This window comes from Nocardioides sp. cx-169 (assembly GCF_021083605.1).
Lineage (GTDB): Bacteria > Actinomycetota > Actinomycetes > Propionibacteriales > Nocardioidaceae > Nocardioides.
In genome coordinates this window covers 1-51,914 of sequence record NZ_JAJNRO010000006.1, presented here as the reverse complement: position 1 = coordinate 51,914, position 51,914 = coordinate 1, and the positions used below count along the sequence as shown (strand labels likewise).

At 72.1% G+C, this 51,914-nt stretch carries 49 protein-coding genes and 1 pseudogene; 19 read left to right on the top strand and 31 right to left on the bottom strand.

What is annotated here, in order from left to right; translation table 11 throughout:
* Window positions 1-63 precede the first annotated feature (63 nt).
* The 4 genes and pseudogenes from LRP67_RS11150 to LRP67_RS11135 all read right to left on the bottom strand — a co-directional run.
* Entirely contained in the window at window positions 64-2,286 is a 2,223-nt protein-coding gene (locus LRP67_RS11150; protein ID WP_231270251.1) for a polyribonucleotide nucleotidyltransferase, read from the bottom strand.
* Between the two features lie 239 nt (window positions 2,287-2,525).
* The gene (gene rpsO, locus LRP67_RS11145) at window positions 2,526-2,801 is read right to left on the bottom strand and encodes a 30S ribosomal protein S15 (RefSeq protein WP_134738691.1); all 276 of its coding nucleotides are present in this window, start codon (window positions 2,799-2,801) and stop codon (window positions 2,526-2,528) included.
* Window positions 2,802-2,930: 129 nt separating this feature from the next.
* On the bottom strand, window positions 2,931-3,473 hold the full coding sequence (locus LRP67_RS11140; RefSeq protein WP_231270253.1) for a hypothetical protein: 543 nt from the start codon (window positions 3,471-3,473) through the stop codon (window positions 2,931-2,933).
* A 201-nt stretch (window positions 3,474-3,674) separates the two neighbouring features.
* Window positions 3,675-3,821 (bottom strand): annotated as a pseudogene (locus LRP67_RS11135) (hypothetical protein); the annotation flags it as partial.
* Here LRP67_RS11135 and LRP67_RS21460 point away from each other — a divergent pair.
* A complete protein-coding gene (locus LRP67_RS21460; protein WP_269211460.1) occupies window positions 3,814-3,939 on the top strand; it encodes a hypothetical protein in 126 nt (41 codons plus the stop codon). The pseudogene LRP67_RS11135 and the gene LRP67_RS21460 sit on opposite strands and share 8 nt — an antisense overlap.
* A 19-nt stretch (window positions 3,940-3,958) precedes the next feature.
* Window positions 3,959-6,142, top strand: coding sequence for a molybdopterin-dependent oxidoreductase (locus LRP67_RS11130; RefSeq protein WP_231270250.1), 2,184 nt, complete (start codon window positions 3,959-3,961; stop codon window positions 6,140-6,142).
* Here LRP67_RS11130 and LRP67_RS11125 read toward each other — a convergent pair.
* Entirely contained in the window at window positions 6,102-8,276 is a 2,175-nt protein-coding gene (locus LRP67_RS11125) for an MMPL family transporter (protein ID WP_231270249.1), read from the bottom strand. The two genes, LRP67_RS11130 and LRP67_RS11125, sit on opposite strands and share 41 nt — an antisense overlap.
* 128 nt (window positions 8,277-8,404) lie before the next feature.
* Here LRP67_RS11125 and LRP67_RS11120 point away from each other — a divergent pair, with 128 nt between their 5' ends.
* Window positions 8,405-9,565 (top strand): sensor domain-containing protein, encoded by a 1,161-nt coding sequence (locus LRP67_RS11120; protein WP_231270248.1) that lies wholly within the window; start codon window positions 8,405-8,407, stop codon window positions 9,563-9,565.
* Window positions 9,517-10,158, top strand: a complete 642-nt coding sequence (locus LRP67_RS11115; protein ID WP_231270247.1) for a response regulator transcription factor — start codon at window positions 9,517-9,519, stop codon at window positions 10,156-10,158. Before LRP67_RS11120 ends, LRP67_RS11115 begins: the two co-directional genes overlap by 49 nt.
* A gap of 123 nt (window positions 10,159-10,281) precedes the next feature.
* Here the strand turns inward: LRP67_RS11115 and ptsP are convergent, their stop codons facing one another.
* Complete coding sequence (gene ptsP, locus LRP67_RS11110; protein WP_231270246.1) at window positions 10,282-11,973, bottom strand: phosphoenolpyruvate--protein phosphotransferase; 1,692 nt, start codon at window positions 11,971-11,973, stop codon at window positions 10,282-10,284.
* Window positions 11,974-12,045: 72 nt separating this feature from the next.
* Here ptsP and LRP67_RS11105 point away from each other — a divergent pair, with 72 nt between their 5' ends.
* From LRP67_RS11105 to LRP67_RS11090, 4 genes are read left to right on the top strand one after another with little or no spacing between them, the layout of a single operon-like run.
* Entirely contained in the window at window positions 12,046-12,837 is a 792-nt protein-coding gene (locus LRP67_RS11105; protein ID WP_231270245.1) for a DeoR/GlpR family DNA-binding transcription regulator, read from the top strand.
* Window positions 12,834-13,790 carry a 1-phosphofructokinase family hexose kinase gene (locus LRP67_RS11100; RefSeq protein WP_231270244.1) on the top strand — a complete coding sequence of 319 codons (957 nt, stop codon included), beginning with the start codon at window positions 12,834-12,836 and terminating at the stop codon, window positions 13,788-13,790. The genes LRP67_RS11105 and LRP67_RS11100 overlap by 4 nt, the downstream gene beginning before the upstream one ends.
* Before the next feature lie 4 nt (window positions 13,791-13,794).
* A complete protein-coding gene (locus LRP67_RS11095; RefSeq protein ID WP_231270243.1) occupies window positions 13,795-14,250 on the top strand; it encodes a PTS sugar transporter subunit IIA in 456 nt (151 codons plus the stop codon).
* A gap of 35 nt (window positions 14,251-14,285) precedes the next feature.
* Window positions 14,286-14,543, top strand: a complete 258-nt coding sequence (locus tag LRP67_RS11090; RefSeq protein WP_231242400.1) for an HPr family phosphocarrier protein — start codon at window positions 14,286-14,288, stop codon at window positions 14,541-14,543.
* Here LRP67_RS11090 and LRP67_RS11085 read toward each other — a convergent pair.
* The 8 genes from LRP67_RS11085 to rimP form a co-directional block, all read right to left on the bottom strand.
* On the bottom strand, window positions 14,540-15,595 hold the full coding sequence (locus tag LRP67_RS11085) for a hypothetical protein (protein WP_231270242.1): 1,056 nt from the start codon (window positions 15,593-15,595) through the stop codon (window positions 14,540-14,542). The genes LRP67_RS11090 and LRP67_RS11085 overlap by 4 nt on opposite strands.
* 1 nt (window position 15,596) lies before the next feature.
* Window positions 15,597-16,532: a bifunctional riboflavin kinase/FAD synthetase gene (locus LRP67_RS11080; RefSeq protein ID WP_231270241.1), complete on the bottom strand. Its 936-nt coding sequence runs from the start codon at window positions 16,530-16,532 to the stop codon at window positions 15,597-15,599.
* A 30-nt stretch (window positions 16,533-16,562) separates the two neighbouring features.
* Window positions 16,563-17,429: a tRNA pseudouridine(55) synthase TruB gene (truB, locus tag LRP67_RS11075; RefSeq protein WP_231270240.1), complete on the bottom strand. Its 867-nt coding sequence runs from the start codon at window positions 17,427-17,429 to the stop codon at window positions 16,563-16,565.
* Window positions 17,426-17,881, bottom strand: a complete 456-nt coding sequence (gene rbfA, locus LRP67_RS11070) for a 30S ribosome-binding factor RbfA (RefSeq protein ID WP_231270239.1) — start codon at window positions 17,879-17,881, stop codon at window positions 17,426-17,428. The genes truB and rbfA overlap by 4 nt, the downstream gene beginning before the upstream one ends.
* Window positions 17,882-17,967: 86 nt before the next feature.
* Window positions 17,968-20,793, bottom strand: a complete 2,826-nt coding sequence (gene infB / locus LRP67_RS11065) for a translation initiation factor IF-2 (protein ID WP_231270238.1) — start codon at window positions 20,791-20,793, stop codon at window positions 17,968-17,970.
* A 124-nt stretch (window positions 20,794-20,917) separates the two neighbouring features.
* Window positions 20,918-21,172 (bottom strand): YlxR family protein, encoded by a 255-nt coding sequence (locus LRP67_RS11060; RefSeq protein ID WP_308189732.1) that lies wholly within the window; start codon window positions 21,170-21,172, stop codon window positions 20,918-20,920.
* Window positions 21,173-21,283: 111 nt separating this feature from the next.
* Window positions 21,284-22,264, bottom strand: coding sequence for a transcription termination factor NusA (nusA, locus tag LRP67_RS11055; RefSeq protein ID WP_231242391.1), 981 nt, complete (start codon window positions 22,262-22,264; stop codon window positions 21,284-21,286).
* Complete coding sequence (gene rimP, locus LRP67_RS11050; RefSeq protein ID WP_231270236.1) at window positions 22,264-22,770, bottom strand: ribosome maturation factor RimP; 507 nt, start codon at window positions 22,768-22,770, stop codon at window positions 22,264-22,266. The genes nusA and rimP overlap by 1 nt, the downstream gene beginning before the upstream one ends.
* A gap of 94 nt (window positions 22,771-22,864) precedes the next feature.
* Between rimP and LRP67_RS11045 the strand changes: the two genes are divergently transcribed.
* On the top strand, window positions 22,865-23,359 hold the full coding sequence (locus LRP67_RS11045; protein ID WP_231270235.1) for a hypothetical protein: 495 nt from the start codon (window positions 22,865-22,867) through the stop codon (window positions 23,357-23,359).
* Window positions 23,356-23,781, top strand: coding sequence for a ferritin-like domain-containing protein (locus LRP67_RS11040; protein WP_231270234.1), 426 nt, complete (start codon window positions 23,356-23,358; stop codon window positions 23,779-23,781). Before LRP67_RS11045 ends, LRP67_RS11040 begins: the two co-directional genes overlap by 4 nt.
* A 267-nt stretch (window positions 23,782-24,048) precedes the next feature.
* On the opposite strand, the gene LRP67_RS11035 is transcribed toward LRP67_RS11040, so the two are convergent.
* Window positions 24,049-24,759, bottom strand: coding sequence for an HAD family hydrolase (locus tag LRP67_RS11035; RefSeq protein ID WP_231270233.1), 711 nt, complete (start codon window positions 24,757-24,759; stop codon window positions 24,049-24,051).
* A 43-nt stretch (window positions 24,760-24,802) separates the two neighbouring features.
* Here LRP67_RS11035 and LRP67_RS11030 point away from each other — a divergent pair, with 43 nt between their 5' ends.
* Window positions 24,803-25,489 carry a hypothetical protein gene (locus LRP67_RS11030; protein WP_231270232.1) on the top strand — a complete coding sequence of 229 codons (687 nt, stop codon included), beginning with the start codon at window positions 24,803-24,805 and terminating at the stop codon, window positions 25,487-25,489.
* 91 nt (window positions 25,490-25,580) lie between these two features.
* On the opposite strand, the gene LRP67_RS11025 is transcribed toward LRP67_RS11030, so the two are convergent.
* The 5 genes from LRP67_RS11025 to dxr form a co-directional block, all read right to left on the bottom strand.
* Window positions 25,581-27,353, bottom strand: a complete 1,773-nt coding sequence (locus LRP67_RS11025; RefSeq protein WP_231270231.1) for a proline--tRNA ligase — start codon at window positions 27,351-27,353, stop codon at window positions 25,581-25,583.
* A gap of 62 nt (window positions 27,354-27,415) precedes the next feature.
* Window positions 27,416-28,264, bottom strand: coding sequence for a GNAT family N-acetyltransferase (locus LRP67_RS11020; protein ID WP_231270230.1), 849 nt, complete (start codon window positions 28,262-28,264; stop codon window positions 27,416-27,418).
* 45 nt (window positions 28,265-28,309) lie between these two features.
* The gene (gene ispG / locus LRP67_RS11015; protein WP_231270229.1) at window positions 28,310-29,461 is read right to left on the bottom strand and encodes a flavodoxin-dependent (E)-4-hydroxy-3-methylbut-2-enyl-diphosphate synthase; all 1,152 of its coding nucleotides are present in this window, start codon (window positions 29,459-29,461) and stop codon (window positions 28,310-28,312) included.
* Window positions 29,462-29,535: 74 nt separating this feature from the next.
* The gene (locus LRP67_RS11010) at window positions 29,536-30,885 is read right to left on the bottom strand and encodes an RIP metalloprotease (protein ID WP_231270228.1); all 1,350 of its coding nucleotides are present in this window, start codon (window positions 30,883-30,885) and stop codon (window positions 29,536-29,538) included.
* On the bottom strand, window positions 30,882-31,985 hold the full coding sequence (dxr, locus tag LRP67_RS11005; RefSeq protein ID WP_374107411.1) for a 1-deoxy-D-xylulose-5-phosphate reductoisomerase: 1,104 nt from the start codon (window positions 31,983-31,985) through the stop codon (window positions 30,882-30,884). The genes LRP67_RS11010 and dxr overlap by 4 nt, the downstream gene beginning before the upstream one ends.
* Before the next feature lie 30 nt (window positions 31,986-32,015).
* Between dxr and gabT the strand changes: the two genes are divergently transcribed.
* A complete protein-coding gene (gabT, locus tag LRP67_RS11000) occupies window positions 32,016-33,335 on the top strand; it encodes a 4-aminobutyrate--2-oxoglutarate transaminase (RefSeq protein ID WP_231270226.1) in 1,320 nt (439 codons plus the stop codon).
* Here the strand turns inward: gabT and mctP are convergent, their stop codons facing one another.
* Entirely contained in the window at window positions 33,336-35,024 is a 1,689-nt protein-coding gene (gene mctP / locus LRP67_RS10995; protein WP_231270225.1) for a monocarboxylate uptake permease MctP, read from the bottom strand.
* Window positions 35,021-35,293, bottom strand: a complete 273-nt coding sequence (locus LRP67_RS10990; RefSeq protein ID WP_231242379.1) for a DUF3311 domain-containing protein — start codon at window positions 35,291-35,293, stop codon at window positions 35,021-35,023. The genes mctP and LRP67_RS10990 overlap by 4 nt, the downstream gene beginning before the upstream one ends.
* Before the next feature lie 69 nt (window positions 35,294-35,362).
* On the opposite strand from LRP67_RS10990, the gene LRP67_RS10985 reads away from it, so the two are divergent.
* From LRP67_RS10985 to LRP67_RS10975, 3 genes are read left to right on the top strand one after another with little or no spacing between them, the layout of a single operon-like run.
* Window positions 35,363-37,153, top strand: a complete 1,791-nt coding sequence (locus LRP67_RS10985) for an amidohydrolase family protein (RefSeq protein ID WP_231270224.1) — start codon at window positions 35,363-35,365, stop codon at window positions 37,151-37,153.
* A gap of 38 nt (window positions 37,154-37,191) precedes the next feature.
* The gene (locus LRP67_RS10980) at window positions 37,192-37,770 is read left to right on the top strand and encodes a helix-turn-helix domain-containing protein (protein WP_231270223.1); all 579 of its coding nucleotides are present in this window, start codon (window positions 37,192-37,194) and stop codon (window positions 37,768-37,770) included.
* Window positions 37,767-38,546: an SRPBCC domain-containing protein gene (locus LRP67_RS10975; RefSeq protein WP_231270222.1), complete on the top strand. Its 780-nt coding sequence runs from the start codon at window positions 37,767-37,769 to the stop codon at window positions 38,544-38,546. Before LRP67_RS10980 ends, LRP67_RS10975 begins: the two co-directional genes overlap by 4 nt.
* A 35-nt stretch (window positions 38,547-38,581) precedes the next feature.
* Here LRP67_RS10975 and LRP67_RS10970 read toward each other — a convergent pair whose 3' ends face one another.
* Genes LRP67_RS10970 through LRP67_RS21865 form a run of 3 tightly spaced genes read right to left on the bottom strand, consistent with a single transcriptional unit; the run spans window position 38,582 to window position 40,811 of the window.
* Window positions 38,582-39,439: an alpha/beta hydrolase gene (locus tag LRP67_RS10970; RefSeq protein WP_231270221.1), complete on the bottom strand. Its 858-nt coding sequence runs from the start codon at window positions 39,437-39,439 to the stop codon at window positions 38,582-38,584.
* Window positions 39,436-39,726, bottom strand: a complete 291-nt coding sequence (locus tag LRP67_RS10965) for an alpha/beta fold hydrolase (RefSeq protein ID WP_231270220.1) — start codon at window positions 39,724-39,726, stop codon at window positions 39,436-39,438. Before LRP67_RS10965 ends, LRP67_RS10970 begins: the two co-directional genes overlap by 4 nt.
* The gene (locus tag LRP67_RS21865) at window positions 39,627-40,811 is read right to left on the bottom strand and encodes a helix-turn-helix domain-containing protein (protein WP_231270219.1); all 1,185 of its coding nucleotides are present in this window, start codon (window positions 40,809-40,811) and stop codon (window positions 39,627-39,629) included. Before LRP67_RS21865 ends, LRP67_RS10965 begins: the two co-directional genes overlap by 100 nt.
* 196 nt (window positions 40,812-41,007) lie before the next feature.
* On the opposite strand from LRP67_RS21865, the gene LRP67_RS10955 reads away from it, so the two are divergent.
* Complete coding sequence (locus LRP67_RS10955) at window positions 41,008-41,967, top strand: helix-turn-helix domain-containing protein (protein WP_231270218.1); 960 nt, start codon at window positions 41,008-41,010, stop codon at window positions 41,965-41,967.
* Between the two features lie 22 nt (window positions 41,968-41,989).
* Here the strand turns inward: LRP67_RS10955 and LRP67_RS10950 are convergent, their stop codons facing one another.
* A complete protein-coding gene (locus LRP67_RS10950) occupies window positions 41,990-42,604 on the bottom strand; it encodes a TetR/AcrR family transcriptional regulator C-terminal domain-containing protein (RefSeq protein ID WP_231270217.1) in 615 nt (204 codons plus the stop codon).
* A gap of 87 nt (window positions 42,605-42,691) precedes the next feature.
* Here LRP67_RS10950 and LRP67_RS10945 point away from each other — a divergent pair, with 87 nt between their 5' ends.
* The 3 genes from LRP67_RS10945 to LRP67_RS21860 all read left to right on the top strand — a co-directional run bounded on the left by LRP67_RS10945 (window position 42,692) and on the right by LRP67_RS21860 (window position 46,496).
* Window positions 42,692-44,089: a serine hydrolase gene (locus tag LRP67_RS10945; protein ID WP_231270216.1), complete on the top strand. Its 1,398-nt coding sequence runs from the start codon at window positions 42,692-42,694 to the stop codon at window positions 44,087-44,089.
* A gap of 103 nt (window positions 44,090-44,192) precedes the next feature.
* The gene (locus LRP67_RS10940) at window positions 44,193-44,768 is read left to right on the top strand and encodes a M15 family metallopeptidase (protein WP_231270215.1); all 576 of its coding nucleotides are present in this window, start codon (window positions 44,193-44,195) and stop codon (window positions 44,766-44,768) included.
* 96 nt (window positions 44,769-44,864) lie between these two features.
* Complete coding sequence (locus LRP67_RS21860) at window positions 44,865-46,496, top strand: family 16 glycosylhydrolase (RefSeq protein WP_231270214.1); 1,632 nt, start codon at window positions 44,865-44,867, stop codon at window positions 46,494-46,496.
* Between the two features lie 57 nt (window positions 46,497-46,553).
* On the opposite strand, the gene LRP67_RS10930 is transcribed toward LRP67_RS21860, so the two are convergent.
* The 5 genes from LRP67_RS10930 to LRP67_RS10910 form a co-directional block, all read right to left on the bottom strand.
* Window positions 46,554-48,233 carry a formate--tetrahydrofolate ligase gene (locus LRP67_RS10930; RefSeq protein ID WP_231270213.1) on the bottom strand — a complete coding sequence of 560 codons (1,680 nt, stop codon included), beginning with the start codon at window positions 48,231-48,233 and terminating at the stop codon, window positions 46,554-46,556.
* Window positions 48,234-48,794, bottom strand: a complete 561-nt coding sequence (locus LRP67_RS10925) for a cyclodeaminase/cyclohydrolase family protein (RefSeq protein ID WP_231270212.1) — start codon at window positions 48,792-48,794, stop codon at window positions 48,234-48,236.
* A 95-nt stretch (window positions 48,795-48,889) separates the two neighbouring features.
* Entirely contained in the window at window positions 48,890-49,414 is a 525-nt protein-coding gene (locus tag LRP67_RS10920; protein WP_231270211.1) for a Dps family protein, read from the bottom strand.
* Between the two features lie 879 nt (window positions 49,415-50,293).
* Window positions 50,294-51,196, bottom strand: a complete 903-nt coding sequence (locus tag LRP67_RS10915) for a class II glutamine amidotransferase (RefSeq protein WP_269211447.1) — start codon at window positions 51,194-51,196, stop codon at window positions 50,294-50,296.
* Window positions 51,197-51,318: 122 nt separating this feature from the next.
* A partial coding sequence (locus LRP67_RS10910; RefSeq protein WP_231270210.1) for an HNH endonuclease occupies window positions 51,319-51,914 on the bottom strand: 596 nt, incomplete at its 5' end.

The following is a 51,914-nucleotide window of genomic DNA, read 5'->3' as shown; positions in this document are numbered from 1 at the left end:
CCGCCCCCCGTCCTGGCGTCGCCCCGCCGGGGGTGCTGGGGGGGCTCGACTGTGAAGCGTCGGTCACTCGGCGTCCGCGGTCTCGGCGGTCGCCTCGGCGGCGTCCTCCTCGACCACGGGGATGAGCGACAGCTTGCCGCGGTCGTCGACCTCGGCGATCTCGACCTGGACCTTCTGGCCCACGGACAGGACGTCCTCGACGGCTTCCACGCGCTTGCCGCCGGCCAGGCCGCGCAGCTTGCTGATGTGCAGCAGGCCGTCCTTGCCGGGCATGAGCGAGACGAACGCACCGAAGTTGGTCGTCTTGACGACCGTGCCGAGGTAGCGCTCGCCGACCTCGGGCATGGTCGGGTTGGCGATCGCGTTGACGGCCTGGCGGGCGGCCTCGGCGGCCTCGCCGTTGGTCGCACCGATGTAGATCGTGCCGTCGTCCTCGATCGACAGCGACGCACCGGTGTCGTCCTGGATCTGGTTGATCACCTTGCCCTTCGGGCCGATGACCTCGCCGATCTTGTCGACCGGGATGCGCACCGTGATGATGCGCGGCGCGTGCACCGACATCTCCTCGGGGACGCTGATCTCCTCGTTCATGACCTCGAGGATCGCCGTGCGGGCGTCCTTGGCCTGGTTCAGCGCGGCGGCCAGGACCTCGGCGGGGATGCCGTCGAGCTTGGTGTCGAGCTGGAGCGCGGTCACGAACTCCGGGGTGCCGGCGACCTTGAAGTCCATGTCGCCCATCGCGTCCTCGGCGCCGAGGATGTCGGTCAGCGCGACGTACTCGGTCTTGCCGTCGACCTCGCCGGAGATGAGGCCCATCGCGATGCCGGCGACGGGGGCCCGCAGCGGGACACCGGCCTGCAGCAGCGACAGGGTCGAGGCGCACACCGAGCCCATCGAGGTGGAGCCGTTGGAGCCCATGGCCTCGGAGAGCTGGCGGATCGCGTAGGGGAACTCCTCGCGCGTCGGCAGGACCGGAAGCAGCGCGCGGCGCGCGAGCGCACCGTGGCCGACCTCGCGCCGCTTGGGCGAGCCCACGCGGCCGGTCTCGCCGGTGGAGAACGGCGGGAAGATGTACTTGTGCATGTAGCGGCGCGTCTTCTCCGGGGAGAGCGTGTCCAGCTTCTGCTCCAGGGTCAGCATGTTCAGCGTGGTGACACCCAGGATCTGGGTCTCGCCGCGCTCGAACAGGGCCGAGCCGTGAACGCGCGGGATCACGCCGACCTCGGCGTGCAGCGGACGGATGTCGGCGAGGCCGCGGCCGTCCATGCGGATCTTGTCGCGCAGCACGCGCTCGCGCATGAGGGACTTCGTGACCGCCTTGAACGCGGCCCCGATCTCCTTCTCGCGACCCTCGAACTGGGCGCCGAGCTGGTCGAGAAGCGACGCCTTGACAGCGTCGAGAGCGGCCTCGCGCTCGAGCTTGTCGGCGATGACCAGCGCGGAGCCGGCGCCCTCGGAGGCGGCGGCGGCGACGGCGTCGTAGACGTCGTCCTCGAAGTCGAGGAAGACCGGGAAGTCCTGGACCGGCTTGGCGGCCTCCTTGGCCAGCTCGGCCTGGGCCTCGCACAGCTGCTTGATGAAGGGCTTCGCGGCGTCGAGGCCACCGGCCACGACCTCCTCGGTCGGCGCCTGCACGCCGCCCTGGACCAGGGTCCAGGTCTGCTCGGTGGCCTCGGCCTCGACCATCATGATCGCGACGTCGCCGGTCTCGGTGACGCGGCCGGCGACGACCATGTCGAAGACGGCGTTCTCGAGCTGGCTGTGGCTCGGGAAGGCGACCCACTGGCCCTCGATGAGGGCGACGCGAACGCCGCCGACCGGGCCGGAGAACGGCAGACCGGAGAGCTGGGTGGACAGCGACGCGGCGTTGATCGCCAGGACGTCGTACGGCGCGTCGGGGTTGAGCGCCATCACGGTGATGACGACCTGGACCTCGTTGCGCAGGCCCTTCTTGAAGGTCGGGCGCAGCGGGCGGTCGATGAGGCGGCAGGTGAGGATCGCGTCCTCGCCGGGACGACCCTCGCTGCGGAAGAACGAGCCGGGGATCTGGCCCGCGGCGTACATCCGCTCCTCGACGTCGATCGTCAGGGGGAAGAAGTCGAAGTGGTCCTTGGGGTGCTTGCCGGCCGTGGTGGCCGAGAGCAGCATGGTGTCGTCGTCGAGGTAGGCGGTCACCGAGCCGGCGGCCTGGCGGGCGAGGAGCCCGGTCTCGAACTTGATGGTGCGGGTGCCGAACTTGCCGTTGTCGAGAACGGTCTCGACGGCGGAGATGACGGGTTCTGTCACGTTGGATCTTTCTGTTCGCGGTGCGATCCGCGACTGCGCGCACGATGCCCTGGCAGTGGCCGGGGCGGTGGCCGATCTTCGATCGAGACCCGCAGCAGCCGGTGTGACGGGCTCCTGAAGATCACTACCGAGGACCGGGCCTGCGGTGGCGCGGATCGCTCCTGTGGTGGTTGTTCAGTTGTCGTGCAGCCTGCAATGCAGCGTTGGGACCCACCAGGTGGTGAGTCCCAACGTGTCAGTCAGCGGCGCAGGCCGAGGCGCTCGACGATCGAGCGGTAGCGCTCGATCTCCGTCTTGCGCAGGTAGTTGAGCAGTCGCCGGCGCTGGCCGACGAGCAGCAGCAGACCACGACGGCTGTGGTGGTCGTGCTTGTGCGTCTTGAGGTGCTCGGTGAGGTGGGCGATGCGGTGGCTGAGCAGCGCGATCTGCACCTCCGGCGAACCAGTGTCGCCCTCGGTCGTGCCGTACTCGGCGATGATCTTCTTCTTCGTCGCTGCATCGGTTCCGATGGACATGCGGCTCCTTCTGGTTCACTCGTTGCGCGGCGCGCCGGGGCCTGTTCACCCGGGCACTCTCTGTCCGCGGCCGTTTCACGGCAGGATGTCGCCCTAGGGCAACCGCAGCAGCCTAGCGCGCGGGGCCGATCAGTCCCAAACCAACGTCTCCGCGGCGGAGGCACCCCCTTCGCCCCGGGATGCGGCGACGTCCTGGGCGTCGTGGACCAGCCCACCGACCGCCTGCGCGGTGACCAGCGCCGCGAAGAAGCCGCCGATGCTGACGACCATCACCACGCGGTCGTCGATGAAGCGCGCCACGACAGCCACGGCGATCGCCGCGGCCACCGCCGCCACCGGCACGCCCACCACCAGGGCGAGCGCGCTGTCGCCGGGCAGGTCCCACAGCAGCGCGGCGATCGTGAGCGCGAGGAGCGTGAGCACGGCGTAGGCGCCGGCCGCGACCAGGCAGGTCGCGAACGCGCGCGGGACGCCGGCGGCCTCGAGCACCCGGCCGACCAGCACCGCCAGCACGGCAGCCCCGATCAGCGACAGGGCCACCGGGCCGGCCGACGACGCGCTCAGCGCGCCGTACACGGGCAGCACGAGCGTCAGGGTGCACAGCAGGGCGCCCACCAGCTGACGGGCGACCGCGTCGACCGGCGCGGAGGCGGGGGCGGGGCTCGAGGTCATGGGAGCATGCTTCCGCCGCCGCCACGGTCGAAACCTGCCGGCGCTGGACCCGGTCAGGCGACGGTGACCGGGTGCCGGACCACCGCGTCGAAGAAGTAGCCGTTGTCGTTGTCCGGCGTCACCAGCGGCTGGCGGCGTCCGCGCGTCGGTGGCCCGGGCGAGGAGCTCATGACTGCCGGCGGAGGGCCGGTCCCACACGTAGGACCACTGCGCCCACGCCGCGTCGCGGCCACGGCTGTGCCCGCCCCCGCGGCGGCGGCCGGCCGGGTGCCAGGTCGCTCCCCCGTCGGTGCTGACCTCGACCCGGGTGACCGGGCCGGCGCCGCTCCAGGAGCGGCCGGTGAGCACGACCCGGCGGCCGGCCTCCAGCTCGGCACCCCAGGGCAGCTCCCAGGCCGAGCGCACCGGGTTGACCGTCAGCGGCGGGGAGTCGGCCGGGTGCTCGCCGCCGGTCCAAGTAACTTAGGTGACTTAGACTCTCGGCGATGTCCGCTTTCCGTGGCACGATGCGGGACGTGGGCCTCCTGAGCGCGTTACCCGTGCCGTCCGACTACACCGGCACGCGGCTGGCGGCGTGCAACCTGTGCGAGGCGATCTGCGGCCTCGAGCTCACCCTCGAGCGCGGGGCCGTCACCGCGATCCGCGGCAACGAGGACGACCCGCTCTCGCGGGGCCACGTCTGCCCGAAGGGCGTGGCGCTCGCCGACGTCTACACCGACGCCGACCGGCTACGCCGCCCGGTGCGCCGGGTCGGCGACGAGTGGGAGGAGCTGGGCTGGGACGAGGCGCTCGACCTGGTGGCCGACCGGCTCGCGGCCACGGCGGCCGAGCACGGCCGCGACGCCGTGGGCGTCTATCTCGGCAACCCCAGCGCGCACTCGCTCGGCTCCGCCACCCACGGCACGGCGTTCGTGAGGGCGCTGCGCACGCGCAACCGGTTCAGCGCCTCCTCGGTCGACCAGTTCCCCCACCAGTTCGTCGCCTGGCAGCTCTACGGCCACCAGCTCCTGCTCCCGGTGCCCGACCTGGACCGCACGTCCTACTTCCTGGTGGTGGGAGCCAACCCCATGGCGTCCAACGGCTCCCTGATGACCGCCCCCGACTTTCCCCAGCGCCTGCGCGACCTCAAGGCGCGCGGGGGCCGCATGGTCGTGCTCGACCCACGCCGCACCGAGACCGCCAAGATCGCCACCGAGCACCACTTCGTCCGCCCCGGCACCGACGCCGCCGTGCTGCTCGCGATGGTGCACGTGCTGTTCGCCGAGGGCCTGACCGACCCGCCGTCCTACGTCGACGACGTCGCCGCGGTCGAGGCGGCGGTCGCCGACTTCACCCCCGAGCACGCCGAGGCGGTGAGCGGGGTGCCGGCCTCGGTGGTCCGCCAGATCGCACGTGACCTCGCCGGTGCCGAGGGGGCGGTGGCGTATGGGCGGCTGGGCGTCTCGACGCAGGGATTCGGCTCCGTGTGCCAGTGGGCCATCCAGTGCCTCAACCTGCTGACCGGCAACTTCGACCGCGTGGGTGGGGTCCTCTTCCCCGAACCGGCCATCGACATCGTCGGACGGCGGATCATCGGCCCTGGGCACTTCGACGTCTGGCGCAGCCGGGTGCGCGACCTGCCCGAGTTCGCCGGGGAGCTGCCGGTCTCGGTGCTGCGCGAGGAGATCGAGACCCCGGGAGAGGGTCAGATCCGCGCGTTGGTGACGCTGGCCGGCAACCCGGTGCTGTCGACACCCGACGGCGACGGGCTCGGGCGCGCGCTCGAGGGGCTCGACTTCATGGTCTCGGTCGACCTCTACGTCAACGAGACGACGCGGCACGCCGACGTCATCCTGCCGCCGACCTCGGCGCTGGAGCGCGACCAGTACGACCTGGTCTTCCACAACTTCGCCGTGCGCAACACCGCCCGCTACACCCCGCCGGTGTTCGCCAAGGACGCCGATCAGCGCCACGACTGGCAGATCTTCGCCGGTCTCGCCACGCGGCTGCGGCGCCGGCCGGGGGCGCCGCGGCTGCCGCTGCGCGCACGGCTGGTGGGCGCGGCGCGCATGGCCGCCTCCCCCGCCGTCGTGCTGACCGGCCTGCTCGCGACCGGCCGGGCGGTGTCGATGCGCCGCCTGCGCGCCCACCCCGAGGGCGTGGACCTCGGCCCGCTGCGCCCGACGATGCCGGGTCGGCTGCAGACCGCCGACCGCCGGATCCACCTCGCGCCGCCGCTCCTCGTCGCCGACCTCGACCGGCTGCGGGCCGCCCTCGCCCCGAGCGTCGTGCGGGAGGGGGAGCTGCTGCTGATCGGTCGGCGCCACCAGCGCGACAACAACTCCTGGATGCACAACGCTCCGCGGCTGACCAAGGGCAGGCCGCGCCACCACCTGCTGATGAGCCCCGGCGACCTCGCCGCTCGCGGTCTCGCCGACGGCGACCGGGTCAGGGTCCGCTCGCGCGTGGGCGAGGTCGAGGTCGAGGTCACCGGCACCGACGACCTGATGCCGGGCGTGGTGTCCCTCCCCCACGGCTACGGCCACCAGGTCGCCGGCACCCGGATGCGGCACGCGTCGCAGGTCGCGGGGATCTCGATCAACGACCTCACCGACCCCTCGGTGCTCGACGTGTCCGGCAACGCGGCGCTCAACGGCGTACCAGTGACGGTGCAGGCCGCGCGCCGGTGACGGCGTGGGGCGACCCGGCCGGTCGGCGGGGCCACCACGCCCGGTCGCCGAGGAGCACCAGCGCGGCCGGCAGCATCACCAGCCGGATGATCGTGGCGTCGAGCAGGATGGCCGCGGAGAGACCGACGCCCATCATCTTCATCTCGAGCATCGACAAGGTCGCGAAGATCGCGAAGACCGAGACCATCACCGCCGCCGCGCTGGTCACGACCCCGGCGGTGTCCGCGATGCCACGCTGGACGGCCAGCCGGGCCGGGAGCCCGGCGTCGAGGTGCTCGCGGATCCGGCTGACGACGAAGACGTGGTAGTCCATCGACAGCCCGATCAGGACCACCAGCACGAACAGCGGCAGCCAGTCGATGACGAAGCCCGGGGTGTCGAAGTCGAGCAGGTCCGCGCCCCAGCCGTGCTGGAAGACCAGCACCATGAACCCGAACGACACCCCGACCGAGGCCAGGTTCAGCGCGGTCGAGAGCAGCGCGATCGGCACGCTGCGGAAGGTCGCCAGCATCATCAGGAACGTCAGCAGCAGCACGAACCCGATGACCAGCGGGAGACGGTCGGACTGCCGGTCGAGGTAGTCGAGGTTCTCCGCAGCGCCGCCGCCCACGGCGGTCTCGGCCTCCAGACCGTCGAACGCCGCCGGCACCAGGTCCGTGCGCAACTCCCGCAGGGCCTCGTTGACGCGTTCATCCGCCTCGTCGTACGGCATGCCGATGCGGAGCACTGTCGTGCGCCCGTCGGCGGACGTCGCGGCCTCCTCCCCGGACTCGACGTAGTCGCCGGTGGCGACCGCCCGCCGCTCGAGGTCGGCGAGCGCGGCCGACAACCGGTCCTGCTGCGCGGGATCGGCGCGGACGACGACGGTCGCCGCGGCACCCTCCGCGGGGAAGGCAGCGCTCAGGTCGCGCATCGTCGCCACCTCGGGGATCGACGCGGGTAGCGTCTCCAGGTTGGCGGCGTTGGTCCGCAGTCCGAGCGCGGGCGCGGCCAGGGCGGCCACCACGACGCCGGAGAGCGCGAGGGCCACGCCGGGTCGCCGTACGACAGGACCGAGCAGGCGTCTGCTCAGCCCGCCGCGACCGATCCGGGAGTTGAGCCGCCACAGCAGCGGCACGCGGGGCCGGTCGACCCAGCGTCCGAGCTTGACCAGCAGCGCGGGCAGCACGGTGATCGAGCCGAGCACCGCCACGGCGACGACGATGATCGAGCCGACGGCTAGGGAGTTGAAGGTGGCGCCGCCCATGACGAACAGCCCGGTCATGGAGGCGATCACGGCCCCGCCCGAGACGAGGATGGAGTGGCCGGAGGTCTGGGCCGCGATCTCGACGGCCTCGAGCGTCGTCCGGCCTGCGGCCCGCTCCTCGCGCTCGCGCTTGAGGTAGAACAACGAGTAGTCCACGCCCACGGCCATGCCGATCAGCACGATCATGCTCGTGACCGTCCCCTCGGCCGGGACCAGATGCGTGACCGGCGCCATGATCCCGATGGTCGCGGCGACGCTGGTGAACGCCAGCAGGACCGGCAGGCCCGCGGCGATCAGCGCGCCGAAGGCGACCAGCATCAGCACCAGTGTGATCGGGACGCTGATCCCCTCGGCTGCGGCCAGGTCGTCGCCCACCCGCTCGTCGATCGCCTCGTCGAGCGAGACGTCGCCGGCCTGGCGGATCTCGAGACCTGGCTCCGCCGCCTGCGCTGCGGCCGTCACCTCGCGGAGCGGGTCGACGTCGACCTCCCCGTCGCGGGCGAGCTGGACCGCGACCAGCAGTGCGGTCCCGTCGGGGCTCCACTGCGGAGCCGCCACGGCGTCGACGCCCTCGAGGCCCGCCATGCCGCCGGCGATCCGTGCCGCGGCCCGCTCGGCGGCCTCGCGGTCGAGGTCGCCGTCCCCCGCCGTGATCAGCACGCTCTCGGAGTCGGGGCGGTCCAGGCCGGCCTCGAGGACGAGTTCGTCGGCACGGCCGGACTCGCCGAGCCGGTAGTCGGCGTCCTCGGTCTCGACGCCGGAGACGACCGAGGCGAGGCCGACGGCAAGGACGACGAACGACAGCCAGGCGGCGATGGCGCGCCACGGGTGGGTGGCGCTCCAGCGGGCCGCGCGCAGCGGCAGCACGGTGAGCGGGTTGGTGGTCATGGCGGTCTCCTTGGCTCGGGGAGTCCAGCCTCGTGACGCGAGGGCCCGGGGTCAGGGGCGCTGGGACCCGGTTCGCCGGTGGTGCCTGCACCCCTGCCGCCGCCCCGGATTTCGGGGAGGATGGGGCGGTGAGCACCCCGTCCGAGAGCGCCTCGCCGGGCCGGTTGCGCCTGACGGCGTACGCCGCTGCCCAGCTCCTGCTGGCGATCCCGGCCCTGGCGTTCCTGGTCCTCGCCGTGGTGGGCACGGCCACGCTGGTCGTCTGGGTCGGCATCGTGATCCTGGCGGTGGCGGTGCCGTGCCTGCGCTGGATCGCCGACCAGCACCGGGTGATGGCGGCCAGGGTGCTGGGGGTCCCCGTGCCACGCCCCTACCGACCGGTCCCCCGCCACCCGGTCCAGGCGCTGCTGGTCGTGCTCCGGGACCCGATGACCTGGCGCGACCTGGCGTGGGCGGTGTGGGCCTCGACGTTCGGCTTCGTCCTCGCGCTGGTCTGCGTGCTCGAGCTGGCGCTCTTCGTCCTGCTGCCCCTGTGGGCGTTCGGGATCAGGGCGCAGATGGAGGCCCGGTCGCTGGTCGACCTGTGGTTCCTCGCCTCCAGCCGCACCGAGCACCTCGAGCAGCGGGTGCAGGTGCTCACCGAGACCCGGGCCGACGCGGTCGACCACTCGGCCGCCGAGCTCCGGCGGCTGGAGCGCGACCTGCACGACGGCGCCCAGGCCCGGCTGGTGGCGCTGTCGATGAGCCTCGGCCTCGCCGACCAGCTGCTGGCCGACGACCCCGAGGCCGCGCGCCGCCTCGTCAACGACGCGCGGGAGACGACGTCGGCCGCGATCGGCGAGCTGCGCTCCGTCGTACGCGGCATCCACCCGCCGGTCCTTGCCGACCGCGGGCTGGTCGGGGCCGTGCAGGCCCTGGCCCTCGACATGGCGGTACCCGTCGAGCTCGACGCGGCCCTGGACGGACGGCCGCCGGCACCGGTCGAGTCGGCCGTCTACTTCGCGATCGCCGAGTGCCTGGCCAACGTCGGCAAGCACGCCAGGGCGCAGCGGGCGCGGATCACGCTGATGCACGCGGCGGGGCGGCTGCGAGCGGTCGTCGCCGACGACGGGTGCGGCGGCGCCGATCCGGCGTCCGGGTCGGGCATGCTGGGGATCGGCCGCCGTCTCGCCGCGTTCGACGGCACGATGTCCGTGAGCAGCCCGAGCGGCGGGCCGACCGTGGTGACGATGGAGGTGCCGTGCGACTTGTCCTCGCCGAGGACCACGCCCTCCTCCGCGCCGGGATGACCCAGCTGCTGGAGAGCAACGGCTTCACGATCCTGCACGCAGTCGAGGACGAGCCCGCGCTGGCAGTGGCGCTGCGCGACCCCGCCGCCGACGCAGCCGTCGTCGACGTGCGACTCCCGCCCACCCAGACCGACGAGGGCCTGCGCGCCGCCATCGCCGCCCGCGTGGCGCGGCCAGGCTTCCCGGTGATGGTGATCTCGCAGTACGTCGAGCACCTCTACGCCCGCGAGCTCCTGGCCAGCGGCGAGGGGGCCGTCGGCTACCTGCTCAAGGACCGGGTCTCCGACGTCGCGGAGTTCGTCGACGGCGTACGCCGCGTCGCGGCGGGCGGCACCGTGCTCGACCCGGAGGTCGTCTCCTCGATCATGGCGCACCGCCGCGAGCGGCCCCTGGACCGGCTCACCCCCCGCGAACGCGAGGTCCTCGCCCTGATGGCCGAGGGGCGCTCCAACGCCGCCATCGCCGCCCGCCTGGTCGTCACCGAGAAGGCCGTCGCCAAGCACATCAACGGCATCTTCACCAAGCTCGACCTCGCCACCACCGACGACGACCATCGTCGGGTCCGCGCGGTGCTGGCGTGGTTGCGAGCGTGAGCAGGGTTTTCAGCATCTGCTGATAACCCTGACGTTCTGGGCCGTTATTTCACCCCAGAACGTCAGGGAAATGCCCAGCAGCAAGCAGGATTACCAGCAGATGCTGATAACCCTGCCACGGACTCACCCACCCAGGATCTCCAGCACCGCAGCACGTCCGGCGACGGGGTCGTCGGCTCCGAGGGCGGCCTCGGCGACGTCCTCGCACTGCTCGGAGGTGGTCGCTCCCAACCGGGCGCCGACCGGGCGGACGGCGGCGGCGGCCATGGACAGGGAGGTGACGCCCATGCCCACGAGCGCGCAGGCAAGGAGCGGGTCCGCGGCGGCCTCGCCGCAGACGCCGACGGACTTGCCGGCCTGCCGGCCGGCCTCGGCGGTGATCGCGATCAGCTGCAGCACGGCGGGCTGCCAGGGATCGGTGAGGTGGGCCAGGTCGGTGGCCATGCGATCGGCGGCCATCGTGTACTGCGTCAGGTCGTTGGTGCCGATCGACATGAAGTCGACGACCTCCAGCATCCGCGGTGCCAGCAGTGCGGCCGACGGCACCTCGACCATCACGCCGGCCTTCAGGCCGCGACCGCGCACGGCGGCGGCGAAGTCGCGCGCCTCGGCGACGGTCGCCACCATCGGCGCCATCACCCAGGTCTCGGTGCCGGAGCGCTCGGCGGCGAGGGCGATCGCGTCGAGCTGGCGCTCCAGCAAGCCCGGGTTGTCGAAGGACAGGCGCAGCCCGCGTACGCCGAGGGCGGGGTTCTCCTCGCCCTCGTGGGTGGCGAACGCGACCGGCTTGTCGCTGCCGGCGTCCAGGGTGCGGACCACGACGTGCCCGATGCCCTTGAACGGCGCGAGCACGGACTCGTAGATGTCGGCCTGCTCCTCGACGCTCGGCTCCTCGGCACGGTTGAGGAAGCACAGCTCGGTGCGGAAGAGTCCCACGCCCTCGACCGGCGCGTCGGCCGAGCCGGAGGCCGACGGCCCGTCCGCGACGTTGGCGAGCAGCTTGACGGGCTGGCCGTTGGCCGTCGCCCCGGGTCCGCTCCAGGTCGCGAGCGCGGCCCGGCTCTCCTGATCGGCGGCCACGAGCCGTTCCGCCTCCGCGGGGTCCGGGTCGACCTGGACGGTGCCGGCGGTGCCGTCGACGAGCAGCGGCCGCCCGGCATCGAGGGCCATGACCCCGGCCGCACCGACCACGCACGGGATGCCGAGCTGGCGCGCGATGATCGCGGTGTGGCTGGTGGGGCCACCGCGCTCGGTGACCAGCGCCAGCACCACCTCGGGATCCAGGCCCGCGGTGTCGGCGGGGGCGAGGTCCTCGGCCACCACGATGGAGGGCCGCTCGGGGTTGGGGACACCGGGCTCGGCCTCGCCCACGATGCGGGCGACGAGGCGCCGCTCGATGTCGCGCAGGTCGGTGGCCCGCTCGGCCATGAGCCCGCCCATCGAAGTGAACACGCCGACGAACTGCTCGACCGCGGCGTGCACCGCCGCCAGCAGGTCGTCGCCGCCGCGCAGGGCCTTGCGCACCGCCGAGCGCAGCCCCTTGTCGCGTGCCAGTCCGGCGCTGGCCGTGAGGACCTCCGCGGCCGCGCCCGAGGCGGCGGACGCCTTGGCGGTGAAGCCGGAGGAGACCTGCTCGACCGCGGCGTCGTACGCCGCGAGCGTGGCCTCCTCGTCGGCGAAGCCCCCGTCACCGAAGCGGGCGACGGCCTCAGTGGGGACCTCGGCCCGGGCGACCAGGGCTGGCCCGAAGGCGAGTCCCGGCACGACGGGGGTGCCGCGGAGTCCGGCTGACAAAGCGGGCGAGTCAGTGGCCATCCTCACAGTAAAGCCGCGGCGGCCTTGACAGTCAACAGAAACGGACGTAAAACAACACATACACAGAACGTGATGGAGGCCACGGGGCAGATGACAATGTACGCCGAGGAGCGCCAACAGGCGATGGCCCAGCTGGTGGCCGCGCGAGGGCGCCTGTCGGTCACCGCATTGGCCCAACAGTACGCCGTGACGACCGAGACCGTCCGGCGCGATCTCACGGCGCTCGAGCGCCTCGGGCTGGTCCAGCGGGTGCACGGCGGCGCCGTCCCGGCCGGCGCGCTGGCCGCCATCGAGTCCGGGCTCGGCGAGCGGGACGCGGCCAACACCGAGAGCAAGGACCGGATCGCCCGGGCGGCCCTCGACCTGCTGCCCAGCGCCGGCGGCACCGTGCTCCTCGACGCCGGCAGCACCACGATGCGCCTCGCCGGGGCGCTCCCCCGCGACCTGCGCCTGACCGTGGTCACCCACGCCGTCCCGATCGCCGCGCGCCTGGTCGTGCAGCCCCAGATGGAGCTCCACCTCCTGCCCGGCCGCGTGCGCGCCACCACCCAGGCCGCCGTCGGCGCCGACACCGTCGCGGCCCTCGCCGACCTGCGCGCCGACCTGGTCTTCCTCGGCACCAACGGACTCTCCCTCAGCCACGGCCTGACCACCCCCGACCGCGACGAGGCGGCGACCAAGCGCGCCCTGGTCCGGGCCGCGCGCCGCGTCGTCGTGCTCGCCGACTCCAGCAAGCTGGGCCGCGAGCTCGCCGTACGCTTCGCCACCCTCGATGACGTCGACACCCTCGTGACCGACGACGGCATCGGCGAGGACGACCTGCAGGCGCTCCGGAGCGCCGATGTCGAGGTCGTGGTCGCGTGATCATCACCCTGACGCCCAACCCCAGCATCGACCGCACCGTCACGCTCACCGGTCCGCTGCGCCGCGGCGCCGTCCAGCGCGCGGAGGCCGTCACCTCCCAGGCCGGCGGCAAGGGCATCAACATCTCCCGAGCCGCCGTGAGCGCCGAGGTGCCCACCCTGGCCGTGCTCCCCGCAGACGACGGGGACCCGTTCGTCCTCGAGCTGCGCGCCGCCCACATCCCCCACGAGCCGGTCGCGCCGGCCGGACCGGTGCGCGTCAACGTCACGATCAGCGAGCCCGACGGCACCACGACGAAGCTCAACAGCCCCGGCCCCACGGTCGCCGGTGCCGACCTCGACGCCCTCGCTGAGGCTGTCACCCGTCGCGCCACCGGTGCCGACTGGGTGGTGCTGGCCGGCTCGCTGCCGCCCGGCGCGCCCGACGGTTGGTACGCCGGCCTGGTCGCCGTCCTGCGCGCGCGCGGCGTCCGCGTCGCTGTCGACACCAGCGACGCCCCGCTGCGCGCCCTCGTCGCCGGCCTGGCCGACGGCGCTCCGCACCTGATGAAGCCCAACGGGGAGGAGCTCGCCTCCTTCACCGGCGAGGACCCGGCGGTGCTCGAGGCGGACCCGGCCGCCGCGGCCCGCGCGGCCGGCTCGCTCATCGGCGCCGGCGTCGACGAGGTGCTCGTGACCCTCGGGCCCCACGGAGCCGTGCTGGTCAACGCCGACGGCGCCTGGCACGCCTCTCCCCCGCCCACCACCGTGGTCAGCACCGTCGGCGCGGGCGACTCGAGCCTCTTCGGCTACCTCCTCGGCGACCTTCGCCGTCAGCCACCCGGCCAACGACTCGCACTCGCCGTCGCCTATGGCAGTGCGGCCGCCGGCCTGCCCGGCACGACGATCCCTCGTCCCGCCCAGGTCGACGCCGCCCTGGTCCCCGTACGTGCGCTCCTCCCTCACGAAGGCTGACCCCATGACCTCCCTGATCACACCCGACCTGGTCCGGCTCGACGCCGACCTGGGCGCCGACAAGGGCGCGGTGATCCACGCCTTGGCCGACGTCGTCGCCCAGGCGGGCCGCGCCCTCGACGTCGAGGCGCTCGTCGCCGACGTCCTCGCCCGCGAGGCGAAGGCCGCCACCTGCCTGACCGGCGGTATCGCGATCCCGCATTGCCGCACCGAGGGCGTCGAGGTGCCGACCCTCGTGTTCGCGCGGCTCTCTCCGAGGGTCGACTTCGGCGCCGAGGACGGCCCCGCCGACCTCGCCTTCCTGATCGCGGCCCCCGCAGGCGGCGACGACGCCCACCTGCAGATCCTCACCAGGCTCGCCCGCGCGCTGGTCAGGCCGGAGTTCGGCCGCGACCTGCGCGGCGCCGAGACCGCCGATCAGGTGATCGCGATCCTCGGACGGGTCGTCGCTACCCTCTGACGCACCCCCTCACCACCCACCACCCAAGGAGAACCATGCCCACGAAGTCCGTCAAGGTCGGCTCCGCCGTCGGCCTGCACGCCCGTCCCGCCGCGATCATCTCCGAGGCGGCGGGCGATCTCGACTCGGAGGTGCTGATCGGGATTCCCGGCGACGAGCCGGTCGACGCCAGCTCGGCGCTGCTGCTGATGACCCTCGGCGCGGGCAACGGCGACACCGTCGAGGTCTCCGGGGACGACGAGGCCGACGTCGAGACGATCGCGGCGCTGGTGGAGAAGGACCTCGACGTCTAGAGGCTCGGGTCCGCGTACCGTTCCGAGGACTCGGCCCCCTGCCGGTCGCGCAGCGCGAGATAGACCGCGCGCACGCCGACGGCCTGCTCCATCTCGTGCAGCACGCTGCCGAAGAACTGCTGGCGGTAGGTCTCGTCGGTCACCGTCGAGACGGTGAGATACAGGCTGGAGAACGCCGCGAGGAACACCGACACCTTCACCAGCTCGGCCGAGATGTTGTCGAGGTAGCGGATGCCTTCGAGGAAGGGGATGGTGTCGGGCTTGCCGCCGGTCCACGTCTCGACGATCGCCGGCTGCATGATGAGCGAGCCGAACAGCATGAAGAAGCCGAAGACGGTGACCGCCAGCAGCAGCACCTGCGTGGCCTGGATGACGACGAGCACGAGGATCAGGTTCCAACGCTCGTAGCCGCCCACCTCGGCGTACGACGCCGGGTCGGCATCAGGATCGTCGACCAGCTCCCGAGCAGCCTGCTCCAGCGGGGTCCCGGCCGTCGCGTGGAGCAGCAGGGCCTCATCGACGTCGTCGTCGGTGCGGTCCACCTCCTCGGGCAGCCTCACCAACAGGAAGGCCGCGGCCATGGTGCCGAACAGCAGCGCCACCAGCCACAGGTCGCCGGTCTCCAGCCAGGACGCGACCTCCCAGACCTCGGCGTTGATGAAGAGGAAGGTCACGAAGACCAGGAGCATCGGCAGCGCGCGGGTCATCATCGGCAGCAGGGTCCACAGGCTGCCGAAGGTGCGCGCCAGCGCCCAGGCGACGATGGAGCGGGCCTCCAAGGCCGTGAGTGCGTACCAGGTGGCGACGACGCCGAGCAGCGTCCACAGCACGGCCGGCAGGTACTCCTCTCCCTTGTCGAGGAACGGCAGCGCCACGGCCACCGCGACGGCCACCACGGCGGTCAGCCCGAGCAGGGGCAGCACCCGGCGTCGACTCAGCGCAGAGCGCACCGACGCCCGCTTCTCGGGCACGAAGTAGGTCAGGCCGTGGGTGAGGAACCACGCGTCGGTGGCCGCGACCGGGTCTCCCGGCGCCGGGTGGTGATGGGACACCTCAGGCGCTCAGGATCTCGCGGGCGCGGTTGACGTCGTCCTGCATCTGCACGACGAGGGCGTCGACGGAGTCGAAGGCCACCATCCCGCGAAGCCGGTCGACGAAGGACACCTCGACCTCGACGCCGTACAGCTCCAGGTCGGTGCGGTCCAGCACGTAGCTCTCGACGCGCCGGGCGCGCACCCCGTCGAAGGTGGGGTTGGTGCCGACGCTGATCGCCGCCGGGTAGACCTCGCCGGTGTCGAGACGTCGTAGGCGGCCCGCGTAGACACCGTCGGCCGGGGCGGCGGTGAGGCCGTCGGTGGGGACGTTGGCCGTCGGATAGCCGAGGTCGCGGCCGCGCTGGTCGCCCCGTACGACGACACCGCGGACGGCGTAGGGGTGCCCGAGCGCCTCGGCGGCGCCCGCGACGTCCCCGGTGGCCAGACAGGTGCGGACGTAGGTCGACGACCACACCATCGGTCCGCCGTCCAGCGCGATGCCCTCGGCGGCGAAGCCGTGCCGCCGGCCCTCCTCGACCAGGGTCCCGACGTCCCCGGACGCACGGTTGCCGAACCTGAAGTTGGCGCCGACGACGACGACCGCGGCGCCGAGTCCGTCGACGAGCACGCGGCGCACGAACTCCTCGGGGGACCAGGTGGCGACGTCGCGGTCGAAGGGCAGCGCGAGCACCACGTCCGCCCCGGCGTCGACCAGCAGCTCCGCGCGGCGCTCGACCGTGGTCAGCATGGTGGGCGCGTGCTCGGGCCGCAGGACGGCCATCGGATGCGGCTCGAAGGTGACCGCCACGACCGGCAGCCCCTGCTCGTCGGCGAGGGCCCGGGCCCGGGACAGCACCTGCTGGTGGCCGAGGTGGACGCCGTCGAAGTTGCCGATCACGACCGCGGTGGGCCCGAGGTCGTGAGGGATGTCGTCGAGCGAACGCCAGATCTGCACGTCAGGAACCTTACTGGCGACCCTCGCCGCTCAGACGAAGACCGCCGCCGCGCGGGCGACGCCCTCGCGCGGCTCGTAGAGGGCCAGGAACTCGCCGTCGGGTGCGAACACCGCGGTGAGGCCGTCCAGCGGGAGGTCGAGGGCGCGCCCCACGCGCACGTCGGCCACCTGCCTCTCGTCCAGCTCACGGCTGGGGAAGGTGCCACGAGCGGCCTGGGCGATCGGCACGATCGCGAACGACTCGGCCAGCTCCTCGAGGGTCGCCGCAGTCGCGAGGTCGAAGGAGCCGACCGCCGTACGCCGCAGCGCGGTGAGGTGGCCGCCGACGCCGAGCAGCCGCCCGACGTCACGGGCGATGGCGCGCACGTAGGTGCCGCTGGAGCAGCGCAGGGAGACGTCCACGTCGACGTGGTCGGGGCCGGGACGCACCTCCCCCACGGCGAGCGCGTGCACGGTGACCGCGCGCGGCTTCAGCTCGACCTGCTCGCCGTCGCGGACCCGCTGGTAGGCCCTCTTGCCGTCGACCTTGATCGCAGAGACCGCGGTCGGCACCTGCTGCAGCTCGCCGACGAAGCCCGCCAGCGCCTGGCGCACGGCGTCCTCGCTCAGCGCGGCCGTCGAGGCGCTGGCGACGACGTCGCCCTCGGCATCGTCGGTGGTGGTGGCCACGCCCAGCCGCACGGTGGCGTCGTAGGCCTTCTCGGTGAGCATGAGGTGCCCCAGCAGCCGGGTCGCACGGTTGACGCCGAGCACGAGCACGCCCGTGGCCATCGGGTCGAGGGTGCCGGCGTGGCCGACCTTGCGGGTCCCGGCCAGTCGGCGCACCCGCGCGACGACATCGTGGGAGGTGACCCCCTGGGGCTTGTCGACGACGACCAGGCCGGACCCGGTCGTCACAGCTCCTCGTCGTCCTCGGTGTCGTCCTCGGTGACCTCGCGAGGCTTCTTGTACGGGTCGTCCCCACCGGCGTACGCCGCGTTGGCGCGCGCCGCCGCCACGGCCTCGTCCTGCGCCTTGGCGCGGGCGAGCACCTCGTCCAGGGCCCGCGCCTCGTCGGGCAGGGCGTCGTGGATGAAGCTCAGCGTGGGCGCCGTGCGGGTGCCGAGCTGCTTGGCCACCTCGGAGCGCAGGACACCCTTGGCGGACTCCAGCGCCACCGCCGTGCCCGCCATCTCGTCCTCGCCACCGAGGACGGTGTAGAAGATCGTGGCCTGCTGCCCGTCGCCGGTCAGGCGTACGTCGGTCAGCGTCACGAAGCCGAGCCGCGGGTCCTTGATCCGGCGCTCGAGCATCTCCGCGACGATCACCTGGATCCGGTCGGCGATCTTGCGCACACGTGGGCTGGTCATGGGTCCTACTCTCTCAAATTGCCGGGAACGTGCGAGTCGGCGCAGCCCCCCCCCTCGGGAGCTGCGCCGACTCGTCGACGGGTGGATCAGCTGCGGGCGATCTCGCGCATCTCGAACGCCTCCACGACATCGCCTTCCTTGATGTCCTGGAAGTTCTTGAGCACCAGACCGCACTCGAAGCCCTCGCGGACCTCGGACGCGTCGTCCTTCTCGCGCTTGAGCGAGTTGAGGTCGAGGTTGTCCGCGATCACCTTGTTGTCACGCAGCACCCGCACCTTGGCGTTGCGGCGGATGACACCCGAGGTGACCATGCAGCCCGCGATGTTGCCGAGCTTGGACGAGCGGAAGATCGCACGGATCTCCGCCTGGCCCAGGGTCGACTCCTCGTAGACCGGCTTGAGCATGCCCTTGAGGGCCGCCTCGATCTCCTCGATGGCGTTGTAGATGACCGAGTAGTACCGGATCTCCACGCCTTCCTTGTCCGCCATCTGGCTCGCCTTGCCCTGAGGCCGGACGTTGAAGCCGATGATGATGGCGTCGGAGGCCGCGGCCAGGTCGACGTTGGTCTCGGTGATCGCACCGACACCGCGGTCGATGACCCGCAGGCTGACCTCGTCGCCGACGTCGATCTGCGCGAGGGCGTCCTCGAGAGCCTCGACCGAGCCGGACACGTCGCCCTTGAGGATGAGGTTGAGCTCCTGGCTCTCGCCCTTCTCCATGGAGGCCATGAAGTCCTCGAGGGTGCGACGCACGCGACGCTTGGCCTGCATGGCCGCACGCTCACGCGCCTCACGCTTCTCCGCGATCTGGCGCGCCATGCGGTCGTCCTCGACCACGATGAAGTTCTGGCCTGCGCCAGGCACCGCGGTCAGACCCAGGACCATCGCGGGGCGCGACGGGTCTGCCTGCTCGATGTTGTCGCCGTGCTCGTCGAGCATGGCGCGCACGCGGCCGTAGCCGGCGCCCGCCACGATCGAGTCGCCGACCCGCAGCGTGCCGCGCTGGACGAGGACGGTCGCGACCGGGCCGCGGCCGCGGTCGAGGTGGGCCTCGACGACCAGGCCCTGGGCGTCCTGCGTCGGGTTGGCCCGCAGGTCCAAGGACGCGTCGGCCGTCAGGACGACCGCCTCGAGGAGCTTGTCCAGGTTGAGCTCGGACTTGGCCGAGACGTCGACGAACATCGCGTCGCCGCCGTACTCCTCGGGGATCAGGCCGTACTCCGTCAGCTGGCCGCGCACCTTGGTCGGGTCCGCATCGGGCTTGTCGATCTTGTTGACCGCGACCACGATCGGCACGCCGGCGGCACGGGCGTGGTTGAGCGCCTCCACCGTCTGGGGCATGACTCCGTCGTCGGCCGCGACCACCAGGATCGCGATGTCGGTCGCCTGGGCGCCACGCGCACGCATGGCGGTGAACGCCTCGTGACCGGGGGTGTCGATCAGGGTGATGCGGCGCTCGGTGCCGTCGACCTCGGTGGAGACCTGGTAGGCACCGATGTGCTGGGTGATGCCACCGGCCTCCTTGTCGACGACGTTGGCGTTGCGCAGCGCGTCGAGGAGCTTGGTCTTTCCGTGGTCGACGTGACCCATGACGGTCACGACCGGCGGACGGACCACCAGGTCGCTGTCGTCGCCCTCGTCGGTACCGAAGTCGATGTCGAACGACTCCAGCAACTCGCGGTCCTCGTCCTCGGGGGAGACGACCTCGACGTTGTAGTTGAGCTCCTCACCGAGCAGCTCGAGCGTCGCGTCGTTGACCGACTCGGTCGCGGTGACCATCTCACCGAGGTGGAACAGCATCTGCACCAGCTGGGCGGCGTCGACGCCGACCTTGTCGGCGAAGTCGGTCAGCGAGGCGCCACGGGCAAGACGCACGGTCTCGCCGTTGCCCTTGCGGACCCGCATGCCACCCAGGGTCGGGGCCTCCATGGCCTCGAACTCCTGGCGACGCGCCCGCTTGGACTTGCGTCCACGACGCGAGGGACCACCCGGGCGACCGAAGGCACCCTGGGTCTGGCCGCGCTGGCCGGGACGGTTGCCGCCACCGGGACGACCGCCACCGCTCGGCCCGAAGCCGCCGGGACGACCGCCGGGGGCGCCGGCACCCGCGGGGGCACCGCGACCCGGAGCACCACGACCGGGAGCCCCACCGGGACCACCGCGACCGGGAGCCGCACCGGGACCACCGCGACCGGGGCCGCCGCGGCCGGCCGGGCCGGGACCGAAGGCGGACGGGGACTTGGGCATCATCGCCGGGTTGGGGCGAGGCATGCCCGGACGACCCGGGGCGCCACCCTCGCGGGCAGCGGCCGGACGCGGCGGACGAGCAGCGTCGCCGGGAGCCTCGTCGGCAGCCGGCTCACGCGGCGGCGCCGCGGGGCGCTTGCCCATGCCCTGGCTGGACGAGAACGGGTTGTTGCCCGGACGCGGCGTGCCGCCGGGCTTGCCGACCGGACGCGGGGCCGGGGTCGGTGCCTTCGGACGCGCGGACGGGGTCGCGGTCGGTGCCGACGGCGTCGCGGCGGCGGCGGGCGCCTCCGGCTGGGCCGGAGCGACCGGGGCTGCCGGCGTGGCCGGGGCTGCCGGGGCTGCCGGCGCGGCGGGGGCCGCCTCGACGACGGGGGCCGGCTCGGGCGTCGGCTCGGGAGCCTGCACCTCGGGCTCGACGGCCCTCTTGGCCGGACCGGGCTTGCGGGGGGTCGGCTTCGGGGCCGCCTTCTCCTCGGCGGGCGCGGCAGGGGCGGCGGCCTTGAGGGACTCGCCTACCTCCTTGCGGAAGCGCATCTCCGCGGGGAGCTCGACAGTGGAGCTCGCCGACTTGACGAACTCCCCCATCTCCTTGAACTTCTCGAGAACGAATTTGCTCTCGACGCCGAACTCTTTGGCGAGCTCGTGTACTCGGGTCTTAGCCACGTTTCTCCTTCTGGCCTCGACCCGCGTCGTGCGGTGCTGCGAGACCGTTAGTGGTGTTGCAAACTCATCGGGAGTTACTCATCGAGTGCTCATGAGCTGCTGCTCCAGTTTCTGGTTGGTTTCGTCACTGTGGGTCTGCGCGTGAGGCGAGGTACTCGCCCACCGGGGCGGTGGACAGCGCTCCGTCGTGCCGCAGGGCACGGGCGAACGCTCTGCGCCGTACGGCGAGCTCGTAGCACTCGACGGTGGGGTGCAGGTGCGCGCCCCGGCCGGGTGCGGTGGCGTCCGGATCAGGCACGACGGCCGGCTGGCCGTGCGCGTCCGAGCCGGCAGTCACCCGCATCAACTCACGCTTGGCAGCCCGCTGGCGGCACCCCACGCACGTACGGACAGGCTCTGTCGCCGTGAGGGGAGCGCTTCGGTGGACCACCGTGCACCAGTCTAGCCAACGCGGGGGCACATCACCGAACCGGCACACCCCCACGCCCGCTCAGGTGCCCGCGGGGGCTTCCTCGTCGCCGTGGATGTCGATGCGCCACCCGGTGAGGCGGGCGGCGAGGCGGGCGTTCTGGCCCTCCTTGCCGATCGCCAGCGAGAGCTGGAAGTCCGGGACGACGACACGGGCGGAGCGCTCGGCGAGGTCGACGATCTCGACCGAGGTGACGCGCGCCGGCGACAGCGCGCTGGCGACGAGCGTGGCCGGGTCGTCGGACCAGTCGACGATGTCGATCTTCTCGCCGTGCAACTCCGACATCACATTGCGCACCCGCTGCCCCATCGGGCCGATGCAGGCACCCTTGGGGTTGACCCCCGGGGTGTCGGTCTTGACCGCGATCTTGGTGCGGTGTCCGGCCTCACGGGCGATCGCCTTGATCTCGACGACCCCGCTGGCGATCTCGGGGACCTCCAGCGCGAACAGCTTCTTGACCAGGTTGGGGTGCGAGCGCGAGAGCGTGATCTGCGGTCCGCGCATGCCCTTGCGCACCGACACCACAAGGCACTTGATGCGGGTGCCGTGCTGGTAGTCCTCGCCGGGGACCCGCTCGCCGACCGGCAGCAGCGCCTCGAGCTTGCCGAGGTCGACCAGGACGTCGGCAGGGTTGCGGCCCTGCTGGATGACGCCGGAGATGATGTCGCCCTCCTTGCCGGAGAACTCCCCGAACCGCACGTCGTCCTCGGCGTCGCGCAGCCGCTGCAGCATGATCTGCTTGGCGGTCGTGGCGGCGATCCGGCCGAACCCGTCGGGCGTGTCCTCGAACTCGCCGACGACGTTGCCCTCGTCGTCGAGCTCGGCGGCCAGCACGGTCACGTGGCCGGTCTTGCGGTCGAGGGTGACCCTCGCCTTCTCCTGCGCTCCCGGCGTCTTGTGGTACGCCGTGAGGAGTGCCTGCTCGATCGCCTCGACCAGTACCGAGAAGGAGATCTCCTTCTCGCGCTCCAGCATCCTCAGGATGCTCATGTCGATGTCCATCAGGCGTCCCCCTCGTCCTCGTCGTCGGTGTCGCTGCTCTTCTTGCGGTTGAACTCGATCTGCACCAGCGCCTTGTCCACGTGGGCGTAGGTCACGTCGCGAGACGTCCCCGCCACGTCGACGGTGGCGCGCTCCTCGTCGGAGGCGAGGATCCGCCCCGTGAAGGAGGAGCCGTCGGTGAGGGTCACCTTGACCAGCCGGTCGACGTTGCGGCGCCAGTGGCGCGGCAGCGTCAGTGGCCGGTCCACCCCGCGGGAGGTCACCTCGAGCGTGTAGGGGTACTCCCCCATCACGTCGGAGGCCTCGAGCACGGAGTCGATGCGACGGGTCGCCTCGGCGACGTCGTCGAGCGTGACCCCGCCGTCCTTGTCGACCGCCACCCGCAGCACGCGACGCTTGCCCGCGGGGGTGATCTCGACGGCCTCGATGTCGAGGGCGAGCTCGCTCAGGGGGTCCTTCAGCTCCGCCTCGATCTTGCCTTGGATCTCGGCCTGATTGGCGCTCATGGTGGCGCGACCTCCCTGTGCTGTTGTGGGTGCTGCTGCTGTCACGATAGCCGCTCCCGGCGGTGGTCTGGACATCCGGCGATAGGGTCGCCGCGTGCCCCACCGCCCCGCAGCCACCCGCCGTACGGCGATCGGCGCGACGCTGGGTGCGCTGCTGGTCGCGACGGGCTGTGACCTGGACGACCTCGACCCCCGTGGTGACCCGGCTCCGGCCGGCTCCCCCACCGCGCCGCCGGTGGATGCGGACACGGCGCTGGTCGCCGATGTCGTCGCCGACCTGGACGCCACGATCGTCGCCCTGCCGCACCCCCGCAGCCTCGGAGACCTCCCCGACGTCCTCATCGCCCTCCACCTCGCACATCGCGCCGCGCTGACCGATGACCCCGCCCCGACGCCGGGCACGGGTGGCCGGCGGCTCGCCTACGCCCCGGCCCTGAGGCAGGTGCGCACCCTCGAGCGGGCCCACCAGGGACGCCTCGACGAGGCCTGCCTGGCCGCCGGCAGCGGGGCGCTGGCCTCGCTGCTGGCCTCGATGTCCGCCGCCGTGGCGCAGCGGCTCGCGAGCGTGTCCACGGCGGTCCCGCGGTGAGCGAGCTCTCGGCCCTGCAGACGGCGCTGGCCGCGGAGCACGCCGCCGTCTACGTGCTGGGCGTCCTCGGCGGGCAGACGTCGCAGTCGGCCAGTCCGCGGCTCTTCGCGGCGGTCACCGACGCCTACGTGGTCCACCGGGGACTCCGCGACCAGCTGGTGCGCACGATCGAGGACCTCGGCGGTGACCCGGTCGGGGCCGAGGTCTCCTACGCCGTGCCGGGCGATCTGGGCACGCCCGAGGGAGTCGCGCGGCGTGCCCTGCGCCTCGAGCGCGACTGCGCGGCGACCTACGCCTATCTGGTGGCCAGCACCAGCGACGAGCTGCGGGCCTGGGCTCTGAGGGCCCTGCAGGCCACCGCGGTGCGGGAGCTCGCCTTCGGGGGCTCACCGGAGGACTTCCCCGGGCGCACCGACGGCTGAGGTGGGTCCCGGACATGCCAGCGGTCCGCGTACTCGGCTCCCGGGGAACGCCCGAGATGCTCCCCGGGAAGTGGGGTACGCGGACCGCTGAGGCCTGGGACGAGGCCTTTTGTGGGGGGACGGAAGGGACAACTTCGAGGTGGGGTAGGTAGACGTCCCTTCCTTGCACGATGATGCAGCAGGGAGCGCGCACGCGGTATGACCTGCGAACATCACAAATCTGCATTGCAGAAACTTGCAATCGGCCAGGTCAGGCGCGGTAGGCGGTCAGCGCCAGCCGGCGACGATCGAGGCGACGTCGGCCAGGTCGTGGGCGACGGCGTCGGGCACGCCCTCGATGTGGCCCGCCTGCTCGGCCGGGATCGCGCTGTGCGGGACGTGGATCGTACGCAGTCCGGCCTGCTGGGCGCCCCAGATGTCGTCGAAGAGCCGGTCGCCGACGTAGACGCAGCGCGCCGGGTCGGTGAGGCCGACCGCCTCGATCGCCGCGCCGAACGCGCGCGGCGACGGCTTGGTCCACGGGATCTCGCTGGTATAGACGTCACCGTCGATCAGGTGGCGCACCCCGTCGCGCTCGAAGATCCGCTCGTGCCAGGCACGCGGCCAGATCGTGTTGGACAGCACCCCGATGCGCAGGCCGTCGGCGCGCAGCGACGTCCACAGCGGGCCGACGGCCGGGTCCGTGAGGGTGTGCGGCTCCCAGAACTCGTAGTAGTGGCGGAGCAGCTCGGGGTCGTGGTCCAGCCCGGCCTCGGCGAAGAGGTCGGCCACCGTCGCGCTCTGCTGGTGGTCGCGCGAGCGCCCCCAGATCACGCTGCCGGCCTCGTGGAGGCTGGCCCGCGACGCCTCCACGTCGTCGTGGCCGACGACCGCCTGGGCCAGCGCGAGCGACTCGGCGTGGAAGTCGATGTCGTGCCAGCGGGTGAGCGTGCCGCCCCAGTCGAAGATCACGGCGTCGACTCCGGGGCTCTCGGGCATGGCGGCACCCTAGCCAGCGGCGCCGACGCCGTAGGTTCGGGGGGTGGCCGGGATCGGGGAGCTCGCGGAGGGCCCGCTCCACGCGGCGGTGAAGCACTGGCTGGGCCGCCCGGGCGACGCGTTCGAGGTGCCGGTCGGGCGCTGGGTGGTCGACCTGGTGCGCGCCGACGGCGAGCTGGTCGAGATCCAGACCGGCGGGTTCGGCCCGCTCGGCCCCAAGCTCGATGGGCTGCTCGACGGTCACCGGATGCGGATCGTGCACCCCGTCCCCGCCGTACGCCGCATCGTGCGGGTCGACGCCGACGGCGTGATCCTCTCCGAGCGCCGCTCTCCGAAGCGGGCGGGCGTGCTCGAGGTCTTCGACAAGCTGGTCGCCTTCCCCTCCCTGATCGGCCACCCGCACCTGGTCGTCGAGGTGCTGCTGTGCCGCGAGGACCACGTCCGGGCCCCGGCGCCCACACGCAGCCGCTCCGGCCGGCGCACCCGCGACCCCGGCGTACGCCACCTCGCCGAGGTGGTTGGCAGCCACGAGCTGCGCGAGTCGCGCGACGCCCTCGCGCTGCTCGGCGCCGAGCTGCCCGACGAGCCGTTCTCGACCGCCGAGCTGGGTGCCCTGATCGGGGCCCCGACCGTGCTCGCGCAGCGCGTCGCCTACTGCCTGCGCCTCATGGAGCTGATCGAGCCCGCCGGCCGCAGGGGTCCGACCCCCTTGCACCGGCGGTCCCACTAGCCTCAGGACCGGTGCGAAACTCACGCCTCCGGTGTGAAGTTTCGTGCGGGGTGCGTGAGTTTCACCGGGTACCCGGTGAAACTCACCCGCATCAGGCGCGGACCAGGGCCACCAGGTGGTCGACCACGCGGTCGGCGGGGACCTCGACCCGCTCGCCGGTACGTCGGTCGCGGACCTCGACCGCGCCGGTCTCGGCCAGGGTCTTGCCGACGACCACGATCGTGGGCACCCCGATGAGCTCGGCGTCCTTGAACTTCACGCCGGGGCTGATCTTTCCGGCGCGGTCGTCGTAGAGGACCTGGACGCCGCAGGCGTCGAGCTCGTGGGCGATCCGCTCGGCGGCCGCGAACACGTCGGCGTCCTTGCCGGCCGCGACGATGTGGACGTCGGCGGGGGCGACGTTGCGCGGCCAGCACAGACCGGACTCGTCGAGGGTGCCCTCCGCGATCGCGGCGACGGCCCGCGAGGGGCCGATACCGTAGGAGCCCATGGTGACCGTGACCAGCTTGCCGTTCTCGTCGAGGACCTTGAGGTCCAGCGCGTCGGCGTACTTGCGGCCCAGCTGGAAGATGTGGCCCATCTCGATGCCACGCGCGGACTCGAGGGTGCCCTCGTCGCAGTTGGGGCAGGCGTCGCCGTCGCGCACGTCGGCGGCCTCGATGGTGCCGTCGGGGGTGAAGTCGCGCCCGGCCACGAGGTCGAGCACGTGGCTGCCGTCGACGTCGGCGCCGGTGACCCAGCGGGTGCCCTCGACGACCCGGGGGTCGACGAGGTAGCGGATCTCGGAGGCGCTCTTCTCGCCGAGGACCCCGGGGCCGATGTAGCCCTTGACCAGCGCGGGGTGCTTGCGCATCTCGGCCTCGTCCATCGGCTCGACCTCGATCGGCTCCAGCTGACCCTCGAGGCGCTTGCGGTCGACCTCCCGGTCGCCGGGCAGGCCGATGGCCAGCGGCTCGCGGGTGCCGTCGGGGTGTTTGAGCACCACCAGCACGTTCTTGAGGGTGTCGGCGGCCTCCCAGGGACGGTCGGCGCGCGGGAAGGTGGCGTTGAGGTGGTCGACCAGGGTCTCGATCGTCGGCGTTGCGGGCGTCTGCTCGGCGTGCGCCGCGGGGGCCTCGTCATAGGGCACGGGCGCGGGGGGACGGACCGTGACGGCCTCGACGTTGGCGGCGTAGTCGCACGACGAGCAGCGCACGTAGGTGTCCTCGCCCACCGCGGCCCGGGCCAGGAACTCCTCCGACTTGGAGCCGCCCATGGCGCCGGCGGTGGCCTTGACGATGACGTACTCGAAGCCGAGGCGGTCGAAGATCCGGATGTAGGCGTCACGGTGGCGCTGGTAGCTGGCCTCCAGCCCGGCGTCGTCGACGTCGAAGGAGTAGGAGTCCTTCATGATGAACTCGCGCCCGCGCAGCAGACCCGCGCGGGGGCGAGCCTCGTCGCGGTACTTCGTCTGGATCTGGTAGATCGAGAGCGGCAGGTCCTTGTAGGAGCTGTAGAGGTCCTTGACCACGAGGGTGAACATCTCCTCGTGCGTGGGCCCGAGCAGATAGTCGTTGCCCTTGCGGTCCTGGAGCCGGAAGATGCCGTCGCCGTAGTCGGTCCAGCGGCCGGTGGCCTCGTAGGGCTCCTTGGGCAGCAGGGCGGGGAACGACAGCTCCTGCGCGCCGATCCCGTCCATCTCCTCGCGGATGATCGTCTCGATCCTGCGCAGCACCCGCAGTCCGAGCGGGAGCCAGGTGTAGATGCCCGGTGCGGCGCGGCGGATGTAGCCCGCGCGCACCAGCAACCGGTGGCTCGGGACCTCGGCGTCCACGGGGTCCTCACGCAGGGTCCGCAGGAACAGGCTCGACATCCGCATCATCATGCGGTCAGGCTACTTCCGCCGGTGTGGGCTCCGCGCACCAGTTCCGTGAGGACGGCGCCGCTTTAGAACATCACGGTGGAGAACCGCGCCGTCTCCCGGAAGCCGACGGCCTCGTAGGCGCGGCGCGCAGGCGCGTTCCACTCGTTGACGTAGAGCGACACGACGGGCGCGATCTCATGCTGGACGAAGTCGACGACCGCCGCCATTCCGGCGGTGGCCAGGCCCTCGCCCCGGCGGTCCGGAGGCACCCAGACGCCCTGGACCTGCGCGGCGTCCTCGGTGGCGCAGGCGACCTCCGCCTTGAACACCACGCGTCCCTCGTCGAAGCGGGCGAAGGACCAGCCCCGGCCGGTGAGCTGGCTGACCCGGGCGCGGTAGAGGTCGGCGCCGCCGCCGGCCTCCGGGGACACCCCGACCTCCTCGGTGTACATGGCCACGCAGGCGGGGTAGAGCGCCGGCAGGTCCTGCCGCGTCGTACGGCGCACGCGGTGGTCCGCCTCGACCAGCGGCGGGGTGTCGATGACCAGGTGCGGCTGCTCCCACCGGCACTCGCGGGGGCTGCCCCACGAGTCGGCCACGCTGTCCCAGAACACCCGGACGGCGTCGTGTGGTCCCACGATCGTGGAGACGCTCCGGCTGCGGGTGAGCGCTCGCTCGGCGAACGCCCGCGCGTCGTCGGCCGTGGCCTGGATCGGCACCAGGTTGGCCCCGACGTGGCACGCGGCGACCAGCTCGCCGTTGGCGAAGCGGCCCCATACCTCTCCCCCGAGCCACCGGGGCTCGAGGCTGGTCGTGCGGGCGCGGTAGATCGCGAACACGTTGACCACCGGGTCCCGCCCGGCCAGCGCGAGGAACGCCTCGAGGTCGGCGGAGCCGAGGGGGCGTACGCCGTGGCGGGTGGTCGTCGGCACGAGGAGACTCTAGGCCGAAGTCCGCCCGGGGGGCGACCGGCGTGCCTAGGAGACGGTGACCTGGGCCCCGGCGCCGTCGACGGCCTCCATGCCCTCGGCGATGCGCATGGCCTCCTCGATCAGCGTCTCCACGATCTGCGACTCGGGGACGGTCTTGATGACCTCGCCCTTGACGAAGATCTGGCCCTTGCCGTTGCCCGAGGCGACGCCGAGGTCGGCCTCGCGCGCCTCACCGGGGCCGTTCACGACGCAGCCCATGACGGCGACGCGCAGCGGGACCTCCATGCCCTCGAGGCCGGCGGTCACCTGCTCGGCCAGGCTGTAGACGTCGACCTGCGCGCGCCCGCAGCTCGGGCAGCTGACGATCTCGAGCTTGCGGGGGCGCAGGTTGAGCGACTGCAAGATCTGGATGCCGACCTTGACCTCCTCGACCGGCGGGGCCGAGAGGGAGACGCGGATGGTGTCGCCGATGCCCTGGCTCAGCAGCGCGCCGAAGGCGGTCGCGGACTTGATCGTGCCCTGGAACGCCGGCCCGGCCTCGGTGACGCCGAGGTGCAGCGGCCAGTCCCCCTCGGCGGCCAGCAGCTCGTAGGCGCGCACCATCACCACGGGGTCGTTGTGCTTGACCGAGATCTTGAAGTCCCGGAAGCCGTGCTCCTCGAACAGGCCGGCCTCCCACTTCGCCGACTCCACGAGCGCCTCAGGCGTGGCCTTGCCGTACTTCTGCAGCAGGCGCGGGTCCAGCGACCCGGCGTTGACGCCGATGCGGATCGAGGTACCGCGGTCCTGGGCGGCGCGCGCGATCTCCTTGACCTGGTCGTCGAACTTGCGGATGTTGCCCGGGTTGACGCGCACGGCGGCACAGCCGGCGTCGATCGCGGCGAAGACGTACTTGGGCTGGAAGTGGATGTCGGCGATCACCGGGATCTGCGAGTGCGTGGCGATCTCCGCGAGCGCGTCGGCGTCGTCCTGGCTCGGACAGGCGATGCGCACGATGTCGCACCCGGTCGCGGTCAGCTCGGCGATCTGCTGCAGGGTCGCGTTGACGTCGGAGGTGAGCGTGGTCGTCATCGACTGCACCGAGACCGGGTGGTCGCTCCCGACCCCCACCGCGCCCACCTGGATCTGGCGGGTCTTGCGGCGTGGGGCGAGCACGGGAGGCGGCGCCTCCGGCATGCCGAGGCTGATGGCGGTCATGGGCCCAGGTTACTGGCCGGTGTCCGCGCGCTCCGCATTCGCCCGGGCCCGGTCCCGGGGTGGTCCAGGAGCGGCTAGCCCTCGAGGTGCAGCGGCACGACCAGGTCGCCGACGATGAGCACGGCGCCCATGACCAGCATCGCGGAGGCGACGACGTAGGCGACCGGGAGCAGCTTGGCCGCGTCGACGTAGCCGGGGTCGGGGCGGCCGCGCAGGCGCGCGAGGCGGCGGCGTACGGCCTCCCACAGCGCGCTCGCGATGTGGCCGCCGTCGAGGGGCAGCAACGGCAGGAAGTTGAACATCCCGATGAAGAAGTTGAACCCCGCGATCAGCATCAGCAGGAAGACGGTCTTGTCGGCGACCGGGAACTCATCGTGGGAGACCGTCTCGCCCGCGAGCCGTCCGCCGCCGACGATGCTGACCGGGCCCGCGGGGTCGCGCTCCTCGAGGCCGACGATGGCCTGGGCGACGTCCCACACCTTGGCCGGGAGCGTGGCGAGGGCCTGGACCGTGTCGACGGTCATGCCGCCCATCTGCTCGAGCGTGTAGGGCACCCCGCCGGTCTGGAGGTGGGTGGCGGGCTGGATGCCAAGGAAGCCGACCTGCTGCTCGGTGGCGTCGGTGGCCGAGGTCGGGCGCGCGGTGACCAGGGTGTTGGTGGTGAGCGTGAGCTCCTCGCCACCGCGTTCGACGACGATCTCGGCCCGGCCGTCGTCGTTGCCCCGGATCAGTCCCTGGAGCTGGCGCCAGTCGGTGATCTCCTCGCCGTTGAAGGAGACGAACCGGTCGCCCTCCCGGAAGCCCGCCTCGTACGCCGGAGCGACCGGGTCCTCGTCGGTGCAGACGCGCCCCGCCTCGGCGGCCGGCACCACGCAGGCCTCGACCCGCGCCACGACCGGGTCGACCTGCGGGTCGCTGGGGTTGCCGTAGGTGGCGAACACCGCGCAGAAGATGAGGAAGGCGATGACGATGTTGACGGTCGGACCGCCCGCCATCACGACGACCTTCTTCCACGACGGGAGCTTGTAGAAGAGCCGCTCGGAGTCCTCGGGCCGCACCAGCTCCCACTCCGCGGCCCGGGCGTCGGAGATCAGCTGGGTGAACATCCCGGTGTTGGACTTGCGCACGCGGGTCACGGTGTTGCCGTCGGCGTCGACGGTGGCCTCGTCGGCCAGCTGCTCGGCGCCGGGGGGCAGCATCCCGACGATCTTGACGTAGCCCCCGAGGGGGATCGCCTTCACGCCGTACTCGGTCTCTCCCACCTGCCGGCTCCACACCGTGGGACCGAAGCCGATGAAGTACTGCGTGACCTTCCCGCCGAACCTCTTCGCCGGGATCATGTGGCCGAGCTCGTGCAGGCCGATCGAGGCGAGGATGGCGACGACGAAGATGACGACGCCGAGCAGGTAGTAGAGAGCGGTCACTCAGGTCTCCCTATCAGGGTGCGGGTCTCGGTGCGGGCCCAGGCGTCAGCGGCGAGGATGCCGTCGATGGTCAGGCCCTCCTCCGAGGGTACGTCGTGGCGCGCAAGGACGGCGGCGACGCTCGCAACGATGTCGGCGAACGCGAGCCGGCCCGCCCGGAACGCCTCGACGCACACCTCGTTCGCCGCGTTGTAGACCGCAGGCGCGGTGCCTCCCCGCTCCCCCGCCTGCCGCGCGAGCGACACCGCCGGGAACGCCTCGTCGTCGAGCGGGAGGAACTCCCAGGTCTCGGGACGGCTCCAGTCGACCGGCGCCGCGGCGTCCGGCACCCGGTCGGGCCAGGCGAGGCCCAGCGAGATCGGGATCAGCATGGTCGGCGGGCTCGCCTGGACCAGCGTCGAGCCGTCGACGAACTCCACCATCGAGTGCACGACGCTCGTCGGGTGCACCACTACCTCGATCCGGTCGAACGGGATCCCGAACAGCAGGTGCGCCTCGATCACCTCCAGGCCCTTGTTGACCAGGGTCGCGGAGTTGATCGTGATGACCGGGCCCATGTCCCACGTCGGGTGCGCCATCGCCTGCTCGGGCGTGACCCCCGCGAGCTCGTCGCGGGTGCGGCCGCGGAAGGGGCCCCCGCTCGCGGTGAGCACCAGGCGGCGTACCTCGTCGGGACGACCGCCCCGCAGGCACTGCGCGAGCGCGCTGTGCTCGGAGTCGACCGGCACGATCTGGTCGGGCTTGGCTCGCTCCAGCACCAGCGGCCCGCCCATGATCAGCGACTCCTTGTTAGCCAGCGCGAGCGTGTTGCCGGCGTCAAGGGCGGCCAGGGTCGGGCGCAGCCCCACCGCCCCGGTGATGCCGTTGAGCACGACGTCGCAGGCCATCGAGGCCGCCTCGACGGAGGCCTCCTCCCCCAGACCGCGGTAGAGGCCGGGGTACGCCGCGGCGAACTCGGCGACCTGCCGCTCGAAGAGCTCGGGCTGCGAGCCGCCCGCCGTGAGCCCGACCACGCGGAAGCGGTCGGGGTTGGCGCGGACCAGGTCCAGGGCCTGGGTGCCGATGGAGCCGGTGCTGCCGAGGATCACGACGTCTCTCACGGCGCTATCCTCCCGCATTAGCCTGGGTCGATGAGCATCGCGCAGGAACGCCGTCTCGTGACTCCCATCCCCGGGCCCGGGTCCCTGCTCCGGCTCGAGCGCAAGCGGCGACACGTCGCCGACGGCGTGGGCACGACGCTGCCGGTCTTCGTCGTCGAGGCGGGGGGCGGCGTGGTCGTCGACGTCGACGGCAACCACCTCATCGACCTCGGCTCCGGCATCGCGGTCACCACGGTGGGCAACGCCGCGCCGCACGTCGTACGCCGGGCGAGCGAGCAGCTGGCGGCGTTCACGCACACCTGCTTCATGATCACGCCGTACGACGGCTACGTCGACGTGTGCGAGCAGCTGGGCGAGCTGACGCCGGGCGGGCACGCCAAGAAGTCGGCACTGTTCAACTCCGGCGCCGAGGCGGTCGAGAACGCGGTCAAGATCGCGCGCGTGGCCACCGGCAGGGACGCGGTCGCGGTGTTCGACCACGCCTACCACGGACGCACCAACCTCACGATGGCGATGACCGCGAAGAACATGCCGTACAAGCACGGCTTCGGGCCGTTCGCCGGCGAGGTCTACCGCGCGCCGATGTCCTACCCGTTCCGCGACGGCCTCTCGGGCGCGGACGCCGCGGCGCGCGCGATCGACCTGCTGGAGAAGCAGGTCGGCGCGGCCAACCTCGCCTGTGTCGTGATCGAGCCGATCCAGGGCGAGGGCGGCTTCGTCGTGCCCGCGCCCGGCTTCCTGCCCGCGATCGCCGCGTGGGCCGCCGCCCACGACGTCGTCTACGTCGCCGACGAGATCCAGTCCGGCTTCTGCCGCACCGGCGACTGGTTCGCCAGCGACCACGAGGGCGTGGTCCCCGACCTGGTGGCCACCGCCAAGGGCATCGCCGGCGGGCTGCCGCTGTCCGCGGTCACCGGCCGCGCCGAGCTCATGGACAGCGTCCACGTGGGCGGCCTCGGCGGCACGTACGGCGGCAACCCGGTCGCCTGCGCGGCGGCCCTGGGTGCCTTCGAGGAGATGCGCGAGCACGACCTCGCCGCCCGTGCCCGCGCGATCGGCGCGACGATGGCGAGCCGGCTCGCGGATCTGCAGGAGACCTACGCCGTCATCGGCGACGTGCGGGGCCGCGGCGCGATGATGGCGATCGAGCTGTGCACGCCCGGCACCACCGAGCCCGACCCAGCCCGCACGGCCGCGGTCGCGGCGTACTGCCACGCCCACGGCGTGGTGGTCCTCACCTGCGGCACCTACGGCAACGTCTTCCGCTTCCTGCCGCCCCTCTCCATCCCCGACGCCCTGCTGGCCGAGGCGTTCGACGTGGTCGCGGAGGCCTTCGCCGCCACCGCGTAGTCAGGTGGTCGTCTCCGGCTCCCCGCGGAAGACGTCGTCCTTGTGCGCGAGGTCGGCCTGGATCCGCGGGTCGTCGGCGTCGGCGAAGTAGTCACCCGGCGACGTGGCGTCGCGGCCGTTGGACACCTTGAGCGCGTTGAACGCGAGGGTGAGGGCGACGGTGACGATCAGGTTGAGTGCGAACGCCGTCATGGCGATGTAGCCCATCTCCCCCAGCCCCGGGATCTCGCCGAGTGAGCCACCGAAGTGCTTGCCGGTGACCGGGTTGATGACCTGGTAGGCCTCGACCGTGCCGTAGACCATGCCCGCGGCCCAGCCCACCAGCAGCGCCGTGCGGTGGAACCACCTCGTGTAGAGGCTGAAGACGATCGCCGGGAAGGTCTGCAGGATCCAGATGCCGCCGAGGAGCTGGAAGTTGATCGCGTTCTGCTTGTCGAGGGTGAGCACGAAGACCAGCGCGAACGCCTTGACCACCAGCGACATCAGCTTGGAGACCTTGGCCTCCTGCTCGGGCGTCGCGTCCTTCCTCAGCCACTCCTTGTAGATGTTGCGGGAGAAGGTGTTGGCCGCCGCGATCGACATGATCGCCGCCGGCACCAGCGCGCCGATGGCGATCGCGGCGAACGCGACGCCGGCGAACCAGCCCGGGAAGAAGTCCTCGAACAGCTGCGGGATCACCAGCTGCGGGTTGACCTCGCCGTCCAGCCCGGTCGGGTCGGTGCCGGCGGCGATGGCGACCCAGCCGAGCAGCGCGAGCAGCCCCAGCACGAACGAGTACGCCGGCAGCAGCGCAGCGTTGCGCCGCACGGTGTTGCGGCTGCCGGACGACAGGCTCGCGGTGATCGAGTGCGGGTACATGAACAGCGCGAGCGCCGACCCGAGGCCGAGCGTCGCGTAGGCCCACATCGCCCCGGACCCGGGGATGAAGGAGCCCTGCGGCGCCTTGGTCACCTCGTTGGTCGCGGTCATCTTCTCCTCGGCCGCGCCGAAGATGTTGTCCCAGCCGCCCACCTGCGAGGGCAGGTAGACGATCGCGACGACGATGACGACATAGATCAGGATGTCCTTGACGAACGCGATCACCGCGGGCGCGCGCAGGCCCGAGGAGTAGGTGTAGGCGGCCAGGACCGCGAACGCCACCAGCAGCGGCGCGTCCTTGGCGATGACGTTGTCCGAGCCTCCGACACCGGCCACCTCGAGCACCGCCTGGATGCCGACGAGCTGCAGCGCGATGTAGGGCATCGTCGCGAGGAAGCCGGTGACCGCGACGGCCAGCGAGAGCGAGCGGTCGTCGTACCGCCCGCGGACGAAGTCGGCCGTGGTGACGTAGCCGTGGCGGTGGCTCACCGACCACAGCCGCGCCATGAAGACGAAGATGATCGGGTAGAGCACGATCGTGTAGGGCACCGCGAAGAAGCCGGCGACGGCGCCGGTCGCGAACATCGCGGCGGGCACGGCGACGAACGTGTACGCCGTGTAGAGGTCGCCGCCGAGGAGGAACCAGGTGATCCAGGTGCCGAACTTGCGCCCGCCCAGGCCCCACTCGTCGAGCGAGTCGAGGCTCTCGGCGCGCTGGAAGCGCGAGGCCATGAAGCCCAGCACGGTCACCACCAGGAACAGCGCGATCAGCACGACCAGCGCGACGGTGTTGACCCCGCCGCCGGTCACCATCGCGGTCGGGGTGCTCACCGGTCCTCACCCCCTCGCGGGGCCCGTGCGGACAGGGTGAGCCGGTAGGCGCCCCAGGTCATGGCGGAGCAGAGGAAGACCCACAGGAACTGATACCAGAAGAAGAACGGGAAGCCGAACAGCTTCGGGTCCTCGCGGGCGTAGGAGGAGACCCACATGAGGGCGATGACGGGGATGGCGAGCAGCACCGCGGCCGCTGCCATCTTGCGCTTGTCGGTGACCGGGACGTCGGGCGTGCCGGCAGGAGGTGTGTCGTTCCCGAGGCTCATGCGCGGGGAGATTACCTGTGATCCGCCTCACCTCTTGACGCGTGTCAACGACTCCGCTTCGATCGCAGGATGGCCTTCGACGCGATCATCCGGGGCGGCACCTGGTTCGACGGGACCGGCGCCCCGCCCGCGCTGCGCGACCTCGGGATCACCGACGGTCACGTGGTCGCCGTCTCGGCCGAGCCGCTGGACGAGACCGGCTGCCGAGAGGTCGTCGACGCCGCCGGCAGATGGGTGCTGCCGGGGCTGGTCGACATCCACACCCACTACGACATCGAGGTGCTCAAGGACCCGCACCTGCCGGAGTCGCTGCGCCACGGCGTGACCACGATCCTGCTCGGCTCCTGCTCGCTCTCGACCGTCCACGTCGGCAGCGTCGACGCGGGCGACCTGTTCGGCCGGGTGGAGGCGATTCCCCGCCAGCACGTGATCGGCTCGGTCGAGGACGCCAAGACCTGGTCCTCGGCGCACGAGTACGTCGAGGCGCTGGAGTCACTGCCGCTCGGCCCCAACCTGGCGGCGTTCATCGGCCACTCCGACATGCGCACCGCGACGATGGGCCTGGACCGGGCCACCCGCAAGAAGGTCCGCCCGTCGCGCCCTGAGCAGGCCCGGATGGAGTCGATGCTCACCGAGGCCCTCGACGCGGGCTTCGTCGGGATGTCGGCGCAGCAGCTGCTCTTCGACAAGCTCGACGGCGATACGTGCCGCTCGCGCACACTGCCGTCGACGTACGCGACGTGGCGCGAGATGCGCGGCCTGCGCCGGATCCTGCGCTCGCGCGAGCGGGCCCTCCAGGCGGGGCCGGACGCCAGCCACCCGCACACGATCCTCACGCAGGCGCTGGGCTCGATCGGGCTGGGGCGGCACAAGCCCCTCAAGACCAGCCTGCTCTCGGCGGCCGACATCAAGGCGATCCCGTTCATCATCCACCTCATGCGGCTGCTGGCCGCGGGCGTCAACCGGCTCGGCGCGGACTTCAGGTGGCAGCACCTGCCGGTGCCCTTCGAGGTCTACGCCGACGGCATCGACCTGGTGATCTTCGAGGAGTTCGGCTCCGGCGCCGCCGCCCTGCACCTGAAGGAGAAGCTGGCGCGCGACGAGCTGATGCGCGACGAGGACTACCGGCGGCGCTTCCGCAAGGACTACGACTCCAAGTACGGCCCGCGCGTGTGGCACCGCGACTTCTTCGACGCCGAGATCGTCGAGTGCCCGGATGCCTCCGTCGTCGGCAAGTCCTTCGGCAAGGTCGGCCTCGAGCGCGGCGGCCTGCACCCAGTCGACGCCTACCTCGACCTGGTGCTCGAGCACGGCACCGCGCTGCGCTGGCGCACCACGATCTCCAACCACCGCCCGGAGATCCTGAGGAAGATGGCGCAGAGCCCGGGGGTCCAGATGGGCTTCTCCGACGCCGGCGCCCACCTGCGCAACATGGCCTTCTACAACTTCGGCCTCCGGCTGCTCCGACACGTGCGCGACGCCGAGGTCGCCGGCCGCCCGTTCCTCCGCATGGAGCAGGCCGTGCACCGCCTGACCGGCGAGCTGGCCGACTGGTACGGCATCGACGCGGGTCACCTGCGCGTCGGCGACCGCGCCGACCTCTTCCTGCTCGACCCGTCCCGGCTCGACGACACGCTGGACGAGTACGCCGAGGCGCCCGTCGCGCAGTACGACGGCCTCTCGCGCATGGTCAACCGCAACGACGCCACCGTCGCGCTGGTCATGGTCGGCGGACGCGTCGTGTGGCGCGACGGCGAGGCGACCGACGTACTGGGGAGGGAACGCACGGGTCGCTTCCTGCGGGCCGGCGGGAAGGTCCCCGCCCGCCCGACCGTCCCGGAGGTCACGCCGGCACGCTGACCCTTGACAATAAAAGTTGTCAATGCGACGGTGGCGTCATGCAGGACGTCGAGATCATCGAGAGCGCGCCAGCCGCTGCGGCGGCGCTGGACCCGATCCGAGCCCGGCTGCTCGGCGAGCTGGCCGTGCCGACATCCGCCGCCGGGCTCGCCGCCCGAGTCGGCATCACCCGCCAGAAGGTCAACTACCACCTCAAGGCGCTCGAGCAGCACGGTCTGGTCGAGCTGGCCGAGGAGCGCCGGCACGGCGGCATCACCGAGCGGGTGCTGCAGGCGACTGCGGCGTCGTACGTCGTGTCGCCGGCGGCCCTCAGCGCGTCGGCGGCCGACCCGGACGCCAACGCCGACCACCTGTCGGCCAGCTACCTGGTCGCCTTGGCCGGGCGGCTGGTGCGCGAGGTCGGCGCCCTGGCCCGGCGGGCCGGCGTGTCCGGCAGACGGCTGTCGACACTGAGCATCGACACCGAGATCGGCTTCCGGTCGGCCGCCGACCGGGCCGCCTTCGCCGCGGACCTGACCGCCGCGGTGCTCGATCTGGCCGCTCGCTACCACCACGACGACGGGCGACCGCACCGGCTGCTGGTCGCCGCCCACCCACTCCCCGAGGAGAGCCGATGAGCACGACCCCGAACGTCCCGTACCGCCTGGAGTTCAGCGTCGAGGTGCCGGGCACCCCGGAGCAGGTCTGGCAGGCCATCGCCACCGCCCGCGGCATGAGTGCGTGGTTCCTGCCGACCGAGCTCGAGGAGCGCGAGGGCGGCTCCCTGCACTTCAGCATGGGCCCCGAGATGGGCTCGGACGGCCGGGTCACCGGCTGGGACCCGCCACGCCGCCTCGCCTACGAGGAGGACTGGGCCGCCCTGATGGGCAAGGGCGCGGACGAGCTCAGCCCGCTGACGTCGGAGTTCCTGGTCGAGGCACGCTCCGGCGGCACCTGCGTCGTCCACGTCACCAGCAGCGGCTTCGGGACCGGCGCCGACTGGGAAGCGGAGTTCTGGGAGGACATGGGCGTCAACTGGATGCCGTTCTTCGACAACCTGCGGCTCTACCTCTCGCACTTCCCCGGACAGCAGGCCACGCAGCTCGAGGCCACCGCGTCTCGTCCCGGCGACGTCGCGACGCTCTGGAAGAGCATGCGCGACGCGCTCGGGGCGGTGGACGAGGGCGCCACGGTCCAGGTGCGCGACACGTCCGGCACCGTGGAGCGGCTCGGCGAGCGGCAGGCCCTGGTGCGGCTCACGGCGCCGGTGCCCGGGATGCTCAGCGCCTTCGTGTTCGACGAGGACGCCGGCAAGGCGACGCTGGGCGTGCGGGCGTACCTGTTCTCCGCCGATGCGGCCGACTACGTACGTCGTGAGGGGCCGGTCTGGCGGGCCTGGCTCGAGGAGCTCTGACGCGCGGCAGCGACCACCCGACGGACGACGGCGCCTCATCCAGCGCGCTGATGGGGGACGCACGCGTGCGCGAGCGCCCACTCCAGCGCCTGGTCGGCGACCGCCTCCCACCCGGGCTCGGCGCAGGTCCAGTGCGACCGGCCGTCGAGCAGCCGGTACTCGGTGATCGCGCTCGACTTGCGGTACTTGCGGGCGTTCGACTCGTTCACCGACGGCGGCATGATGTGGTCCTCTCCCCCGGCGAGGAACAGCAGCGGCGCGCGGTCGTCGTTCGCGTAGTCGACCCACGTCTCCTGATGGCCGGGCTTGAAGTTGGCGATGAGGCCGTAGTCCCAGACCCACCGGCCGGGCGCCGCGATCGCGTACCGGTCGTAGGCGGCCTGGGAAGCGGCCTCGTCGAGCGTGTTCGTGAAGGCGTAGTGGAACTGCTCTGGGGTGAAGCCGACCGCCTGGTGCCGCTTCGCCGGGTTGTTCAGCGCCGGGAACAGCGACCTGACCTGGGACACCGGGTTACGCCGCACGCCCTCGGTGGGCGCGGAGTCGATGGCGACGCCGGCCGCCCCCAGGCCGCGGGCGAGCAGCATCTGGGTCAGGGCCCCGCCGAAGGAGTGACCCATGATGATCGGTGGCCTCTCCACGGACCGGACCACGGCAGAGAGGTGCTCGATGGTGTCGGTGATCGAGCAGTCGGCGATGACGCTGGGGTCCGCGCGCAGCGCCTCGACCTCGATCTCGAAGCCCGGGTACGCCGGGGTGAGGACCCGGAAGCCGCGTGCCTCGTAGTGGGGCACCCAGTGCTCCCAGCTGCGCGGGGTGACCCAGAGCCCGTGGACGAGCACGATGGTGTCGGGACCGTCGGAGGGCGTGGCGGGGGTGGTCTCGTCGGTGCTCATTGGTCCTCCAGAGGGTGGGGTCCGTGGGAGATGAATTCGAGCAGGTCGGCGGTGAGCTGCTCCTTGTGCGTGTCGGTGATGCCGTGCGGTGCGCCGGGGTAGACGCGCAGCTCGGCGCCGGGGATCCTCGCGGCGGACTTCTCTCCGCCCACCTCGAACGGCACGACCTGGTCGTCGTCGCCGTGGATCACGAGGGTGGGGACGTCGATGGCGTCCAGGTCTGCGCGGAAGTCGGTGGCGGAGAACGCGGCGATGCACTCGTAGGCGTTGCGGTGCCCGGCCTGCATCCCCTGGAGCCAGAAGGCGTCGCGCATGCCCCGCGAGGGGTGCTGCCCCTCGCGGTTGCCTCCGAAGAAGGGGCCGTCGGCGAGGTCGCGGTAGGTCTGGGAGCGATCGGCGAGCGACCCGGAGCGGCGCCGTCGTCACCCTCGCGGCAGCGATCCCGCCACTCGCGGGGGGTCAGGCCGTAGGCCTCGCGGAAGCGGTGGCTGAAGTGCGAGCTGTTCGCAAAGCCCCACCTGGCGGCGACCGCCGCGATGGTGCGCTGGTGGCTGCCGGGCCTGCCCAGCTCCTCGCGGGCCGCCTCGAGGCGCCGGGCGATGACCCACGGCTCCGGGCGCAGGTCCTCGGCGGCGCAGGACTTGTAGAGCTGGCGCGTCGACACGTGGTGTGCGGCAGCGATGGTCGCCGGCGTGAGGTTGCGCTCGGACAGGTGGTCCAGGATGTACGCGCGGACCCGCGCCACCAGGGTCTGCGCAAGCGCGTCCTGCACATGCCCCGGGCTGCCCGACGCGGAGGCGACCAGCGCCCGCGCCAGCTGCACCGTGGCACCCCCGACCGCCTCCATCGACGGCGACCCGCCCAGCCCGTCGGCGACACGGGCCAGCGAGCGGACGTGAGACCGCACGAGGCTCGAGAGCGGGCTCGCCGGGAGCCTGGGCCGCGCCTGAGCGACCATCGCCAGGGGCATGTCGAGGTCCTCGGCTCGGATGAGCAGGTTCGACGTCCTCGTGTCACCGATGCTGACGTGCTGGAAGGAGCCGGTCAGCACCATCGCGTAGACGCCTCCGGCCACGAGCGGCGTGCCCGCTCCGTCCTGAACCTGCGTGCCGGTGTCCCGGTGCTGGAGCCCGATCACGATCAGCGGCTCCTCATCACGCGCGGGCCGTCGTCGTACCCGCACCTGGGTGTGACCGGAGCACGCCGCTCGGACCAGGGTGGCCGTGCCGAGCTGCCACTGCTCCATGCGCAGGTACGGGCTCGCCGCACCGTGGTGACTGAGGGTGGTGGCTCCGGTCGCGTCGACGAGCGCCGCGGTCATCGCCTCCGTCTGGTCCCGTCGTGGGAGCACCTCGGTGTCGATCACGAGCACGGCCGCCGCTCCTTCCTCCGCAAGGCCACGCTCACACGAGCGCGCACCGCACCGAAACGGTCCTGCGTGCCTGACGGTCGGCCTCGAGCGCCGGGTCTCGGCGACCGGAGCGAGGAGACGACCGTTGCCGGTGGGCGGCGGGGCGGCCTACATTGGACGGCGAAGCGCCGCCTACCCCCGTGGAAGGCAGGGACGCATGGCCGTCCTCCTCGACACCGCAGCCCTCGCTCGCCGGGATCGTTACGAGGCCTTCCGTGCCGCGATGGCCGAGGCATCGGGCGCGACGTGCGTCGAGCTGGAGACCGGCACGCATGGCGTGGTCGGCCGCATGGAGCTTGCCGAGCTCGGCGAGGCGCGCGTCTTCACGGCTCGCAGCACCGGCATCACCATGCACCGCGCCGAGCGCACGGCCCGGGCCGCCTCGCCCGAGGCTGTCGCCATCGCCGTGCACGGAGACGGTGTCGGCCGGCTCCAGTTGGGCGAGCGTCGACGACTGGTCCACACCGGCGACCTGATGGTGGTCGACGTGACCCGGCCCTTCGACTTCGCCTGGTCGGGCTGGGGCTCCTCGGTCTCCCTGCAGGTGCCGATCGCCCGGCTCGGGCTTCCGCTCGAGGTCGTCCAGCGGGCCTCATCCAGGCTGCCCAGCAGCCCCCTCCACGGCATCGTCAGCCGCTACCTCGTCGAGCTCACCCGAGACGCCGAGCGCCTCAGTGCCTCCACCGCCGCGCCGCAGCTGGGCGAGGCGAGCACCCAGCTCGTGCGCGCACTGCTGAGCGGCGCCGCCGACGACGGCAGCCGCGACCCCGAGGTCCTCGACCAGACGCTGGCCACCCAGATCCGCGCCTATGTCCACCAGCACCTGCGCGACCCGGGCCTCGACGCCGACCAGGTCGCCGGGGCGTTGGCGGTGTCCCGGCGCCAGCTCTTCCGGGCCTGCGCCGGCGCAGGGTTCAGCCTCGAGCAGCACGTCATCGCCCAGCGGCTCGCCGGGGCGAGGTCAGAGCTGGCCAGCGCCCCCGTGCACCGCCCCATCTCGCAGGTGGCTCGGTCGTGGGGCTTCAAGGACACCACCCACTTCATCCGCCGGTTCCGTGCGGCCTACGGCGTGCTGCCTCGCGACTGGCGCGCGCAGGCGCTCGCCGAGGCGAGGTGAGCCGGGCGCTCCGGCTGCGCAGCTACCTGGTCGCAGCCTGCTGAGCGACCTGCGCCCGCAGCCCGGCGACGAGCGTCTCCAGGCTGAACGCCCAGGCGGTGGTGGGATCGTGCTCCTCGAGGGCGTGGAACTGCGGGAAGGTCTCGGCCGGGAGCTCCTCCATGGCGGTCTCCAGGAGCTCGCCGCGGGCCAGCAGGCTGCGCTCGGCGCCGACCATGAGCGCGATGTAGGCGACCGACTTCACGGCGTTGTAGGCGTCCTCGGTCGACAGGCCGGCCTCGCTGAAGGCGGCCATCGCGACCTCGAAGGAGGCGGCGGCGCGGGGACCCTGGACGGGGCGGCGGGAGAACGCAGTGAAGGCGCCGGGGTGCTGGGTGGCCAGGGTGCTCATCGCGGCGAAGAAGCTGCGCGCCCACTCCTCCCACTCGACGGGCGTCACGGGCAGGTGGGCCTCGTCGAGGAGGGTGTCGACGATGCCGTCGGTGATGGCGTCTCGCGTGGCGACGTGGTTGTAGAGCGAGGTGACGTGGACGCCCAGCTCCCCCGCGATCTTGCGCAGGGTCACCGCGTCGAGCCCGTCGCGGTCGGCCATGGCCACCGCGCAGGCCAGGATCCGCTCTCGCGTCAGTGCCGCCACCGGGGGAGCATATCGCCATTGACAGAGACACCTACAGTGTAGGTATGGTGAAACCTACACTGTAGGTAACCCCACCGAGGAGTCCCCATGTCCGCCACGTTCACCTCCCAGGAGCTCGAGCAGAAGCTCGGCGAGCTCATCCGCAAGCACGACGTCCCGGGCGCCCAGCTCGCCGTCCTCGACGGCGACGCCGTCACCGAGGTCGCCGCCGGCGTCCTCAGCCTGAGGACGGGGGCACCCACCACCACCGACGCCCTCTTCCTGCCCGGCTCGATCGGCAAGCTCTACACCGCGACGCTGGTGATGATGCTCGTCGACGAGGGCAAGCTCGACCTGGACACCCCGATCCGGACCTACCTGCCGGACTTCGAGGTCGCCGACCACCACGCCCGCGACACGGTCACCGCGCGCGACCTGCTGACCCACACCAGCGGCTTCGACGGGGACCACTTCACCGACACCGGCCGCGGCGACGACGCGCTGGCGAAGTACGTCGCCGGCTGCGCCGACCTGCCGCAGATCGCTCCCCCGGGGCTGATCTGGAGCTACAGCAACAGCGGCTACTCGATCCTCGGCCGCGTCGTCGAGGTCCTCATGGGCACACCGTTCGAGGAGGCGCTTCGCGAACGGATCTTCACTCCCCTGGGTCTGCAGCACACCGTCTCCTTCGCCGACGAGGCGATCGTGCACCCCGTCTCGGTGGGGCACGTCCCCGACCCGGAGGACCCGGCCACGCTGGTGGTCAGCCCGACGTGGGGCCTGTGGCGGGCGTTCGCCCCGATGGGCAGCGCGCTCGTGGCGTCGGCCGGCGACGTACTCAAGTTCACGCAGCTGCACCTGGACGGCGGCGTCGCCCCCGACGGCACCCGGCTCCTGGACGCCGGCCTGGCCGCCAGCATGCTCGAGCAGCAGGTCGCGCTGGTCGACGACACCGTGCTCGGGCAGGGCTGGGGACTCGGCTGGATCCTCGACCACTGGGGCGAGGTCTCCGTGGTCGGCCACGACGGCAACTCGATCGGGCAGAACGCCTTCATGCGCGTGAACCCCGAGGAGCGGTTCGGCTTCTGCCTGCAGACCAACGTGGAGAGCGCACTGAACCTCTACCGCGAGCTGGCCGACTGGCTCTACGGCCGGCGCCTCGGCGTCGGCCCGCGACCCGACCCGGCCGCGCTCGAGGACGTCGCGGTGACCGACCCCGACCGCTACACCGGCAGCTACCGGCGCGAGGGCCTGACCTTTGAGATCCGCGCGAGTGAGGAAGGACACCTGCTCGCCACGGTGACGCCGTCGCACGGGGTCGCGCAGGACCAGGGCTGGCCGCCGATGGTCGACCTGCCCCTCGTGCCGGTCGTGCGCGACGACTCGTTCCTGCTCAAGCTGCCGATCGCCGACGCCGACCTGCTCGCGGCGTTCTTCAACCCCGACGAGGTCGGTGGCCCTCCGACGTACATGCATTTCGGGGGCCGCGCGCACCGGCGGGTCTGACCTGTCGGGGTAGCCGCCCGGAGGAGCCGCGAGGGCCTCCGGGTCGGCACGCCGGTACCTGCGAGGGAGGTCGGGGCCAGCCCCGGCTGGAAGCGTCGACGGCATGACCGACAGCCACTCACGTCCCTTGCTCATCGCCGTCCTGCTGCTCGTCGCCATCGTCACGCTTGCCTGTGGCGGCGGCGATCCGGAGGCGGACGACCGGTCCGCCTCCGGGTCGAGCGACGTATCCCCGGCGCCGCCCGACGACGTCCCCGCCACGGACGGTCAGGCCAGCGCGTTCGACACCAGCCGGGCCGGCGTCGCCCGTCTGGACCCCGATCTGCGCGAGGCGGTCCAGACGGCCGCGCGAGACGCGCGCCGCGCGGGGGTGCCGATGGTCGTCACCAGCGGCTGGCGCAGCCGTGAGCATCAGCAGCGCCTCTACGACGAGGCCGTCGCCACCTACGGCAGCGACGAGGAGGCACGACGGTATGTCGCCACGCCGGACACGTCGGCGCACGTGACCGGCGACGCCGTCGACCTCGGACCGACCGACGCGCTGAGCTGGCTGAGCCAGCACGGGTCCCGCTACGGCCTGTGCCAGACCTTCGCCAACGAGATGTGGCACTACGAGCTCTCCACGAGCCCCGGCGGCGAGTGCCCGCCGATGCTGGCCGACGGCCGCAGTCGGGGCTAGGTGCCGGCGTTTGCCCGAACCCGCTCCCGTGACCGGGACGCCGGGTGATCATGGTGGTACTGCAGGCACACCCGACACCCCCTCGCGGAGCGCACCGTGGCCACACACCCAGCCATCCGGCCGTCGAGCCAGACACCGGCAGGACGTCGCCTGCGCCGCGCGCGGGCCGCCGGACTCGCCCTGGCACTGACGGTCTCCGCCCTCGCGACGGTCACGGCCACCTCCAGCGCGACCGCCACCCCCGCACCCGCCGCCACGACGTCCGAGCGCGCCGTCGGCACGCTCACCGTCTCCCCCGCGGTGCACGTGGCCGGACAGGCGGTGACCTTCAAGGGCAGGCTGGCCAAGCCCGGGCGGCGGGCGATCCGCCTGCAGTTCCACATGAACCGGCCGGGCGACAAGTGGACCGACGTCAAGAACGGCAACGCGAGGACGACCGCGTCGGGGACCTTCAAGTTCCGCTTCCCGGCCCCGTCGATGTTCAAGATCCGCTACCGCGTGGCGGGCGGCGGCATGGTGACCGCGCCGCACCTCTTCTACGCCAAGCCGCAGGCGGTGTCGCTGTCGGTCAACGGGCAGGACGAGAAGGACCAGTACGCGACCGTGCCACCCGCCCTCCCGTACACGGTGGAGGTCGACTCCGCCGCGGACCTCTACCCGGCTCGCCGCCTCGAGCCTCCGACGTTCACCGGACGGGTCATCACGCTGCAGGAGCGCGTCAACGGCAACCAGTGGCGCACCGTCGCCACCAGGAAGGCCGACGCCGCCGGCATCGCGCGCTTCCCCCTCACCGCGGCGCTCGCCGGCGAGCGCGTCCTGCGCGCGCGGGCCGAGGACGTCACCGCCGGCGGGCACCGCATCGGCTGGACGCCGTCGTGGCCGACGTACGTGCGGTTCGCTCTGCCCGACCTCCCGTCCCGGGAGGACGACCGTGTGGACCGCTCGGCTCGCGGCCGCGCCGCGAGCCGGCCCGCGTCGAGCCGCTACGGCGTCGCGAGCTCCAGCTGGGGCTGGCACACGCCGCGCTACGACTGGGCGTGGGAGTTCGGCGAGTCGCTCTCCTCGGCCCCCTTCCGTGGCGAGGTGCTCAAGGGGAGGTGGCTGGACGCGTCGAGCGGCAGCGGGCGGGCCTCCGTCTTCAACGGCGCGCTGGCCTTCCAAAGCCGACTGATCCTCACCGGCGCGGGCGACCGCGGCACCACGTCGGCCACGGTGAGCGGCAACGCCCAGGCCTACGGCCGCTGGGAGTTCAGCGCCTGGCAGAACGTCTTCGAGCACGGGGCCCGCAACTACCGGATGCGGCTGGAGCTGGTCCCTCAGGGCGCCGCCGCTGTCGCGTGCTCGCCCGAGGCGATCCAGGTCGCCGACATGGAGATCGGCACGAGGTCGTACTCCGTGGGGGTGCGCTCCGCGCGGGCCAAGGCGCAGTGGAGGTACACCAAGACCTCGACTCCGGCCGCGAGCGGCGTGCACGCGTTCGCAGTCGAGGTGGCCAAGGACCACATCACCTGGTTCTTCGACGGCAAGGCCTTCGCGACGGTGAAGAAGAACGCGCTCGCCGGCAAGGCGCTGGTGCCCCGGATGAGCCTGGTGGGCGCGGACGACGCCACGGAGCACAACGGCGCCCAGTTCTCCGTCGACTGGGTGCGCGCGTGGTCGCTCAAGACGGGCAGGCAGGCCCGGACCGGGAAGGTGCTCGGCAAGAGCGGCTACTCCACCACCTGCTGAGCCGTGAAACCCCCGTACCTCACCCTGGCCACGCCGGCTCCTCTCGGCTCCACCGGTTCACGACAGCCCCACGATCGTGCCGTCGTCGAGCAGGTCGATCCGCGCCGCGGCGGGGGTCGGCGGCAGGCCGGGCATCGTCATCACGTCTCCGCACACGAGCACCACGAAGCCGGCGCCGGCCGAGAGCCGCACCTCGCGCACGTGCAGGTCGTGACCGGTGGGTGCTCCGCGCAGGGTCGGGTCGGTCGAGAACGAGTACTGCGTCTTGGCGACGCAGACCGGCAGTCCGCCGTACCCCTCGGCCTGGAGCCGGTCGAGGCGCCGCTTGGCCTTGCCGTCCCAGGTCACGCTCGAGGCGCCGTAGAGCCGGTGGGCGAGCGTCTCCACCTTCTCCCGCAACGGGAGGTCGTCGGGATAGGTGAAGGAGAACGTCGACGGGTCGGAGTCGTCGAGCAGGTCGAGCACCCCCTTGGCCAGGTCGGTGGCTCCGGCGCCGCCGTCGACGAAGTGGGTGGCGGGGTAGGTCGGGACCCCCACCGCGTCGACCAGCTCGACGACCCGGGCGACCTCCGCGTCGGTGTCGGAGGGGAAGCGGTTGAGGGCGACCACACAGGGGATCCCGTAGACCTCGCGCACGTTGCGCAGGTGCCGTTCGAGGTTCTCCATGCCGCGCTCGACGGCACCGAGGTCCTCGCGCTCCAGGTCGGCCACCTCCACGCCGCCGTGGAACTTCAGCGCGCGGACGGTCGCGACGACCACCGCGGCGTCGGGACGCAGCCCGGACTTGCGGCACTTGATGTCGACGAACTTCTCCGCGCCGAGGTCGGCCCCGAAGCCGGCCTCTGTGACGACGTAGTCGGCCAGCCGCAGCGCCGCGCGGGTGGCGACGACCGAGCTGCAGCCGTGCGCGATGTTGGCGAACGGTCCGCCGTGCACGAACGCCGGGGTGTGCTCCAGGGTCTGCACGAGGTTGGGCGCGAGCGCGTCGCGCAGCAAGACCGCCATGGCCCCGTGGGCATCGAGGTCGCGGGCCGTCACCGGCCTCTTGTCCCGGGTGTGGGCGACCACGATGTCGCCGATCCGGCGCTTGAGGTCGGCCCACGACTCGGTGAGGCAGAAGATCGCCATGAGCTCGGAGGCCACCACGATGTCGAAGCCGTCCGCGCGCGGGTAGCCGTTGGCCGGGCCGCCGAGGCCGACCACGACCTCGCGCAGCGCGCGGTCGTTGAGGTCCAGCACGCGCTTCCAGTCCACCGACCGGACGTCGATGCCCAGCGCGTTGCCGTGCTGGAGGTGGTTGTCGATCAGTGCGGCCAGCAGGTTGTTGGCGGCCGCGATCGCGGCGAAGTCACCGGTGAAGTGCAGGTTGATGTCGGTCATCGGCACCACCTGGGCCCAGCCGCCGCCCGCGGCACCGCCCTTCATGCCGAAGACCGGGCCCATGGACGGCTCGCGCAGGCAGGCCATCGCCTGGAGCCCTAGCCCGCTCAGCGCGTCGGCCAGCCCGACCGTGGTGGTGGTCTTGCCCTCCCCCGCCGGCGTCGGCGAGAGCGCCGTCATCAGGATCAGCTTGCCGGCCGGGCGCTCCTCGAGGGTCCGCAGGTAGCCGAGGTCCACCTTCGCCTTGTGATGGCCGTACGGCACCAGGTGGACCGGGTCGATCCCCAGCCGCTCCTGGGCGACCTGGGTGATGGGATGCAGGTCGGCGGCGGTCGCGATCTCGATGTCCGACAGCACTCAGGCCCTCTCCTTCGCAACGCCCATGCGTCGCAGCAGTCGCGAGCGGCCCTCGGACTCCGGCAGCCCGCGCAGGTTGGACCCGACGTTCATCCGCGCGATGGCGCATCCGGCCCTGGCCACCTCGCCCGCCGCGACCAGATCGGCCAGCAGGCCGGCCTTGGCCGCGGGTCGCAGCCGGTCGATCAGGACCAGTACCTCGACCGCGGTCTCCACGACCTGCGCCTGCGGCTCGGACGCGCCCAGGAGCGCCGCACTCACGACGTCGCGCCGCTCCTCGTCCGGGCTCGAGACACCGCGGGGGCGCGCCCAGGCCTCGGCCACCGCGGCGAAGGCTCGCTCGTCGTCGACCATCAGCTGCTGCGCCCGGACGACCAACCGGTCCGCCCGCTCCACGAGGTCCGGGAGCTCGCAGTAGCGGGCCACCATCGCCACCAGGGCCGCGGCCTGAGCGGTGCACAGCGCCGCCACCGAGCCCCCGGCCGGGGTCGGGGTCCGGGCGGCGAGGCGGTCCAGGAGGTCGGTGACCGTCCCGGTGTCCGGCTGAGCGTCGTGCACCACGTGGCCACGCTAACGCCGCCGCCCCCGGCGGGCCAGGGCGAATGCCCTGCCGTGCCGGGGGCGGCGGCGTTCCGGAGGCCGGAGTCAGGCCAGCGTCACTTATGCATCGAGCGGGGGATGCTGGCGTTGGCGACGCGGTTCTCGGAGTCGATCATCCAGGCGAGCTGCTCGAGCCGCTCGAGGATCGTGTGCAGGATGTCGGCCGAGGTCGGGTCCTCCGCGTCCACGTCGTCGTGGATCCGGCGGGCCGTGCCTGCCGTCGCGTAGAGCGCGGCCACGATCGCGTCGACGGTGTCGGCCGTGTCGATCTCCTCCGACGAGACGTCGGGGAGGCTCGTGGTTGCGGCGACGGTCTTCGAGCGGGCGTCGGGGGTGATGTAGATGGCGCGCATCCGCTCCGCAACGACGTCCGAGAACTCGCGGGCCGCGTCGACGACCTCGTCGAGGACCAGGTGCGTGTCGCGGAAGTTCTTGCCCACGACGTTCCAGTGCAGCTGCTTGCCCTGCAGGTGCAGGTCGGTGAGGTCGACGAGGAGCTGCTGAAGGTGGGCGCCGAGCCGGGTGGAGGCCTGGAAGGCCGGGTGGGCTGTGTGCTGCTGGGGGTTCATGGTCTGGGTCATGATGCGCCTCTCTTCTCTACCTACGCGGTGCAGTGACTCGCATCCTTCCCTCTTTTCTGGATTGATTCCAGTAAGGGGAGCCTGGCCTGAGCGTCCGCCCTCGCTGCCGCCGTGAGCTTCTACCTGCCGCGTGACGCCGACTACCAGAGGGTGAAGCGCCTGCGTCGCGGCGACGAGCGCCTCGGCCCGGTCTTCGACCGCTTCGTGGCCCGCTTCCGCGACGAGCTCGGGGTCACGCCGCTCGCCATCAAGACCGACGCGCTGCCCATCCCCCGCGGCCCGGGGCCACCAGCCGCGCCTGCTCGTCGTACTGGAGCTGAGGGAGCAGTACGCCGCCCTCCCCACCGGCGAGTTCGGCAACCCCGACCGCCCCCGGCACGACACCGTGAAGCAGATCTTCCTCGAATCGATGGCCGGCGTGGACCTGCCCGCCCTCTCGCACTCCCCGACCGCGAGCGTCGGGTGAAGACCGGCGACGTCTTCCTCTACTTCCGCGACTTCGAGACCGTCGCCAAGCGCGACGCCCACCCCAGGTGGAGGGCGCCGAGCTCGACGCGTTCGTCGCCTCCTCGGCCACGACGAGCACTGGCGCACCAACCGCTTCTCCGGCCCGCCGATCGTCTTCATGCACACCAGGGCGCAAGCCGAACAACTGTCTGCCCCGGCGATCGCTCGCCTTTGGGCTGACCTCTACTGGCCTTACGTGAAAGCGCACGACGAGTTCGACTATCTGCAGCGTGCCGAGATCACCGTCCCCGTCGACAGCCGGCAGAGCTTCGAGGAGGGGTACGAAGGGAACTGGTACTACTACTTCAAGTGAGTCCAAGCACCCGCGCTCCCCGCGTGCTCCCCCATGGCGATGACCCCTGGACATCACCGCTAGTCGTGGTGCGGCTGGGCTGCTGCCTTGCCTTCGTGGCCGCCGGGATGCTGGGCGAGCGCTGTGTCGCGGTCGAGGTCGCCGACGGCCTCGAGGTGGGAGGGATGCGCAGGCAGCGGGCGGGAGCTGTGCACGTCCAGGTCGGGGCCGACGTGGAGCACCTCTCCAGAGTCCATCAGCCGCCAGCCGGGGTCGTCGGTCATGGGCTCACTCGCGACCACGACGCCGCGCTGCCCGCCGAGCTCCTCGCTGCGCGTGCTGATCCGATCGGTGGCGTGCGAGAGCGGGTCGAGGCCGCCACGGCCGGGGAGCTCCAGCACGTGAAGCTCGTGGGTGTCGGGGTAGCGCACCGCCCACAGCTCAGTGGGCGTGGTCAGGATGAGGTTGACCGCGTACAGCGTCAGGTTGTCCGCGGTCCAGGTCAGGGCAGCGGTGATGGCCGCGCCGACGTCCCCGCCGTTGCGACGCGCCTCCGCGGTGATCAGCGCGAAGACCCGCTCGCTGTCGGTCTGCCCCTGGACCAGGCTCATCCCCCCGAGCTCCCGCAGGCGGTCCTCGAGTCGGTCCAGGTCCTCCACCACCCCGTTGTGGGCGAGCAGGCGTCCGTCCTGCTCGAAGGGATGGGTGTTCTCAGGCCCGACCGGACCGGTCGTCGCGTAGCGCACGTGGGCCACGAAGGTGGTGCTGGCGAGGTCCTTGGCCTCGGTGGCGAACGCAGGGTCGTCGTACGCCGCCAGCGGCTGCTTGTCCAGGACGGGGCGACCGTCGAGCCCGAAGGCCCCCAGTCCCGTGCCGTCGGGCATCCGATGGCTCTGCTCGGCCAAGCTGTCCGGCGCGCTCAGCAACCAGAAGGTGGCTCGTCGTGGCGTGCGCCCCGCATGCATCCCGAACAGCCGGCACATGGACCCTCCCGGACCTCATCGACCCTGTGGCTCCAGTGAACACCCCGGCGCCCAGAGGAGGTGCCGCCAGCATCCACAGGATCGCCGCGGGAGCGTGACTGCGACCCCAGGCCCTGCTCCCATCAGACGATGACGCTGGTGGGGACTCGCTCGAGGGGCATGAAGAAATCGGCCGGGCCGGGTGGGTCGGGTGCGCGGGAGCGATGTCGGTGGCCGGTGGGGGTGGTGGTCTCGATGGTGTGGGTGCCGTCGGGGGTGGTGAGGGAGTGCGCGGTCCAGCCGGGGGCCTGTTTGGCGTGGTTGCAGCGTTCGCAGAGGCCTTGGAGGTTGGTCGTGGTGGTGGGGCCGCCGTTTTCCCAGGCGAGGACGTGGTCGGTGTGGCGGATCGGGGCGCCGCACCAGGGGGTGCGGCACAGGTCCTGGTCGCGGGTGGCGACGAACTCGGCGAGGCCGTCGGGGGCGAGGCGGGCGCGGGAGTCCATGGAGATGAGCTGCCCGGTGCGCGGTGAGGCGTAGAGGCGCCGGATCCAGAGCCGGGTGCCGCGAAGGGCGTCCTTGACGAACGCCCGCGCCCAGGGGGCGGGCACCGGCCCGTAGCCCTCGAGGTGGGCGGGGTCGTGGGTGGGGGCGAAGAACGCGCGGTCGGTCATGACGAGCTTGACCTCGACCTTGACCGGCTCGTGGGTGGGGGCGCCGGTGACGCGCTCGACGAGGGTGT

Bases quoted from the DNA above. Each gene is read 5' to 3' on its own strand.
- LRP67_RS11105 (WP_231270245.1), top strand. From the start codon at position 12,046: ATGGAGGCCACGGGGCAGATGACAATGTACGCCGAGGAGCGCCAACAG.
- nusA (WP_231242391.1), bottom strand. From the start codon at position 22,264: ATGGACATCGACATGAGCATCCTGAGGATGCTGGAGCGCGAGAAGGAG.
- rimP (WP_231270236.1), bottom strand. From the start codon at position 22,770: ATGAGCGCCAATCAGGCCGAGATCCAAGGCAAGATCGAGGCGGAGCTG.
- rpsO (WP_134738691.1), bottom strand. From the start codon at position 2,801: ATGTCCATCGGAACCGATGCAGCGACGAAGAAGAAGATCATCGCCGAG.
- LRP67_RS11025 (WP_231270231.1), bottom strand. From the start codon at position 27,353: ATGATGATGCGGATGTCGAGCCTGTTCCTGCGGACCCTGCGTGAGGAC.
- LRP67_RS10915 (WP_269211447.1), bottom strand. From the start codon at position 51,196: ATGTGCCGGCTGTTCGGGATGCATGCGGGGCGCACGCCACGACGAGCC.
- ispG (WP_231270229.1), bottom strand. From the start codon at position 29,461: ATGACCGCCATCAGCCTCGGCATGCCGGAGGCGCCGCCTCCCGTGCTC.
- LRP67_RS11125 (WP_231270249.1), bottom strand. From the start codon at position 8,276: ATGACCACCAACCCGCTCACCGTGCTGCCGCTGCGCGCGGCCCGCTGG.
- LRP67_RS10945 (WP_231270216.1), top strand. From the start codon at position 42,692: ATGTCCGCCACGTTCACCTCCCAGGAGCTCGAGCAGAAGCTCGGCGAG.
- LRP67_RS10955 (WP_231270218.1), top strand. From the start codon at position 41,008: ATGGCCGTCCTCCTCGACACCGCAGCCCTCGCTCGCCGGGATCGTTAC.
- ptsP (WP_231270246.1), bottom strand. From the start codon at position 11,973: ATGGCCACTGACTCGCCCGCTTTGTCAGCCGGACTCCGCGGCACCCCC.
- LRP67_RS10965 (WP_231270220.1), bottom strand. From the start codon at position 39,726: ATGCAGGCCGGGCACCGCAACGCCTACGAGTGCATCGCCGCGTTCTCC.
- LRP67_RS10990 (WP_231242379.1), bottom strand. From the start codon at position 35,293: ATGAGCCTCGGGAACGACACACCTCCTGCCGGCACGCCCGACGTCCCG.
- LRP67_RS11140 (WP_231270253.1), bottom strand. From the start codon at position 3,473: ATGACCTCGAGCCCCGCCCCCGCCTCCGCGCCGGTCGACGCGGTCGCC.
- LRP67_RS10980 (WP_231270223.1), top strand. From the start codon at position 37,192: ATGCAGGACGTCGAGATCATCGAGAGCGCGCCAGCCGCTGCGGCGGCG.
- LRP67_RS10985 (WP_231270224.1), top strand. From the start codon at position 35,363: ATGGCCTTCGACGCGATCATCCGGGGCGGCACCTGGTTCGACGGGACC.
- LRP67_RS10970 (WP_231270221.1), bottom strand. From the start codon at position 39,439: ATGAGCACCGACGAGACCACCCCCGCCACGCCCTCCGACGGTCCCGAC.
- LRP67_RS10975 (WP_231270222.1), top strand. From the start codon at position 37,767: ATGAGCACGACCCCGAACGTCCCGTACCGCCTGGAGTTCAGCGTCGAG.
- LRP67_RS11090 (WP_231242400.1), top strand. From the start codon at position 14,286: ATGCCCACGAAGTCCGTCAAGGTCGGCTCCGCCGTCGGCCTGCACGCC.
- rbfA (WP_231270239.1), bottom strand. From the start codon at position 17,881: ATGACCAGCCCACGTGTGCGCAAGATCGCCGACCGGATCCAGGTGATC.
- gabT (WP_231270226.1), top strand. From the start codon at position 32,016: ATGAGCATCGCGCAGGAACGCCGTCTCGTGACTCCCATCCCCGGGCCC.
- LRP67_RS11035 (WP_231270233.1), bottom strand. From the start codon at position 24,759: ATGCCCGAGAGCCCCGGAGTCGACGCCGTGATCTTCGACTGGGGCGGC.
- LRP67_RS11095 (WP_231270243.1), top strand. From the start codon at position 13,795: ATGACCTCCCTGATCACACCCGACCTGGTCCGGCTCGACGCCGACCTG.
- LRP67_RS10920 (WP_231270211.1), bottom strand. From the start codon at position 49,414: ATGACCCAGACCATGAACCCCCAGCAGCACACAGCCCACCCGGCCTTC.
- LRP67_RS11130 (WP_231270250.1), top strand. From the start codon at position 3,959: ATGTCCGCTTTCCGTGGCACGATGCGGGACGTGGGCCTCCTGAGCGCG.
- LRP67_RS10940 (WP_231270215.1), top strand. From the start codon at position 44,193: ATGACCGACAGCCACTCACGTCCCTTGCTCATCGCCGTCCTGCTGCTC.